Raw genomic sequence first — 57,671 nt, 5'->3', positions numbered from 1 at the left:
AAGATCCGGGACGCGGGGATCCCGTACCGTGTCCCGGCCGAGGCCGATCTCCCGGACCGGCTGCGGGCCGTCCTGGCCGTGGTGTACCTCATCTTCAACGAGGGCCACACGGCGAGTTCGGGCGAGCGGCTGATCCGCGAGGACCTCTGCGCGGAGGCCATCCGGCTGGGACGGCTCCTGGCCGAGCTCATGCCCGGCGAACCCGAGGTCATGGGGCTGCTCGCGCTCATGCTGCTCGTCGACTCCCGCCGGGCCGCCCGCACCACGCCGGACGGCGACCTGGTGCTGCTGGCGGACCAGGACCGGGGCCGCTGGGACCGCGACCTGATCACCGAGGGCCAGGCCGTCGTCCGGTGGTGCCTGCGGCGCGACCGGCCGGGTCCGTACCAGATCCAGGCCGCGATCAACGCCGTCCACAGCGACGCGCCGACCGCGGCCCTCACCGACTGGTGGCAGATCCTGGCGCTGTACGACCTGCTCCTGGCCCTGGCCCCCAACCCGGTGGTGGCCCTCAACCGCGCGGTCGCGGTGGCCGAGGTCGACGGGCCGGAGGCGGCGCTCACCCTGGTCGACGGTCTCGACCTCGGCGGCTACCACCTGTTCCACGCCGTCCGCGCCGACCTGCTCCGGCGTCTGGGCCGCACCACCGAGGCGGCGCGGGCCTACGAGGAGGCGATCGCCCGCACCGGCAACGCAGCCGAGCGCGACTTCCTGCGGCGCAGCCGCGAGGCGCTCACCTGACCCGGGCGCACACCTGGGTCCGGCGTACATCCGAGCCGGGCGCTCACCCGGATTCAGGGCGTTCGTGCCGGCCCCCGGCGGGATCGCCACCGCGCGCGGGACGACCGCCGGGACCGTCAGGCGAGGGCGCTGCGGAGCCACTCCTCGACGCCGGCGATGTGGACCGTGGCCCAGGCCCGCGCCACCTCCGGCTGGCGGGCGGCGATGGCGTCGCAGATCGCGGTGTGCTGCTCGCGGGTCTTCTCCAGGGCGTTCTCCTGGGTGAGGCCCCGCCAGATCCTGGCCCTGGTGGTGGGCCCCGAGAGGCTCTCGATGAGGGAGCACAGCACCGCGTTGCCCGAGCCCGCCGCGATGCGCTGGTGGAACTCCAGGTCGTTGGCGACCAGCTGCTCGACACTCGGGTCGGGGGGCAGCTCGTCGAGGATCTTGCGCAGCTCGGCGACCTCGGACTCGGACATGTGCGTCGCCGCCATCGCGGTCGCCGCGGGCTCCAGGATCCGCCGGACCTGGAAGAACTGCAGCACGGTGTCGTCCTGGTGGAAGTCGACCACGAACGACATCGCGTCGAGCAGCAGCCTCGGCTCCAGGCTGGTCACGTACGTGCCGTCGCCCTGGCGCACGTCCAGCACGTTGATCAGGGCCAGGGCCCTGACGGCCTCGCGCAGCGAGTTGCGCGACAGGCCGAGCCGATCGGCCAGGTCGGCCTCCTTGGGCAGCCTGCTGCCCGGGGCGAGCTCGCCAGACAGGATCATCTGCTTGATCTTGTCGATAGCGGCGTCGGTGACCGCCACTCTGCACCGTCCTCAGGTCGCGCCAGACATCCGATGTCTATGAGTGTATGGCGAACCGGACCGGATCCACCCCCGTCACACGGTGGATGATTCCGCGGACCTCCAGCGTGCGCAGGTGGGCCGCCGCCTCCCCGGCCGCCATCCCGCGCAGCACGGGAGGAAAGTCCTCCCACGGGCGATTCCATGTCATACGTCCGGCTATCTCCCAGATGGTGAGAGGTCCTTCGGCCTCGGCGAGCAGGGCGGCCAGCCGTCGGAGCTTCTCCTCGTGGTGGACGACGATCTCCGTCGCCCGAGCCCCCGTGTCCTGAAATATCCATTCATGGGCGGGGAGGGCTTCGAGCCGGCCCAGGCCCTTCACCTTCTCCAGCGACTCCAGGAAGTCGCTGAGCGGATCCACGTCCGCACGGTCGTACGGGTAGATCCCGATGTGCGGTGTGATCGCCGGCAGCACGTGGTCCCCGGTGAAGATCCGGTCGGCGTCCTCAAGGTGCAGGCAGACGTGGCCGGGCGTGTGACCGGGCGTCCAGATCGTCCGGAGCCTGCGCCCCGGCAGGTCGATCAGGTCGCCGTCGGTGAGGACGCGGTCGGGTACCGCGGGCGGCTGCGGCCGGTTCCCCGTCACCTCCTCCACCTCGACGGCACCCGCTCCCGCCCGGCGCAGCATGTCGGCCTGGAAGTCGCGGTGCGCGTCCCCCTGGAAGTTCCGCATGAAACCGATCAGCGCGGCGTCGGCCTCGTGCATGGCGATCCACGCGTCGGACTCCTCCCTGACCTGACCGGCCAGCCCGGCGTGGTCGGGATGGAAGTGCGTCACGACCACCCCGCGCACGTCGCGGACGTCCATGCCGACCGCCCCCAGCCCGTCGCGCAGCGCCAGCCACGCCTCGGGCGCGTTCCAGCCCGCGTCGACCAGCACGGGACCGGCGGGGGACTCGACCGCGTAGACGAGCGTGTAGCCGAGCGGGTTGCCCGGGATCGGGACGGGCACGCTCCACACCCCGCCGCCGGTGTCGAACGGGCGCTGCTCGCTGTACGGCCTGCGGAGGGATTTCAACGGTGGTGCTCCTTGTGCGGCCTGCGGTATGTCAACGGTGGTGCTCCTCGTGCGGTGCCGCTCAGGACGTTCCGGGGGATCGGCGCCGTCCACGGCCGCCCCGGGGCGGCGACGCCGCTCAGAGGCGCTCCAGGACGGTCGCGGTCGCGAGCGCCCCGCCCGCGCACATCGCCACCAGCGCGGTCGAGGAGCCGGACCGCTCAAGCTCGTGCAGGGCGGTGGTGATCAGTCGGGATCCGGTCGCTCCGACCGGATGGCCGAGCGCTATGGCGCCGCCGTTGACGTTGACCCGTTCCATGTCCGGCTTGTGCACCGAGGACCAGGATAAGACCACCGAGGCGAAAGCCTCGTTCACCTCGAACCTGTCGATGTCGGCCATACTCATCCCGGTCGCGGCCAGCACCTTGGCGGTCGCGTCCACCGGCCCGTCCAGGTGGTAGTACGGCTCGGAGCCGACGAGCGCCTGGGCGAGGACGCGGGCCCGGGGCCGCAGGCCGTGCCGGGCTGCGGCCTCCTCGCTCATGAGGAGCACCGCCGCCGCGCCGTCGGAGATCTGCGAGGAGGTGCCCGCCGTGTGCATGCCGTCCTCGCCCATGACGGGCCTGAGCCCGGCCAGCCCCTCGACGGTGGTCTCGCGCAGTCCCTGGTCCCTGTCGACGACGCGGGTCTCGCCGGTGGGCTCCCCGTCCTGGCCGAGCACCGGCGCGGTCACCGGGACGACCTCCCGGTCGAAGCGTCCCTGGGCCCACGCCTCCGCGGCCAGGCGCTGGGACCTGGCGCCGAACCGGTCGAGCCGCTCGCGGGTCAGCCCGCGCCGCCGCGCGATCCGCTCGGCGGCGGTGAACTGGTCGGGCAGGTCGACGGCCCAGTCGTCGGGCCGGGGATCGGCGGGCAGCACGTTGGAACCGAGCGGCGCCCGGCTCATCACCTCGACGCCGCAGGCCACGCCGACGTCGATGACCCCGGCCTGGATGAGCGCCGCGACCAGGTGCACTGCCTGCTGCGAGGAGCCGCACTGCGCGTCGACCGTGGTCACGCCCGTCTGGTACGGCAGCCCGGCGTAGAGCCAGGCGTGCCGCCCGACATGGCCGCCCTGCTCCCCGGACTGCGTGACGCATCCGGCGAAAACCTGTTCCACGGCGGAGGGATCGATGCCCGATCTGCCGATCAGGCCGTTGAGCGCCGCGGCGAGGACCGCCTGCGGCTTCAGCCCGGCGAGCCATCCGTTGCGCCTGCCGATCGGGGTCCTCACGGCCTCGACGATCACCGCACCCATAACGATCTCCTCGCCATCCGGGTCGGAGCTCGCGGCCGCCGGGCGGCCGTTCCCGCCGATCCGCCCGTCCGCGCGTCGCTCCAGAACGTCGCTCTAGTCGCTTCCGCCACCGACTGTAACGGGTTCTAGTTTCAGGCGGAAGGAGCGGCGGGGTTTCCGGTGGCAGGGAGGCTCCGGCGAACGGCGCCTCCGGCGACACGGGGCCTCCGGCGAACAGTGCCGGTGGAACGCGAGGCCTCCGGCGGGGCGGGGACGGGCTCAGCCGGAGGGGGAGGACCGGAAGTCGGCCAGCAGGCGTCCGGCGGCGATCTCGATGCGGCGCTGGATCTGCTCGTACGTGCGCCGGCCCCTGAGCATCTCCATGAGCTCGTGCACCCAGACGCTGGACAGCGAGCCCGCCAGGGCGAACTGCTCCTCGGTGGCGGTCTCGACGGTGAGGTCGTCCCCGGCGACGCGGAGCAGCAGGCCCGCCATGCGGTCGCCGAACGGTATGTCGACATCGGCCATGATCAACGAGCGGATGAGCGCGTCGGCGAGCTCGGGCTCGCGCATCAGGCCCCGGGTGGCGCGCATCAGGACGTCGACGGCCCGGCCCGAGGCCGTGGTGGCGTTGGGCGGGCGGCGCTCGATGCTGGTCTCGAGGAGGTCGATCTCCTCGCCGACGACGGCGACGACGAGATCCATCTTGGAGGGGAAGTATCGGTAGAGCGTGCCGAGCGCGACCCCGGCACGCTCGGCGACGGTCCGCATCTGCATCGCCTCGACGCCGCCCCGCGAGGCGAGGGCGGCGGCGGCCTGGACGATGCGCTTGCGCCGCTGGTGCTGGCTCCTGGTGCGGACGCCTGTGGACGCCGATTCACTCTGCATGCCGGATGCCCCCTCGGTCATGGCCGGATCGGCGTCGCTCGGGGCGTGCCTTCCGGTCCGGTGCGGGGTGACCGGCGTATCGGTGGTCACATGCGAGGTGCGCATAAGAACACGTTATCTGATTTCCGGATACTCCGATGGGTTACTCGCCAGTCACAAAGATGCCCCACGCTTACATGGCATATGCGGTGCGGCGGTTATGCGGCGACTTATTGCGATTAGCTGGCTCTGGACACAGAATAGAATCTGTTCTACTTTCCCGAAGGGCGAAGCGGCCGACAGAAACCCTGGAGCGCCAGTGGACTTCAATCTCGACGAGACACAGACCGACCTGCGCAAACTCGCGGTCGACCTCCTCGGCAAGGAGGTGACCTCGGCCAGGCTCGAAGCCCACGAGAAGAGCGGCGCGTCCTACGACACCGCCCTGTGGCGCTCCCTCGCCGGGACCGGGCTGCTCGGCGCCGTCCTGCCCGAGGAGGCCGGAGGCGCGGGACTCGGACCGGTGGAGATGGCGGTCGTCCTTCGGGAGATCGGCGCCCACGTGGCCCCGGTCCCCGCCGAGCAGAGCCTGGTCGCGGCGCAGGTGATCGCCAGGTACGGCTCCCGGGAGCAGCGCGAGGCACTGGCCCCGCTGGCCGACGGCGAGATCTCCCTGGCCGTCGCCCCCTCCGAGCCGGGCCGTGACTTCGGCGACCTCGCCGCCCCGCCGGTCACGACCGCCCGCCGGGACGGCGCCGGATGGGTCCTGGACGGCGCCAAGGGCACGACGCCCTACGCCGCCCAGGCGGCGAGGATCCTGGTCCCCGCCGCCACCGCCACCGGGGTCGGCCTGTTCCTGGTGGAGCCCGCCCAGGCGGGCCTGCGGCCGGTCCCGACCTCCACCGGCGAACCCGCCGCCGCGCTCGCCCTGGAGGCCGTCCCGGGCGAGCTCGTCGGGGCCGAGGACGGTACGGCGGCCGACGGCCTGCGCAGGCTGGCGCTGGCCGGGAACATCGCCGTCACCTCCGGCGTGCTGGCCGGGGCGCTGGCGCTCACCACCGAGTACATCAGGACGCGCAAGCAGTTCGGCCGGGCGCTGGCCGAGTTCCAGGCGGTCACCGTGCAGATCGCCGACGTCTACATCGCCGGGCGGGCCCTGGACGTGGCCGTGTGGTCCGGGGCGTGGCGGCTGGCCGAGGGCGCGGACGAGGAGGCCGAGGTGGACCTGGCCGTCGGCGCCCTGACCGCGACCGACCAGGCGCTGCGGGCGCTCTACACCTGCCAGCACCTGCACGGCGGGATCGGCGTGGACGTGACCTACCCGCTGCACCGCTACTTCGCCTGGGGCAAGCACCACGCCCACCTGCTGGGCGGGGTGGAAGCCCGGCTCGACACGATCGGAGCGCTCGTCTGATGCTGATCGACCTGACTCCCGACCAGAAGAGGCTCCGCGACGAGCTGCGCGAGTACTTCGGGTCCTGTCTCACCGCCGAGGGGCGCGCGCGGATCTCCACCGACCCCTTCGGCCAGGCCTACATGGAGCACTGCCGTACCCTCGGCCGCGACGGCAAGCTCGGGCTCGGCTGGCCCAAGGAGTACGGCGGCGGCGGGTACGGCCCGCTGGAGCAGCAGATCTTCGCCAACGAGATCGCCCGCGCCGAGGTGCCGTACCCGATCATCACCGTGCAGACCGTCGGCCCGACCCTCATGCAGTACGGGACGGCGGCGCAGAAGGAGTTCTTCCTGCCGCGGATCCTGGCCGGGGAGTGTCACTTCGCGATCGGCTACAGCGAGCCCGGGGCGGGCACCGACCTGGCGGCCCTGCGCACCACCGCGGTCCGCGACGGCGACCACTACGTCGTCAACGGGCAGAAGATCTTCACCTCGGGCGGCCACTACTCCCAGTACATCTGGCTCGCCGCCCGCACCGACCCGGACGCGAAGAAGCACCGCGGGATCACGATGATGATCGTCGACTGCTCCGACCCCGGCTACTCGTGGACCCCGATCATCACGATGGACGGGAACCACCACACCAACTCCACCTACTACTCCGACGTGCGGGTGCCGGTGGACATGGTCGTGGGGGAGGAGAACAAGGGCTGGGACCTGATCGTCAACCAGCTCAACCACGAGCGGGTCACACTCGGCCCGGCGGGCAACCTCGCCCACACCTACGACCGGTTCCTGGCCTGGGCCCGCCGCACCGGCACGATCGAGGAGCCCGCGGTCCGCAGGGCGCTCGGCCAGGTCTACGCCTACTTCCGGACCAACGAGCTGCTGAATTGGCAGGTCGCGGCCAACATGGACCTCGGCTGGCTGGGCGCCCCCGACGCCTCGGCCACCAAGGTGTACGGCTCCGAGCGGCTGCAGGACGTCGGCAGGATCGTCGGCGAGGTCCTGGCCCGCTTCGGCGACCCGTCGGACCCGGACACCGCCGACCTGATGAGACGCGTCGACCGCGGCGCCAAGGGCGGGCTGGTGCTCACCTTCGGCGGCGGGGTCAACGAGGTCCAGCGCGAGCTCATCGCCATGCTCGGCCTGAGCCTGCCGAGGCCGCCCCGATGACCGAGACGCCTCCGACGAACCCGGTCCCCGCGACGAACCCGGCCCCCGCGACGAACCCGGCCCCCGCGGCGGCGGAGTCCGCCTCCCTGCACGAACGGCTCACCGCCCTGGCCGAGCGGCAGATCGCCGGGGGCGAGGTGCTCGGCGTCGCGGAGGCGGACCCGGTGAACCTCCCGATGATCCGGCACTGGACCGACGCCATGGGCGACGCCAACCCGCTCTACACCGACCCCGAGGCCGCCGCCGCGGGGGTGCACGGGGGGATCGTGGCCCCACCGGCGATGATCCAGGTCTGGACCATGCCCGGCGTGGACGGGAGCAGGAGGAAACGGCCGGGCACGCCGGTCGACGCCGTGCTCGCGATGCTGGACGGCAACGGCTACACCGGCGTGGTCGCCACCAACTGCGAGCAGACCTACCACCGCTACGTGAGGCTCGGCGAGTCCCTGGTTCCGGCCACCCGGCTGACCGGCATCACCGGGCCGAAACGGACCGCGCTCGGCGAGGGCTACTTCGTCACCTGGAACGTCACCTGGTACGCCGGCGGCGAGGCCGTGGCCGACATGCTGTTCCGGGTGCTGAAGTTCCTGCCCAGGGAGCGGGCCGGAGGGCCGGGCGAGGACGCGAGCACGACCGGCGGGAACGGCGCCGCGGCGAGCGGGAACGGGCTCACGCCCGAAAGGGACGCCACCTCCCGGACCGCGCCCGCTCAGGACGGGCCCGCTCAGGACGCGCCCGCGACGCGCGGGGACGCGTCCCCGCGCACGCCGTACCCGCTGAGACCCGCCATCAACGCCGACACCGCCTTCTTCTGGGAGGGGGTCGCCGCGGGCGAGCTGCGGATCCAGAAGTGCGCCGACTGCGGTGAGCTGCGCCACCCGCCGGGACCGGTCTGCCCCTCGTGCCGCTCGGCCGCCCGCACGTTCGTGACGGCGAGCGGCGAGGGCGAGGTGTACAGCTACGTCGTCCACCACAACCCGCCGGTTCCGGGACACCGGACCCCTTTCGTGGTCGCCGTGGTGGAACTGCCGGAAGGTGTGCGGATCGTGGGCAACGTGGTGGACTGCGACGCTTCGCGGGTGGGTATCGGTATGCGGGTGCGTCTGACGTACCGCCGGATGGACGACGAGCTGATCCTGCCCATGTGGGTCCCCCTGGAGGCGTGATGCGGACACTTACCGACGACGAGGTGCGGGTCGGAGCTCCGCTTCCCGAGCTCGCGATCGACCTGAGCCCCACCGTGGTCGTGTCGACCGCGCTCGCGACCATGGACTTCACCCCCGTCCACCACGACGTCGAGGGCGCGAGGGCACAGGGATCGAAGGACATCTTCCTCAACATCCTGACCACCATGGGTCTCGTCGAGCGCTACGTCACCGACTGGGCCGGACCCGAGGCGATCATCCGTGGCATCAACGTCAAACTCGGCGTCCCCGCGTACGCGGGCGACAGGCTGGCCTTCACCGGCAGCGTGGTCGCCTGCGAGGACGGCGAGTTCACCGTCGAGGTCCGCGGCGGGGTCAGCCTCGGCGACCACGTCTCGGGCACCGTCAGGTTCGCCCTCCCCGCCCGCTGACCGCGCCCAGCGGCGGTGGGAAGGCGGAAACACAGACACGCGGCAACACAGAAAGGCCCCCACCACCGTGGTCTCCTTCTCCGGGAGCACGGCCGTCGCCGGGATCGGCGCGACCGAGTTCTCCAAGCAGTCGGGCAGGTCCGAGCTCCAGCTCGCAGCCGAGGCGGTGTTCGCGGCGCTCGACGACGCGGGTCTCGCGCCCTCGGACGTGGACGGCCTCGTCACCTACACCCAGGACGCCAACCAGGAGATCGCCGTGGCCCGCGAGGTGGGCATCGGCGACCTGTCGTTCTTCTCCCGCGTCCACTACGGCGGCGGCGCGGCGTGCGGGACCGTGCTGCACGCGGCGATGGCCGTCGCCACCGGGGTCGCCGAGACCGTGGTCTGCTACCGGGCGTTCAACGAGCGCTCGGGGAACAGGTTCGGCCAGCCCGACGCCCGCATCGGCGGCGAGCCCTCGTCCCAGGGCCTGGAGATGAGCTGGCACGTGCCGTACGGGCTGATGACCCCCGCCGCCTGGGTCGCCATGTTCGCCCGGCGCTACATGCACGCGTACGGGGCCACCTCCGAGGACTTCGGCCGGGTGGCGGTCGCGATGCGCAGGCACGCCTCCACCAACCCGGCCGCGTGGTTCCACGGTCGCCCGATCACCCTGGAGGAGCACCAGGCGTCCAAGTGGATCGTGGAGCCGCTGCACCTGCTCGACTGCTGCCAGGAGAGCGACGGCGCGGTGGCGCTGGTGGTCACCTCCGCCGAGCGGGCCAGGGACCTGCGCAGGTCACCCGCCGTGATCACCGCCGCCGCCCAGGGGTCGGGCGCCGACCAGATGATGATGACCAGCTACTACCGCGACGACATGACCGGCCTGCCGGAGATGGGGGTGGTCGGCCGCCAGCTCTGGAAACAGTCGGGGCTCGGGCCCTCGGACGTGCAGACGGCCATCCTGTACGACCACTTCACCCCGTTCGTCCTCACCCAACTGGAGGAACTGGGCTTCTGCGGGCGCGGCGAGGCCCGCGACTACGTGGCCGGGGGCGGCATCGAGATCGACGGGCGTCTCCCGGTCAACCCGCACGGCGGCCAGCTGGGGGAGGCGTACATCCACGGCATGAACGGCATCGCCGAGGCCGTCAGGCAGATCAGGGGCACCTCGGCCAACCAGGTGGCCGGGGTGCGGAACGTGCTGGTCACCGCCGGCACGGGTGTGCCGACCAGCGGGCTGGTCCTGTCGTCGGACTGACGCGGTGCCCCGCGGGTCCGCGCGTCCCGTGAGACGGTCCGGAGGCCGCGCGGCCGGCGCGGGGGCGCCCGGGTGGAGCCGCCCGGGTGAGCCGTCGCCTCACGGGCTCGCGCGTCCGGCGGGACGGTCCGCGGGGCCGCGCGCCCGGTGCGGAGACCGGGCGCGCGGCGGCCGCCGGATGACCGGCGGTCCGGTCGTCCTGCGGCTCAGCAGCTCAGGTTGCCGCCGGGGGTGGTGCCGAGGATCTGCACGAAGCGCTGGTAGGCGTTGATCCGGCTCTGCACCTGCGCGGGGTTCCTGCCGTTGCACTCCAGGCTGCCGTTGATGCTGCGGATCGTCTCGCCGAAGCCACGGCTGTTGACCATCGCGTTGTGCGGCGTCATGGTGCCGGGACCGTTCTGGGTGTTCCAGTACCACAGGGCGGTCTTCCAGGCCACCGCCGCGTCGTTCTGGACCAGGTACGGGTTGCCGAGCAGGTTGATGCCGAGCGCGTCGCCCGCCGCCTTGTAGTTGAAGTTCCAGCTCAGCTGGATCGGGCCGCGCCCGTAGTAGGCCGACTGGCCCGCGGGGCAGCCGTACGAGCGGCTCGTGTCGCAGTAGTGCGAGTAGTTCGCGGTGTTCTGCTCCACGACGTGGACCAGGCCGCCGGTCTCGTGGTTGACGTTGGCGAGGAAGGCGGCCGCCTCCTGCCTCCTGACGGTGTCACTGCCGGTCTTCGCGAAGCCCGGGTAGGCGCTCAGCGCCGCGGTCAGGCCGCTGTAGGTGTAGAACGAGTTCCGGCTCGGGAACATCTGGTTGAACTGGGCCTCGCTCACGACGAAGCCCGAGGTGGGCGGGTTCGTGGGGGGAGGCGTCGTGCCGCCGCAGGTGTACGGCTCCCAGTACCAGGTGCTGATCACCGGGTCGTAGCCGGGGTTCTCGTTCTTGGCGCGGTAGTACTGGCCGTTGGTGTACTTCACGATGCTGCCCGCGGGGTACCAGGTGCCCGCCGCCCAGTTCGGGTGGTTGCAGTTGCCCGTGGGAGGAGGCGTCGTGCCGCCGCCGCAGGCGCCCTGGTCGGCCCACACGTCGGCGGTGCCGGGGGCCTCGTTCTGGGTCCACCACTTCGCCGACCAGTTGCGGCCGTTGTGGGAGGCGGTCATGCCGTTGGTGTAGACCGCCGAGGAGTTCCACGGGGTCACGCAGGCCGCCACGGCGGCGGAGGACGCGGAGGAGGCGGAGGCCATCGGCAGGGCGACCGCGAGCACGCCCGTGACCGCCAGGGCGGCGAGGGCGGCCATGATGCGCTGTCTCAACACTTGATCACTCCTTCGTGCGGTGGGGGCCGCAGAGGTTCGGGATTCCGTGTGACCGGGGCGCGAGTGGCTCGCGCGAGAGGCTTGCAAACCCAGTCAGGGCGAGTAAGGACGGCAGGCTTCGCATTACCGTTCCCATTACGGCTGCCGGACGGTGTGAGACGTCCGGCTGGCCGGACGCGTGGGTGACGACGGCTCATGTCATCGAGGTTCGCGCAGCTCGTGGTCGGTTCAAACGGTTTCCCAGGGGGTGGCAAAGGCTCCCGCCTTAACTTTCTCTTAAGAAAGTTTCCTAAGAGTTGTCGTGATACTAGCCTTGACAGATGGTTGTCACAACCCCGGCGGCCCTCGTTTTCCACCGTCGCGGACGGGTACGTTCCACGCCCGATATGACCCGCGTCCGGTTAATTCACAATGGCGATATAAGTCCGGTTAGACAGTGAATGTAACTTTTGCTGGCGTTTCGGATGTCATCATGTGCGTCATGTTGGAATCCCTCGGGCTCGATCCCGTGGAGGAGCGCGTCTACCGGTTCCTGGTCACCACCGTGGAGGCGGAGGTCGCCGACCTCGTGGGAAACCTGGGCATCGACGCCGAGACGGCCGAGACGGTGCTGGTGTCCATGCGGGTCAGAGGGCTGGTCAGGACGGTCGGTCCCGGCAGGCGGCGGTTCACGGCCGTGGCGCCGGACATCGTGCTGGGTTCACAGCTCCTCCGCCACCAGCAGGCGCTCGACTGGGCGCGGCGCGAGGTGGATCGGCTCTCGGAGGAGTACCGGGACGGTGCCCGGCGCCGCGACGCCGGCCGGCTGGTCGAGGTCCTGCCGAACCGCGTCGTGCTCCGGGAACACCTCGACCACCTGCAGGAGAACGCCCGCCACGAGGTCCTCTGCCTTCGCCGGGGCCACGCGGTCGTGCCGCCCGCGGAGGAGGACCTCGCCGAGCCGGACGCGCTGCGCCGCGGAATCGAGTATCGGGTGATCTACGAGAGGCCCCTGCTGGAGGAGCAGGACATGCCGACCAACGTGGCGTACGGGGTCAAACTGGGCGAGCAGGCCAGGGTCGCGCCCCGCCTGCCGGTGCGGCTGACGGTCATCGACCGGGAGGTCGCCGTGCTCCCGGTGGTGTGGGAGGAGGGAACCTCCGAACCGGCGGCGGCGCTGGTCCGCGGCGGCCAGTTGCTGGAGGCGCTGATCGCCCTCTTCGAGGGCTGCTGGGAGCGGGCGACGCCGTTGCGGATCGCCGAGGACGGTGCCCTCACCGAGGGGACGAGGTCCTGCCCGCTCGGTTCCGACGACCTCTCCCTGGTCTCGCTGCTGGTCGCGGGCGTACCGGACAAGTCGATCGCCACCCGGCTGGGCGTCAGCCAGCGGACCGTGCAGCGGCGCGTCTCGAACATCATGGAACTCGCCGGCGCCCGGACCCGCATGCAGCTGGCCTGGCGCGCCGCCACCGAGCACTGGCTCTGAGCGCCCGGCACCACCGGCGCGGCCGGGCGGCGGTACGGAAGGGGCCCGGGGGTTCCGGAGGTCCTACGGGGTGGTCATCATCGGTACCGCGAAGAAGACGATCATGGCGATCGTCACCGCGATGACGAAGCCGATCACCTCCCAGGCCCAGTCGTGATGGGTCGCGTTCTTCATCGCCTTGTGGCGGCGTGGTGCCCGGTCCCCCCCGCGCCTGCGGGACAGGGTCCGGCCGGAGGGGGAGAGCGCCGTACCGGTCTCCCCGGGCGCCGGGTACGGTGCGAACGGCTCGGAGGCCGGGGATGTCGGGGGTGCCGGAGGTGCCGGGGGTATGGCCGCGAACCCGTTCCCCGGCATGGTCGCCGCGTCGTCCGGCGGCGCGTCGTACGGCGTCAGGGTGTGGTTCGGCGGGGCGGGCCGGTCGGGGGCGTCGCCGGGCTGGTCCTCGCGCATGACCCAGCGGGGCAGACGCAACTGGGCGCGACCGGCGGGGGTGCGGAGGTGGTCGGTCCGGGGGGACCAGACGGGAAGGGTGGTCGGGGTCTCACGGGTCCGGGCGCCGGAGGGAGGGGCGTCGGCGAACCAGTCGACGGCGGAGGGTCCGGCCGGACCGGCGGCCGGGGGGGCCGGGGCGGGGAGCGGGGGCTCGGCGCGCTCCGCCGGAGGCGGGGGGTTCTCCGTCCGGGCGGTCCAGACGGGGAGCGAGAGCCGGGGGCGGTCGTCGGCGGTGGACGCGTGCCGCCCGGCTTCTCGCGCGGGGAAGGGCGCGGGAGCGGGACGGTGGTGCTCGCGGTCGGCGAGGGCGTCGAGCTGGTCGGTCTGCAGGGGCCAGCCGGGGAGGGGACGCGCGTCGTCCAGCACGTCCCCGAGGCCGTCGCCCAGCACGTCGCCGAGGTGCCCGGGGTTTCCGAGATTCCCGGGGTGCCCGGGGCTCCCGAGGGGCGGGACGACGGTGAGCGGGGTGCGGGGGGTCTCGGCGGCGGGAACCGGCCTCCGCGGCGTCTCCGCGGCCGGCGTCCCGGTGCGATCCGCGGTCGGTGTCCCGGTGTGGCCGGAGGCCGGGGTCTCGATGTGGTCGGCGGCCGGCGTCTCGGTACGGGGGGCGGCGGCGACGAGCCTGTCGGTGTGGACGCGGGCCGCCCGTGCCTCCGGGGTGAGCGGGCGGAAGAAGTCCTCCCGCCCGGGGGCGTCGTCCAGCACGTCCCCGGGGATCGGGGCCGACAGCGGTGCCGCCCGGCGCGGCCGGGGACGCTGGAGGCGGCGGCGCGGCCGCAGGGCCGCGGTGTCCAGGGCGGTGAGCACCGAGTCGCCGAGCCTGGGCATCGGCTCCGTGGTGGCCTCGTGGGTGGAGACGGCGTCGGGATCCCGCGGTGCGAAGGGATCGGGGAAGCGGTCCTCCGCCATGTGGTCAGGGACGGGGAAGGCCGAGGCGCCGATCGGCGGACCGGCCGGGACGCCGGTCTCCGCGAGCGGCAGCGGCCACGCGGGCGTCGTCGGCCACAGCTGCCTGACCAGCGGGGACATCGACCGTCTGGCGACAGGAACGGCGGGTGGCGCCTGGGGCCCGAGCACGGCGGCGCGAAGTCCCACCGGGGGAGTGGCCCAGGGGGCGAGGTTGAGCACGTCGCGGACCGGGGCGACGGCGAGGGCGCCGAACACCTCCGTCATGTTCTCGGGGACCCTGGCCGAGGCCAGGGCGTAGCCCAGCGACTGGGCGAAGCGGCGGCAGGCGCTCACCGTCAGCTCGTCGGCGGTGTCGACGGCCACGTCGAGCACCCACGAAAGCTCGGAGGCGTCCATCTCGCACACGCCCGACAGGTACAGCACCTCACGCTGGTGCGTGCGCAGGTCGCCCAGGACGCGCTCGACGAGGGCCGCGGCCGGGTCGAGACCGACGGCGGGGGGCGAGTAGACGATGTCACGCAGGAAGATCTCGCGGCGGGCGAGCGCGTACAGCGCGGCGCGCGGCGGTTCGGCGTCCGAGACGCCAGAGAGGACGGCCACCAGGACGTCGGAGGCCGAGTCCGCGTTGCCCAGCTGGTCGTGGGAGTAGGCGAACAGCCCTGCTGCGTGGCGGTCATAGAGCTCGGCGATGAGTTCGACGCGCGAGCGTTGACCGAGGAGCGGTTGAGTCACGGGACCGGTTCCTCTGGTGGTTCGGCGAGCGTGGTGGAGAGTCGGGGCGGCTGTGAGGCCTGTGACGTACGGTGCCAGAGGGATCGACTCCAGCGATGTGGGTAATCATGTCAAGTCATGGGCACCTCCCGCACTACTCAATGCCCTTTTGTTGAGAAATACACTTGTGGATCTGCTTCGGAGCAGGTTCGGGAAAGCCTGGAAGACAGATCGGAGAAGTGGGGCATAGGCTGACCCGTGCGGGATCATGGGGACGGTTGGGGCAGGGGGGCCGTAACCCTGCGAAAACAAGAGGTTGCGCATGATCACATTCAACGGTGTCACCAAGCGCTACGCCGACGGGACCGTCGCCGTGGACAATCTGAGCCTTGAGGTGCCAACCGGGGAGATAACCGTCTTCGTCGGTCCCTCGGGATGCGGTAAGACGACGTCCCTCCGCATGATCAACCGAATGATCGACGCCTCGGAGGGCCAGATCCTCCTGGACGGCGTCGACGTCAAGACCATCGACCCGCCGACACTGCGAAGGGGCATCGGCTACGTCATCCAGCAGGCGGGGCTCTTCCCGCACCGCAAGATCGTCGACAACGTGGCGACGGTGCCCCTGCTGCTCGGCTGGGACAAGAAGAAGGCGCGCGACCGGGCGATGGAGCTGCTCGAACGGGTCGGGCTCGACCTCAAGATGGCCGACCGCTATCCCTTCCAGCTCTCCGGCGGGCAGCAGCAGCGCGTCGGCGTGGCACGCGCGCTCGCCGCCGACCCGCCCGTGCTGCTGATGGACGAGCCGTTCAGCGCGGTCGACCCGATCGTCCGTACGAGCCTGCAGGAGGAGCTCCTGCGGCTCCAGGCCGAACTGAACAAGACCATCGTGTTCGTCACCCACGACATCGACGAGGCCGTCAAGCTCGGTGACCGGGTGGCCGTGCTCCGCGTCGGGGGCCACCTGGCCCAGCTCGACGACCCCGCGACGCTGCTGGCCCGGCCCGCCGACGACTTCGTCCGCGAGTTCCTGGGCCGCGACCGGGGCATCCGGCGGCTGTCGTTCGTCTCGGACGAGGGGGTGCGGCTCCGTACCGACCTGCTGGTGCCCGCCACCACCGATGCCGTCGCGGCGCGCGCCACCGGGGAGCCGTGGCTGGCCGTGACGGACGAGGACGGCCGCCCGCTGGGCTGGGCCGCCGTCAAGGACCTGCCCGAGCCGGGCACCCTCGCCGATGTGGAGCTCGCGCCGTACGGGACCTTCGTCAGCGGGCGCGACTCGCTGCGCGCCGCGCTGGACGCGACGCTGCTGTCCCCCTCGGGCCACGCCGTCGCGGTGGACGGGGCGGGCAGGGCCGTGGGCGTCGCCACCCGCGAGTCACTGGACAAGGCGCTCACCAGGGTCGCGGGAGGCGCCGGCGGACCGGCGCGGGGCGCCGACGCCCCGGCGGAAGGTGCGGGCGGCTCCACAGGGGGCGCGGACGGACCCGCCCGAGGCGCGGACGGACTCGCGGGAGGTGTCGATGGGTGAGGAACCGCTGGTCCGCTGGGACTGGATCGGGCGCAACTGGCCCACGATCCAGGGCCTGCTCGAGGACCACATCGTGATGGCGCTGGTACCGATCCTCATCGGGCTGGTCATCGCGCTCCCGCTCGGGCTGGCCGGGGTGCGGTGGCGCTGGCTCTACCAGCCGACCGTCGGCGTCATGAACGTGATCTACTCGCTGCCCTCGCTGGCCGTCTTCATCGTGCTCATCCCGATCACCGGCCTCGCCACGCGGACGACCGTGATGGTCCCGCTCACCTTCTACGCCATGGCGGTGCTGATCCCCGCGGTCGTCGACGGGCTGACCTCGGTCCCGGACCACGTGCGGCAGTCCGCGGTGGCCATGGGCTTCACCCCGCTGCGCAGGCTGCTCCAGGTCGAGCTGCCGATCGCGGTACCGGTCGTGCTGGCCGGGCTCAGGGTGGCCACGGTGGCCAGCGTCAGCCTGGTCAGCGTCGGCGCGCTGGTCGGCAGGGGCGGGCTCGGCTACCTGTTCATCGACGGCTGGCAGCGGCAGTTCTACACCCCGATCGTCGTCGGTATCGTGCTGGTCGTGGTGCTCGCGGGGATCGCCGACCTGCTGCTGATCCTGGCGCAACGCCTGCTCACCCCGTGGTCGAGGGCAAGGGGGTCCGCGTGAACCGGCTGATCGGGTCCCTGACCGTTCGCGTGGACCGGCTGAGCGGGTTCAGGGCCGTTCGTACGGATCGGCGGAGCGGGTTTCCGGCCGTTCGCGTGGCCTGGCTGATCGGGTCGCGGGCAGAGGAGGCCGTGTGAACTGGCTGATCGACTTCTTCGGCGACCCGGCCAGCTGGTCGGGACCCGACGGGATTCCCAACCGGCTGCTCGAACACCTGGAGTTCGCCGGGCTCTCGCTGCTGCTCGCCATGCTGATCGCGATCCCGCTGGGGTTGCTGATCGGCCACACCGGCAGGGGCGCGATGCTCGTCATCCTCACCGCCAACGCGGCCCGCGCCCTGCCGACGCTCGGCCTGCTGGTCCTCATCGTCCTGTTCATGGGCGTCGGCACCATCCTGCCGGTGCTCATCCCGCTGGTGGCGCTGGCCGTGCCGCCCATCCTGGTCAACACCTACGAGGGCATCCGCGGGGTCGACCCCGACCTGCGCGACGCCGCGTACGGCATGGGCCTGCGCGGCGGGCAGGTCCTCGGCCGGGTGCTGGTGCCGGTCGCGCTGCCGCTGATCCTGCTGGGCCTGCGCCTGGCCGCGATCCAGGTGGTGGCGACCGCGACCGTGGCCGCCTACGTGGGCCTGGGCGGCCTCGGCCGCTTCATCATCGACGGTCTCGCGACCAAGAACTTCCCGAGCACGATCGGCGGGGCGGTCCTCGTAGCACTGCTGGCGCTTCTCGTCCAGCTCGGGTTCACTCTGGTGCAGCGCGTAACGGTCTCCCCGGGGGTGAGCGAGCGCCAGACCATCAGATAGTCTTCTCTACCCCCCGTTTTGGAAGGGAATAGCACCATGAAGCGCCTGATCGGCACCGCGGCGGTCCTCCTGTCCGCGGCGCTCACACTTACCGCGTGCGGCGGCGGAGACCCGCTCACCAGCGCCTCCGCCTCCCCGGCTCCGGCCGGGTCCGGCTCGGCGCCGGCGGCCGGGGGGAAGGTCGTCATCGGGTCGGCCAACTTCCCGGAGAACGTCCTGCTCGGCGAGATCTACTCCCAGGCCCTGGCGGCCAAGGGCGTGCAGGTCGAGGAGAAGTTCAACATCGGCAGCCGCGAGGTCCTGTACGACCAGGTCAAGAGTGGTGGCCTGACCATCCTGCCGGAGTACATCGGCTCCCTCCTCGCCTTCGTCGACAACACGACCACGGCGAAGTCGAAGGACGACGTCGTCGCCGGTCTCAAGGAGAAGCTCCCCGCCGAGCTGGAGGTCCTCACCCCCGCTCCGGCCGAGGACAACAACTCGCTGACCGTCACCAAGGAGACCGCCACCAAGGACGGCCTCACCACGATCGAGGACCTGGTCAAGGTCGCCAAGAACTACTCGGTGGGCGGCCCGCCGGAGTTCCAGACCCGCCAGGAGAAGAACTTCAAGGACACCTACGGCCTGGAGTTCAAGGAGTGGAAGAAGACCGGCGACGCCACCGCCGACGCCATCAAGGACGGCACCGTCCAGGTCGGCAACGTCTTCACCACCGACCCGAAGATCATCGTCAATGACCTGGTCTCCCTCCAGGACAACAAGAGCGCCTTCGCCGCGGAGAACATCGCGCCCCTGGTCAACAAGGCCGGCGTGAACGACACGGTGAAGACGACCCTCGACGCGGTCTCCGCCAAGCTCGACACCGCCGGCCTGGTCGCGCTGATGAAGCGCGTCGCGGTCGACAAGGACGACGCGGAGGCGGTCGCCAAGGACTGGCTCACCCAGAACGGCCTGCTCTAGGTTTCATCGGTGGTACCAACGGAAGGCGGGTGGACGTCCACCCGCCTTCCGGCGTTCTCACAGGTCGTCGTCGGGCCAGTAGTGCGCTGAGCGGCCGGCGGCCGACACGATCGCCGCGCCGTCGAGTTCGACGATGGTCAGCTCGATGCCGCCCAGCGGCCACTCCACGGCGAACTCGAAGGTCTCGGCCGGGGGCAGCGGCCACAGCCACAGCCCGAAATCGCTGAAGCCGAACTCGCCGCCTCGCATGCCGCTGCCGACCGGCGACCAGGCCAGCGTGGGGCCGGCCGGCGGCTCGCCGAAGGGACTCATCCTGTTCCGCAGCTGCTCGACGGTGGTGGCCTTCGCGCCGTCGGCGAAACGCACGCCCAGCCGCAGCAGCGAGTCGGGCGGCTGATCCGCGCCGCGCGGCCCGGCAGCCTGGGCGAACGGGGAGCCGCCCATGTGCAGGTACCACCAGTCCTGGGCCGACAGGTCACCCTGCCGGGACACGACCTCCACCTCCAGCATGCAGCCGGTGCTGAAGACCCGGATCGCCGGGAGCAACACCACGACGTTCGGACTGCGGGCCACCACCCGCTCGACCGCGAGCACGGCCCCGGCCTCCACGGAGGGGGGCGCGGACCAGGGAGGAAGCTCGGGCCGGTCGAAGGAGGGTTCCTGCTCCGTTGGTACGGGATCGAAGAACATCACTTCACGCTACTTAAAATTCGTTCGTACCGGCGGGGCGGCTTCAGGGCGGCCCCGAGCCGGTGGTGGTGAGGGGGCGGAAGGCGGTCTGTCGCGGGAGGGAGCGACGAGGTCCGTGGCTCGGTGTACTCCGGAGCGCATCATGTGATCCGGAGCACACCGCGCCGGGCCGGGCACCCGCCCGGTTCCGGGATGATGGCCGCATGAACGAGTTCGTCGAGTCCATGGCCCAGGTGGTGACCGGTGTGACGGTCGTCACGGTGAAGGACGGGCGCGATGACGTGGGGGTGACGGTCGCCACCTTCACCTCGCTGTCGCTGGACCCGCCCCTGGTGATGGTGAGCCTGGACAACGCCGGATACCTCAACGAGCTGCTGCTGCGGCACGACCGCTGGGCCGCCAGCGTGCTGTCGGCGGGACAGAAGGCGATCGCCAGCCGCTTCGCCACCGCGGGCCGTCCCGGTGCGAGGCTGCTGCTCGCGGGCACGCCGCACCACCGGGGTGAGCTGAGCGAGGCCCTCGTCGTGGACGGCGGCGTCACCGCGCTGGAGGCCGAGACGGTCAAGGTCGTCCCGGCCGGGGATCACACGATCTTCATCGCCAAGGTGCTCGGGGTCGACTACGTCGACGCCTCCGTCCTGCCGCTGGCCCGCTACCGGAGCCGCTACCGCTGACCCGTCCAGCGGGACACCGCTCCCGTTTTTCACAAGGAGGGAACGGCTCCACGTGGAAGGACGGCCCTTCACGCGGAGGGACGGCCCTTCACGCGGAGGACGGTTCTTCGCGTGAAGGGAGCCGCCCCTCCGGCGAAGGCCTCCTGATCAGGGTGGCCGTTCCGCCCAGGGCTCCGCGCGAGGCCGCCGCGCCGGACGTGCCGTCCGGACGCGATGGCCATCACCGGGGAGTGCGGGAAGAGTCAGGGAACGCGGGAGAACAGGGTCAGCGGATCGTCCAGGAGCCCGGGAGCATCAGCGGCCCGTACGACGGCAGGCCCAGCTCGCCGGCGAGGTGGGCGATGGGGCCCCAGGCCTCCAGGCGGACCCGGGCCGTGGCGGCGGTCCTGTCCTCGCTGGACTCCGGGGGACGCAGCCGCTCCAGGGGGCTGAGCTTGGGGTAGACGCGCACCGGGGCGTCGACGGGCAGCCCGGCCTTCTTGCGGGCCAGGGCAAGGGCGTCCTCCAGGCCGCCGAGCTCGTCGACGAGGCCGCCCTCCAGGGCGTCCGCCCCGGTCCAGACCCGGCCCTTGGCCAGCTCGTGGGCCCGCTCGCGGGACAGGCCCCGACCCTCGGCGACCTTGTTCACGAAGTCGTCGTAGACCCGGTCGAGCCAGGCGTTGACCCGCGCCCACTGCGCCTCGGAGAAGGCGTTGGTGGGGGAGAGCATCCCGGAGTTGGCGCCCTCGCCGACGGTCTCGGAGGACACGCCGATCTTCTCCAGCAGCCCGCCGATGACCGCCTTGCCGCCGAACACGCCGATGGAGCCGGTGAGCGTGCCCGGCTGGGCCACGATCGCGTCGGCGGCCATCGAGACCATGTAGCCGCCGGAGGCGGCCAGGTCGCCCATCGAGATCACGATGGGCTTGCCCGCCTTGCGGGTGAGCACGACCTCGCGCCAGATGGCGTCGGAGGCCGTGTACGAGCCGCCGGGGCTGTCGACCCGGAAGACGACCGCCTTGACGTGGTCGTCGCGACGGGCCGCGCGCAGGGCGGCGCAGATGGTGTCGGAGCCCATGGCGCCACCGCCGCCCAGCGGGCTGCGGCCGCTGCGGCCGAGCCGGATCGGGCCGTTGCCGCGGACCAGGGCGACGGTCTGCTCGCCGGGGTGCGGGAGCTTCCTGGCGGACAGCGCCTTGGCGTAGCGGCCGACGTACAGCAGCAGCGTGTTGTCGCCGAAGGCCTCCTTGACCTCGTCGTAGACCTCGTCGCGGTAGGCCAGCCGGTCGACGAGACCGGCCTCGACGGCCTCGGCGCCGATGAACGGGCCCTGGTCGATGAGCTCGCGCACCCTGGCCGGTTCGAGGCCGCGCCCCTCGGCGACGCCGGCCACGACCTGTTCGGTGATCGACTCGGTGATGCGGCTCATCGACTCGCGGTGGGCCTCGGTCATGTGGTCCTGGGTGAAGGTGTTGGCGGCCGTCTTGTACTCGTGCCGCTGGCCTATCTGGTATTCGACGCCGAGCTTGCCCAGCGCGCCCCGCAGGAAGCGCTGCTCCATCGCGACACCGGTCAGCCCGACGTCGCCGGACGGCTGGAGGTAGACCCGCTCGAAGGCGCTGCCCAGGTAGTAGGGGACGGTGCCCCCGCCGAGCTCGCCGAAGGTCTCGGCGAACGCGACGGTCAGCTTGCCCGAGGCCCGGAAGTGGATCACTGCCTGGCGGAGCTCCTGGACGATCGCGAGCCCCAGCGGCCGGCCGCCGATCTTGACGATCAGCGCTTTGACCCGGTCGTCCTTCCTGGCGCGCTTGAGCCCGGCCAGCACGTCGGTCAGGCTCGTCTTGCGCATCGCCAGGACGGCGCTCAGCGGATCCGCCGGGGGACTGCCGTCGGTCAGGCCCTCGGTGAGGTCGAGCTCAAGGACCAGTGGAGCGGTACGCCGCTGCTTGAATCGGTCGACACTGTCGATGATCACCTTGGTCGCGTCCATGCCCCTCACCCTAAGCGACACATACCGGGCTTATGCGGTTCGGCGAGCGTCCACCTGTTTTCCGGCTCCCGGGGGTCCGCACGACCCCCGGGGCCCGCGCGGCACTACGCGGTTCGGCGGGCGTTCACCTGCTTCTTGAGCATCGCAGTGGACGCGGCGGGAGAGCTGCCCTTCAGGCGTGCCTTCTCCACCGAGGTGAGGACCGTCTTCAGGGTGGCCGTCTCCTTGATCTTGGCGGTGAAGTTCACGCCGCCGTTCGCCCAGTTCAGCCAGGCGGCCAGCAGCTCGCTCTCCAGCTTTGCCTTCGCCGTCTTCTTGGCGGGCTTGAGCACCTTGTACACGCCGGCCGGCGTGGAGGCGGGCGTGACCTCGGCGAAGACCTTGCTGGCCTTGGTCACCATGCCGAGGTAGCAGCCGAGCGTCGCGTCCGAGATCTTGCCCTTGCCCCGGGTGGCCTCCACCGCCCACTGCGCGGCGCTCAGCGTCTTCGTGGACTTGCCGCGCGTGCACACCGCGGGCGCCGTCGTCTTCGTCGGGGGGACGGTCACGGTCACGGTGATCGTCACCGTCGGCAGCGGGATCGGCGTCGGCACCGGGTCGCTCGGCGTGGCCGAGGGGGAGGGACCCGAGCTGGGCTCGGGGCTGGGCTCCTCCGAGGGCTCGTCGGAAGGCTCCTCCGTAGGCTCGTCGGACGGGTCGTCGGAGCCGGCGGGGGGGTCCTCGGGAACGGGAGGAGTCTGGGTGACGGGCGGGCCGGGGGTGCCCCCGGCGATCGCGGCGTTCAGGTCGAGGCGCGGGGTGGTCACCGTGCCGTAGGTGATCGGCCGGCCCGCCTTCTCGAGCTGCTCGGCCAGCGCGTCCGGGGTGCCCGGGGCCTTTTGGGCCATCAGCGCCAGGGCGCCGGTGACGAACGGGGTGGACATCGAGGTCCCGCTGTAGACCTGGTGGCCGCCGCCGGGCACCGCGGATTCGATCTCGAGACCGGGGGCGAAGAGGTCGAGCACGGAGCCGTAATTGGACCAGTGGGGGACGGTGTCGTCGTCGCCCGTCGCGCCCACCGTCACCGGGCCGGAGAAGCAGCCGGGAGCCCCGGCGCCGGGCACGCCCTCGTTGCCCGCGGCGGCCACGACGGCCACGCCCTTGGCACGAAGGTCGTCGATCCGGCTCCTCATCGCCGACAGTTCGGGTTCGGCGTCACACGTTCCCTCGTAGAGGCCGCCGCCGAGGCTGAGGTTCACCGCGGCGACGTTCCTGCCCTCCTCCTTGAGCTTCGCGACGTGCTCCAGGGCGAGCAGGATCGTGGACTCGAACGCGGTCAGGCAGACCCCGCCCTCGTCGGCGCAGTCGTTGATCCTGCTGAAGACCTGGATCGCCACGATGTCCGCGTCGGGCGCGACGGCGTGGGCGATCCCCGCCACGTGGGTGCCGTGGTCACACAGGTTGACCTGCTCGTGGACGCAGGCGGCGGTGTTGGCGTCGGCGGACCCGGGGTCGCTCGTCTGCCCGTTGGGGCACAGGGACTGCGCGCCGTCGTCCGTCGCGGAGAAGCAGGCCTGCGCCACGACCTTGCCCCCGAAGTCGGGGTGGGCGGCGTCGATCCCGGTGTCGATGATCGCGATCGTCTGGCCCGCGCCCCTGGTCCCCGCGGCGTGCGCCTTGTCGGCGCCGATCACCTGCAGGCTGGTGGCCAGCGAGCCCGAGCTCAGCGCTTTCAGCGACGTGGGGGAGTACGTGCGGTCGCGGCGGATGGAGAGGACGCGCGGGTCCTCGGCCAGCTTGGCGAGCGAGTCACCGGTCCCCTCGACCACGATGAACGAGGTGTCCGCGGGTTCGAGGACGACCTGGGCGTCGGGCAGCTGCCGCGCCTCCCCGGCCACCGGCGCCGCCTCCGCGGGGGCCGCCAGCTCGACGATGACCCGGGCCCCGTCGCCGTCGGAGGCGAGTCCCGCCTCCAGCTTCGGCAGCGGAGGCGCCGGTGGGGGCGTCGCGTCGGCGGGGGGCGGGGCCGGGGTGGCGGCGGGCGTCTCCTGGCCCTCCGTCCCTCCGGACCCGCCGTCCGGGACCGCGGGCGGGCTCACAGGCGGGCTCTCGCTCGCGGAGGCCGCCGGTGGCGCCGGTGTGTCCTCGGCGAGGGCGGGTACCGCGGGCGCGATGGTGAGAACCAACGCCATGGCCACGAGAGCTCGAAGTCGCACACGTCCTCCGGGGGGATCAAACGGGCGTTTCGGAGTCTAAGCAGCCGTATGCGCCGCGTGAATACTTTGCCCCAGATTTGGAGGATCTTCGGAGAAAAGCTCGACCCCCCGCGGCGTAGCGCACACGGAGGGTCGAGTGGTCGGAATATTACTTGAGGCCGTTGGAGATAGCGGTGATCAGCTCACCGTTGGTGGTGTCGCCGCTGGTCTCCCAGAAGAACGCCCCGCCCAGACCCTGGTTCTTGGCGTAGGTCATCTTCCCGGCGATGGTGGAGGGGGTGTCGTAGCTCCACCAGTTGCCGTTGCAGAAGGCGTAGGCGGTGCCGCCGACGGTGCCGGTGGGCGGGCACTTGGTCTTGAGGACCTTGTAGTCCTCGATCCCCGCCTCGTAGGTGCCCTGGGCCGCGCCGGTGGCGGAGCCGCCCGGAGCCGCCTGGGTCACGCCGGTCCAGCCGCGGCCGTAGAAGCCGATGCCCAGCAGCAGCTTGCCGGCCGGGATGCCCTTGGCCTTGAACTTCTGGATCGCCGCGTCGGAGTTGAACCCGGCCTGCGGGATGCCGGGGTAGGAGGTCAGCGGCGAGTGCGGAGCCGTCGGGCCCTGGGCGTTGAAGGCGCCGAAGTAGTCGTACGTCATCGGCATGAGCCAGTTCAGGTTGTTGATGGCACCCGCGTAGTCGGCGGCGTCGATCTTGCCGCCGTTGGAGCCGTCGGCCGTGGTCGCCGCGGTGACGAGGGCGTTGGGGCCGAACTTGGTGCGCAGCGCGGAGATGATGTTCTTGAAGGCGTTCGGGCCGCTGCTGTCACAGGTCAGGCCACAGGCGTTGGGGTACTCCCAGTCGACGTCGATGCCGTCGAACACGTCGGCCCAGCGCGGGTCCTCGACCAGGTTGTAGCAGGAGTCGGCGAACGCGGCCGGGTTCTGCGCGGCCTGGGTGAAGCCGCCGGACCAGGTCCAGCCGCCGAAGGACCAGATGACCTTGATGTTCGGGTAGGCCTTCTTCAGCTTGCGGAGCTGGTTGAAGCTGCCGCGCAGCGGCTGGTCCCAGGTGTCGGCCACGCCGTCGACGCTGTCGGCCGCGGTGTAGGCCTTCTCGTAGTCGGCGTAGGAGTCGCCGATGGTGCACCGGCCGCCGGTGGTGTTGCCGAAGGCGTACAGGATGTGCGTCAGCTTCGACGCGGAGCCGTTCGTGACCAGGTTCTTCACGTGGAAGTTGCGGGCGTAGACGCCCCACTGGGTGAAGTATCCGACGATCTTCTTACCGCCGGGCGGCGGGACGGTGGGGGTGACCGTCGGGGTGGGGGTCGGCGTGGGGGTGACCGTGGGCGTGGGGGTGGGCGTCGGGTCCGGGGTGCCGCCGCCGTCGCAGGAGGCGCCGTTGAGCTTGCAGTTCAGCACGCCGGTGATGCCACCGGGCGCGCCGTTGAAACCGAAACTCGTCGAGGCGCCCGCCGCGAGCGCGCCGTTCCACGACTTGTTGACGAAGGTGTAGTGGTTGCCGCTCTTCGTCAGGTCGGCGTCCCAGGACGAGCTGATCGAGGTGCCGGAGGGCAGGTCGAACTCGACCTTCCAGCTGGTCAGCGCGCTCGTCCCGGCTTTCACGACGACCTTGCCCTCGAAACCGGAGCCCCAGTTCGAAGTCGTCGAGTAGGTCGCGGTGGCGGGTGTGGCGGCCGTCGCCGTGCCGATCCCCAGGGGGACGAGCAGCGCTGCCGCCGCGATGAAGGAGCCGATGGTAATTCGTCGCAAGGGTCGCTCCAGGTCAGAGAGTGCCAAGTCCCCGTATTCATAGGAAAGTTTCCTATTAGTTTTCTGAGCGTAGGTTCTCGTTCGCCGACGGTCAATGCCTTGTTCGTGGATATAAGGCCGATTTAAGGTTTTCGGTCGGGCGGGCGGCGGCGCGGATGCCGGCGGCGCGGAACGCGAAAACGGGCCGGTCGCGCGCCCGCGCGGCCGGCCCGTTTCGGCATCTGGCCCGTCAGAGAGTCAAAGGCCCTGTCAGAGAGCCGGGGACCGGGTCAGGCCGGTTCGGCCTCCCTGCGCTCCTCCGGCTCCTCCGGCCCCCTCGGCACGTCCGCGACGGGCAGCTCGCTCACCACCCGCTCCCGTACGAGCTCCCGCTCCGCGGCTTCGACGATCTCCACCGCGCGCTCGTCCACGGCGGGTGCGAGCTCGCCCGGGTGGCGCAGCCACAGGGCGCCCAGGGGCGGGACGCGCAGGGTCGCGGAGTACGGGAGACCGTGCCGCGGTTCCTCGGTGGCCTCGACGGTGCCGAGGTTGCCCACCCCGCTGCCCGCGTAGTCGTAGGCGTCGGTGTTGAGCACCTCCTCCCACGCTCCGGGGAAGGGCAGCCCGAGACGGTAGTCGTCGTGCGGCGCGCCGGAGAAGTTGGCCACGCACGCCACCACCGAGCCGTCCTCGGCGTAGCGCAGGAAGGAGAACACGTTGCCCAGCGCGTCGTCGGCGTCGATCCAGCGGAAGCCGTCGGGGGAGGCGTCCACGCTCCACAGGGCCGGGGACTCCTTGTAGACCCGGTTGAGGTCGCGGACCAGCCGCTGCACCCCCCTGTGCCCGTCGAAGTCGAGCACCCACCAGTCGAGCCCGCGCTCCTCCGACCACTCCGAGCCCTGGCCGAACTCGCCGCCCATGAACAGCAGCTGCTTGCCGGGGTGGGCCCACATGAAGGCGAACAGCGCCCGCAGGTTCGCGAACCGCTGCCACTCGTCGCCGGGCATCTTGCCGAGCAGCGACCCCTTGCCGTGCACCACCTCGTCGTGCGAGAGCGGCAGCGTGAAGTTCTCCGAGTACGCGTACATCAGCGAGAACGTCATCTGGTGGTGGTGGTACTGGCGGAAGACCGGCTCGTGCTTGAGGTACGCGAGCGTGTCGTGCATCCAGCCCATGTTCCACTTGAACCCGAAGCCGAGACCGCCCAGGTGCACCGGCCGGGAGACGCCCGGCCACGCGGTCGACTCCTCGGCGACGGTGATGATGCCCGGCGCCTCCCGGTAGGCGACCGCGTTCATCTCCTTGAGGAACGCGACCGCGTCGAGGTTCTCCCTGCCGCCGTACTCGTTGGGCGTCCACTCGCCCTCGCGCCGCGAGTAGTCGAGGTAGAGCATCGAGGCGACCGCGTCGACGCGCAGCCCGTCGATGTGGAACTCGCGCAGCCAGTACACGGCGTTGGCGACCAGGAAGTTGCGCACCTCCCTGCGGCCGAAGTCGAAGATGTAGGTGCCCCACTCGGGGTGCTCGCCCCGCGCGGGGTCGGCGTGCTCGTACAGCGGGGTGCCGTCGAACCTGGCCAGCGCCCAGTCGTCCATCGGGAAGTGGGCGGGCACCCAGTCGACCAGCACCCCGATGCCCGCCTCGTGCAGGCTGTCGACCAGATGGCGGAAGTCGTCGGGAGAGCCGAAGCGGGACGTCGGCGCGTAGTAGGAGGTCACCTGGTAACCCCAGGAGCCGCCGAACGGGTGCTCGGCCACCGGCATCAGCTCCACGTGCGTGAACCCCATGTCCACCACGTAGTCGACCAGCTCGACGGCGAGTTCCCGGTACGACAGGCCGGGCCGCCACGAGCCGAGGTGCACCTCGTAGACGCTCATCGCCTCCCGCAGGGCGTCGCCGCCCGCGCGGCGGCGCATCCACTCGTCGTCCCGCCAGACGTACTCCGACTTCTCGATCACCGAGGCGGTCGCGGGCGGCACCTCGGTGCGCCGGGCCATCGGGTCGGCCTTGGCCCGCCAGACCCCGTCCGCGCCGAGGATGCTGAACTTGTAGCGGTCGCCGGGGCCGAGACCGGGGATGAAGAGCTCCCACACGCCCGACCTGCCGAGCGAGCGCATGGGGTGCGCGCCGCCCTCCCAGTGGTTGAAGTCGCCGATGACCCGGACGCCGCGGGCGTTGGGAGCCCACACGGCGAAGGCCGTGCCGTCCACGTCCTCGTGCCGCATGACCCGCGCGCCGAGGGTCTCCCAGAGCCGCTCGTGGCGCCCCTCGCCGATGAGGTGCAGGTCCACCTCGCCCAGCGTGGGCCAGTGCCGGTATGGGTCGGTGGTCTCGTACGGCTCGGCACCGGCGTAGGTGATCCGGAGCCGGTAGTCGGGGATCTTGTCGACCCCGGGCAGGGTCACCGCGAACACGCCGTGGGCCACGTGCCTCATGTCGTGGGCCCCGCCGTCCACGAGCGCCTCGACCTTCTGCGCCAGGGGCCGCAGCGTCCGGATCGTCACGCCCTCGGGACCCAGGTGCGACCCGAGGATCGAGTGCGGATCGTGGTGCGCTCCGCCCGCGAGCCGGTCCAGGTCCAAGTGCGCGTTCATGGCTTACTCCCGTAGATCGATAGCCCCTACCTTGCCCTACTCGGGTGACCCATCCCATGCCCCTGTCCGCTATCACCATGCGTGTTGGTAAAACGTGCGGATCCAAGCGAGATGAAAGTCACGATTGTCGGTTATGTGGGGCCGGTCACACCGCCGTTCGCCGACCGTATCCGATCATGGACGGCGTTGTGCGCGGGTTCGGGCCGCCGCCGGCGACCGTGGCTCCCGCCACGGCCGGAACGCCGGCGACCGCCGGGAACGAAGAGGACGGGGAACGGCCGGGAACGGCGCGGCCGGCGGCCGCCGGGAACGGTGCGGCCGGCAACGACCGGGAACGACTGGGAACGACTGGGAACGACACGGCCGGGGGACGGCCGGGCGCGGTCAGTGCGGGTTCTTGGCGGTGACGTCGCGCGGGGTGATGCGGAACCCCTGCCAGTGGCTCGGCATGGGGTCGGCGTCCTCGTCGCGGGGGACGTGGTGGTAGCCGACGTTGACCCACAGCACCGGGTCGGCGAGCCGTTCCCCGTTGGTGTAGCGGTCGACGGACCGGGCGCACCCGGGAGCGGGGTTGACCGTCGCCAGCCGCTCGCAGGAGCGGTAGTCGGTGACGTAGAGATCGGCCCGGGTGAAGGCCTCGTCCGCGGGGCCCCGGTACTGGGCGGTGTCGGAGTTGTTGATCTCCCAGGAGACGCGGTGCCCGTCGGCGTTGCGCACCTTCCTGTCGACCACCCGCCACCAGCGCATCGGCCTGCTGACGGACCTGGCCTCCGCCGTGAAGGCCGTCCGCAGGATCTTCCGGCTCGCGGTGCCGGAGCCGCTGAAGTCGTACTGCTCCACGACGTCGTCCGCCCGGCCCGCCACGTCGAAGTCCAGGCGCCAGAAGATGTTGTGGGTATGGCTCGCCTCGAACCCGCTCGCGCCCACCCCGATGGGCCAGCCGTGCTCGGGCGTGGTGGTGAACCCGGCGAGCGACCCGGTGGCCCCCACCCGCGGGGTGATCGCGCCGTCGTCGGAGAAGGCCCATTCGGCCAGGTAGGTGTACCAGCCGACCTGGAAGGCGGCGAACACCACCAGGTCACGTCCCTGGGCCGTCTTGTTCAGCTGATCGGGGAGCGCCTTCAGGTACGCGTGGCCGCGTGCCCTGGTCGTCACGCAGACGAACTGCTCGCGACGCTCGCCGAGCGGGCAGTCGGCGGCCCGCAGCGGGATGGCGGTGTAGCCCAGCGACCCGATGTCGTGGTAGCGGGGACGGCCCTTGTCGTACGGCACGTGGATCTGGGCCAGCGAGGTGCTGCGCAGCACGGTGATCGGCCGCTGGCCCTTCGGCGTGTAGACGATCCTGGTCAGGGTCAGTCCCTCGACGTTGCGCATCTCCCAGCAGAGCTGCCAGCGCGCCCCGTTGGGCAGGGTCTTGTCGATGCGGTACGGCGCGTTGCAGGGGGTCGCCGCAGGCCGCGCGGCGCTCCCCGGTGCCGTCGCCGGCGCCTCCGCCGGGGCGCCGGTCGGCGGCGGCGCGCTGGACGACGTGAGCGGCAGCGGAGGTATCGGCGCGCCGGGTGCGGAAGGCGGTGCGGCGAGCCCTCCGGCGAGCAGGGCGCAGGAGAGGGTGAGACGGAGGAACACGGGCTACCACTCCAGGGTGTGGATCTTCTTGGCGGACAGGTCGACGACCATCCGGCTGGTGTCCAGCCAGGTGCTGTCGGGCAGCCGGACGAACAGCCGCAGGCACCGGTGGACCTCGCACTCCCTGGCGGGCCCGCTCTCGCCGAACGGGGTGAAGATCAGCCCGCGCAGCCCCAGGTCCGCCGCCGACCGCAACCGGCCGCCCCCGGCCCTGGCGTACGCGTCGCGCGTGAGCTTGCCGTATCCCGGGTGGGACAGCAGGAGACCGGCGGCCGTCGTCTCCTCCTCCCTCGACGGCGGCGGCTGCACCCCCCGCGCCACGGTCTCCCGCACGATCTCGCCCCGGCCGAGGTCGACGGTCCGCACGATGAGCCTGTCGTTGCCGTAGTCGTAGAGGTACGCGTCGGCGCGGCGGCGGTCGGAGGAGTCCTTGTCGTCGTCGCGCTCCACGTAGAGCAGCTTGATCCGCCCGGCGGCCATGTGCGATCTGGACCCCGCCGACGCGATCGTGGTGGCCTGGGCGACCTCCTGGCCGGTCAGCGGGTCCTCCTGTGCGGGCATCTGCAGGGTGGACCTCGCGGCCTGGGATCCCTGCTCGCCGGAGAGGAACAGCACCGCCCCGGCGACGACGGCCACCCCCGCCCCCGCGACCGTCATCACCATCAGTCTTCGCCCCATGAACGCCCTCTTTACTCACCGTTGACTTTTCATTGCGAAGAGTAGCGATCGGGGAGTGTCCCGGCGGGTCCAAAGGCGTATTGCACTTTTGGTTTACCTTGTTGGCGTTAATGGATTTTTGTCCGCATTCAGGGCCCGGAGTGCCGGGGCGGGCCGGGGTCTTCGCCGGCCGGGTCCGGGCAGGCGAAGACGGGCGAGGGGCGTAGGGGGCGGGCGGGGGCACTCGGGGGAACCGCGGAGAATCCCGGGGAACCTCGAGGGCTCCTCACCCACCCGCCGCAAGCGTGTCCGGCAGGAGGTCCCGCTCCTCCCAGGAGATCCCCCTGCCCGGCCGGCGCACCGAGGTGAACGGCCACGCCTCGTGACCAGACTGGCGCACCCGTTCTGGTGCCCGCTGAACGCCCGCTTGCCCGGACGCTTCCGCTCCCCGCCGCGTACGGCGCCGGTCACGTCGCCCGGCCGGACGCCTCGGGAGAGCACGGCCGGGCGCGCCGGGATGCCGGGATGCCGGGATGCTGCCACGGCGGCCCACGCTCCGGGCTCCCGGGCGACGCGCCGTCAGTCCTCCCGGGCCTTGGGCGGCCGGAGACATCCCCGCGCCTGTTCGCCGTGGCACCGGTCCGTTCCCTTCCAGCGCCTGCAGTGGCACCGATCTTCCCGGCGCCGGTCGCGGGAGTCGCGCTTCAGCTTCAGCGAGTTCGACTGGTGGCTGCCGCTGTGCAGCCCCGTGGCCGGGGATCCCGGACGGGTGAGGGCCGGTTTCGCCGTGACCGTGGCCGTGGCCGTGGCCGTGGCCGTGGCGGTGACTGTGACCGTGACGGTGACCGTCGGTGTCGGGATGGGAGTGGGTATCGGGGTGGGGGTCGGGGTCGGAGTAGGTGTGGGCGTCGGAGTAGGTGTGGGGGTCGGAGTAGGCGTGGGGGTGGGCGTCGGAGTAGGCGTGGGGGTCGGAGTGGGCGTGGGCGTGGGGGCCCCGCAGTTGAGTTCTGTGCTGAACGGGGTGTTGTGTATCTCTCCGCCGTCGGCGGTGGATGTGCCGTGGGTCAGTTCGCGGACGATGACGTTGCCCTCGATGTTGGAGGAGTTCTCGTCGACCAGCGCGGCGGACGGGGCGAAAATCGTCCCCTCGATGGTGGCCCCCATGCCGGAGGGCAGGTTGATGGCGGTGGCGTCGGGGAAGTTCAGCAGGATGAAAGGACTCTCTTCTGCTCCGACGCCGGCGAAGTTGGGCGGTGCCCAGGTGTAGACACCGCCCACGGCGGTCGTGTCCACGACGATCATGAGGGGGCTGGTGGCCGCGGGCCGGTCGTTGAAGGTCAGGCTGGCGATGTTGCTCAGGTTCGCGGCGCTGATCTGGAGGACGTTGGTGACGTTGGGAGTCAGGTTGACATGGGCGTCGGCTCCGGGAGGGATCACACCCCCGGGGTAGGGCACCCCGTTGGCGTTCTCCAGGATCACGGTGTTCGCGCACTGGGCCAGGGTCGTGGCCCGCTCCCGGTAGGTGGCGAAAAGCTGGGGGAAGTCGAATATCGAGACAGGGCCGACAGAGGAGACGGGCTGGCGTACGGTCAACTCGACCCTTGAGGGCGTCTCGTAGTCGCCGGTCGCGTTCACTCGCGTGTTGACGAGTGCGCCGTTGTTGTCGGTGTCCATGACGAACGTGCCGGAGAGGTCGCCGATCTTGACGTAGCCGCTCGAGAGCACCTGGACCCTTCCCGTGGGGATGCTCTGGGCGAAGTCGACCCGGCCGCCCACCACCAGCGCCGTGGGCCGCGCGTCCCCGGGGGCGACGTAGGTGCCCGCCGTCGCGCCGGCGATCCGGTAGTCGCCGGTCAGGATGAGGTCTCCGCCCACGGCCAGCGTTCCCTCGTTCTCGTTACCGGCCAGCCGGGCGTCCGACTCCACGACGACGGTGAAACCGTTGTTCCCGCTGACCGGGTTGAGCGGTGCCCGTGCCGAAGCGGAGCTCAGAAGAAGGGCCCCCGCGCTCAGAGCGAGGGCACTCAAGCAGATGGAACAGCCCAGGACGCGCATGGATCCCTCTCTCACCTGGTTCGTTGACCGGCAAGCCTAGGAATTCCGGGAGTCTCCACGCGCCGCGGGAAGTCAAGTGTCCGTCATTTGTGCGGCTCGGATTCGAGGGGGAAGAGGGCGGACACCTGGCCGGCCGGTCGATGACACCGCGGGGCTCGCCCGATCACCCCGTACCGCCGAGCCTGGTCAGGAGGCCGGCCAGCTCGCCGGCGCTCGCCCGGGTGAGGGCGTCGCCCATGCCGACGGCGATCGCCCCCGCGCGGATCCACTCCGGCGCGTCCTGTACGGTCACCCCGCCCGTCGGCATGAAGGGCACCTGGTCGAGGGCGCGGGACAGGTCGCCGAAGGCGGCCAGGCCGATCCCGGACGCGGGGTAGAGCTTGACGACGTCCGCGCCGAAACCCATCGCGGTCAGCGCCTCGGTGGGGGTGAAGGCCCCGGGCATGGCGGCGGCCCCGCCGCGGTGCGCGGCCTCGATGACGGCGCGGTCGACGTTGGGCGCGACGACGAAGCGGGCACCGGCCTCGATCGCCTCCTCCGTCGCCCGCGCCGTGAGCACGGTCCCGGCGCCCACCACGGCGTCCGGCCACGCGCCGGCCAGCTCGCGGATGAGCCGCAGCGCGCCGGGGGTGGTCATGGTGACCTCGATGAGCCGCACACCCGCGGCCAGCACCTCGGTCGCGGCGGCGCGCGCCTCGTCCTCGCTCCGCTTGCGGATGATCCCCACCAGCCGGTGGGATCTGACCAGGTCGATCATCGATCGAATCCTTCCTGTCCTGAAACGAAGGCGTCGTACTCGTGCAGGCGGGGGAACCCCTCGTAGTCGCCCCGGTGGGCCACCACCTGGGCGGCGGTCCACGACCCGGTCCGCAGGGCGTCGGCGAAGGACCGGCCCCGGAGCAGCTCGAACAGGTAGCCCGCGGTGAACGCGTCCCCCGCTCCGACGGTGTCGACGACGGCCGGGGCCGGGTGGGCGGGCAGGTCGACCGGCTCACCGCCCCGCTCGACGGCGACGCACCCGCGCTCGCCGCGACGGATCACGACCCGGGGGACACCGAGGTCGGCCAGGGCGCTCAGCGCGTCCGCGCAGGTGGTGGTCGCGCTGATGGCGAGTGCCTCGTCCTCGCCGAGGAGCAGGTCGTCGACGTCCGGCAGCAGCGTGCGGCAGGCCGCCGCGGCCTCTTCGAGGGTCCACAGCTTGCGGCGGATGTTCGGGTCGAAGCTCACCGGCACCCCGTGGTCGCGGGCCAGGCCGACGAGGGTGCGCACGGCCTCGGCGGGCCCCTCTCCGAGGGCGAGCGTGACGCCCGTGACGTGGACGCGGCGGGCCGCCGCGACGAGCTCGCCGGGCACGTCGGCGCCGGTCAGCTCGGTCGCGGCGGATCCGGCCCGGTAGTAGTACACGTTCGTGAGATGCGGGCCGAGCACCTCCTTGACCATCATCCCCGTCGGGGACCCGCCCGTCTTCACGTGGCCGACGTCCACGCCCTCCCCGCGCAGGGTGCGGTGGACCTCCACGCCGAAGGGGTCGGGACCGACCCGCGAGATCATCGCGGGCCGCGCGCCGAGCCTGGCCAGGCCGATGGCGACGTTCGCCTCCGCCCCGGCTATCGACTTGGCCAGGCAGGACGCGCTGTCGAGGCGCTGCCCCTGCACGTACAGGCTGACGAGCGTCTCTCCGAGGGTGAGGATGTCGGATACCTGGACATCAGGCATTCGCATGGCATTCGTCCTTGAGGTCGGTGTGGAACGCGGAGGCGGTGAACCGCCAGGCCACCGCTCCGGAGTCGGGTACGGTCCCGCGCCGGCCGGGCCGGACGCGGCGCCGGGCACCGGCTCGACGCGGACGCCGATGTCGGCGCGGCGGGACCGGGGCGAGCCGGTCGGTCACCACTCGGCGAACGAGCCGTCGTCGTGGTGCCAGACCGGGTTGCGCCAGGCGTGGCCGGTACGGTCGGCGCGGCGGACCGCCCGCTCGTCCACGGTGATGCCCAGGCCGGGGGCGTCCATCCGGCGCAGATGCCCGTCGACGAAGCGGAACGGCTCGGGGTCGACGACGTAGTCGAGGAGGTCCGCCCCCTCGTGGTAGTGGATGCCGACGCTCTGTTCCTGGATGAGGAAGTTGGGCGTGGCGAAGGCGACCTGCGCGCTCGCGGCCAGGGCTATCGGGCCGAGCGGGCAGTGCGGCGCGAGGAGGGCCCCGTAGGTCTCGGCGAGGGCCGCGATGCGGCGTACCTCGGAGATGCCGCCCGCGTGGGAGAGGTCCGGCTGCACCACGGCGACACCGGCCCGCAGCGGTTCGAGGAACTCGGCGCGGCCGTACAGCCGCTCGCCGGTGGCGATCGGGATCGGCGAGCAGGTGACGACGTCGTGCAGGGCGTGGCCCTGCTCGGGAAGCAGCGGCTCCTCCGCGAACAGCGGCCGCAGCGCCGCGAGTTCGGGGAGGATGCGGCGGACCGCCGCCGCGCCCGCCCGGCCGTGGAAGTCGACGGCCACGTCGCGCTCGTCGCCGAGCACCTCCCTGGCGGCGGCGAGCCGCCGCACCACGTCGTCGATCTCGGCCGAGGTGGGCAGGGGGGAGAGGCGGCCGCTGGCGTTCATCTTGACCGCGGTGAAACCCGCCTCGACCTGGGCGGCGACCTCCGCGGCCACCTCGCCGGGCTCGTCGCCGCCCACCCAGGAGTACACCCGGACGCGGTCGCGTACCGGGCCGCCGAGCAGCGCGTGGACCGGGGCGCCGTACGCCTGCCCCGCGATGTCCCACAGTGCCTGGTCGAGTCCCGCGACGGCACTGGAGAGCACGGGGCCGCCCCGGTAGAAGCCGCCCTTGGTGAGCACCTGCCAGTGGTGCTCGATCCGCAGGGGATCCTCGCCGACGAGGTATCCGGCGAGCACCTCCACCGCCGCCCGCACCACCTCGGCGCGGCCCTCGACGACAGGCTCGCCCCAGCCGACGATGCCCTCGTCGGTCTCCACGCGGCAGAAGAGCCAGCGCGGCGGGACGAGGAAGGTCTCGACTCGCTCGATCTTCACTGCGCTTCCTTCGCGTCTTCCGGGTCCTGGGAGTTTCCCGGCGTCCGTGCGGAGCCCGGGAGCTTCGAGTCCTGCGAGATCCTCACTGCTCTTCCTTCGATCGGCGGATCCTGGCCACGTCGTGCACGGCCTTGGCCAGCAGCCCCCGCATGGCGCGTTCGGCGGCGTCCGCGTCGCGGTCGTGGATCGCCTCGACCACCGCCCGGTGGCTGGGCACCGGGTCGTCGTGGTGTTCGCCGCCGTGCACGAGGCGGTCCCGTTCGGCCAGGCCGGTCTCGATGACGATCTCCATCCGCTCCAGCAGCTCGTTGTGTGTGGCGGCGAGCAGCGCGCGGTGGAAGAGCAGGTCGGCGGCGACGGCCGCGACGGGGTCGCCGTCGGCGGCGGCCATCGCGCCGAGCGCCGCGTCCAGGGCGGCGAGGTCCGCCTCCGTGGCCCTGTCGCTGGCCAGCCGGGCGGCAGCCGGTTCCACGATGGTGCGTACCTCGTGCAGCTCGTCCAGCAGCCGGGGGTCGGTGTGCTCGTCGAACTGCCAGCGGATCACATCGCCGTCGAGCAGGTTCCAGTCGGTGCGCGGCCGCACGAAGGTGCCGCGCCGCTGCCGGGCGTCGACGATGCCCTTGGCGGAGAGGACCTTGAGTGCCTCGCGCAGTGCGGTGAGGCTCACACCCAGCTCCTCCTGCAGAGCCACGATGTTGAGCGTCTCGCCCTCGGCGATCCCGCCGCTGAGGATTCGCCGTGCGACGATCTCGACGGTCTGCCCGTGGACGCCGCGATGTGCGTACCGTGCCAAGGTTTTCGCGCCTTCCCTGTTGGTGATCGAGGTTGGTGATCGATGGTTCAGGCCGAGGCTTTCATCGCGGTCCCGCCGCCGTCCACAACGGGACCGGTGCCGGTCGAGTGAGCCGCGTCCGGCGGCGCGAGGAACGCGACGGCGGCGACCGCCGCGGCCCCGCCGGTCTCGTCCCGGACGTCGGTGACCACGGACGGTGATCGCCCGCCGGTGGACCGGATCTCGTCCGCGAGGCCCGTCGTGTCCCGGGACTCCGGCACGTCCGGCGGCTCCGCCGCGGCACCACGGCGGCTCCCCCTGCGACGGGACGCCGGGCGCTCGCCGCCTCGGTGCCGGCCAGGACCCCTGTGACCAGCGTGATCTTCTCCGGAAGCCGGTTCACGACCATCCTCCCGTCGTTCCGCCGATCTCAGTTAAATCATTAATTATGAAATATATTGACAGTCGACGGGGACCGATGCAACCTTCTGCTCACGACGTTCACATGACCGACACAAAGCGAATGTCACGTAACGTGTCGACGAAGGAGGGAACACCCTTGAGCGACTTCGACTCCGGTCGCCGCCGGTTCCTCGGGCAGATGGGGCTCGCCGGCCTGGGCGCGCTCGGTGCCGCCGGGCTGGCGAGCGGCTGCGCCACCTCCGCGACGAAGCCCGCCGCGACGGCCGCCGCCACCTCGTCCGGTGCCGCCCCGGCCGGGCCGGTCACCCTCCAGTCCAACCTCTCCTCGCCGCAGGCCAAGGCGGCGATGCAGAAGATCGTCGACGGGTTCAACGCGCTGGGCAAGGGCACGGCGACGCTCAACACGGTCGCCGCGGAGACCTACCGCACCCAGTTGCCGACCTACCTCACCTCGGCCGACCCGCCCGACCTCTACACCTGGTACGCGGGATCGGTCGCCAACAACTACGCCGACAAGGGCCTGCTGCTCGACGTGTCCGACGTGTGGGGCTCGATGGGCGACTACCCCGCGGCGCTGCGCGAGCTGTCCACCGACGGCGCGGGCAAGCAGATCTTCGTGCCGATGAACAACTACTGGTGGGGCTTCTTCTACCGCAAGTCCAACTTCGCCAAGTGGGGCGTCCAGGAGCCGAAGACCTGGGCCGAGTTCCTCACCCTGTGCGAGACGCTGAAGGGCAAGGGGATCCCGCCGATCGGCATCGGCCTGGGCGACACCCCGTGGGTGGCCTCCATCTGGTTCGACTACCTGAACATCCGGATCAACGGGGCCGGCTTCCACCGGGAGCTGCTCGCGGGCGAGCAGCGCTTCGACGACCCCAAGGTGAAGGCCGTCTTCGCCAAGTGGCGCGAGGTGCTGCCCTACTTCGACCCGAAGGGCAAGGCGTACCCGTTCCAGGAGGCGACCACGGCCCTGCTCGGGGGCAAGACCGGGATGTTCCTCATCGGCACCTTCTTCGCCGACGCCGCCCCCAAGGACGCCCTCGACGACCTGGACTTCTTCCGGTTCCCCATCATCGATCCCGGCGTGCCGATCGTCGAGGAGGCGCCGACCGACGGCTTCTTCGCCAGCGCGAAGTCGGCGAATCCGGCCGGGGCCAAGGCCCTGCTCACCTACCTGGCCTCGGCCGAGGCGCAGGAGCTCTACATCGCGAGCAGTTCCGGCATCGTGCTCCCGGCCAATCCCAAGGCCAAGGCGGCCGACTCGCCGCTCGTCGCCAAGGGCAAGGCGATGCTGGACGAGGCCGCCGACCTCACCCAGTTCTTCAACCGCGACTCCAGCGACGCCCTGCAGCCGACCGCCGACACGGCGCTGACCCGCTTCATGGACGAGCCCGACGAGATCGACACCATCCTGAGCGAATGGCAGACGGCCGCGCAGAAGGTCTTCAAGGGCTGACGTGACGGTCACCTCCTTGCCGGCGACCCCGGCCGGACCGGCGAAGCGGCGCCGGCCGGTCCAGCGCCTGTCTCCGCTGCTCGCGGTGTTCGTCCTGGTGCCCTTCGTGGTGGAGAGCGTCTGGGTCTTCTGGCCCGCGGTCCAGGGCCTGTACCTGTCGCTGACGCGCTGGGACGGGCTCACCCCGCCCGAGTTCGTCGGCCTGGCCAACTTCACCGAGCTCGCCGGCGACCCGATCTTCCGGGGTGCGCTCGGCAACACCGTGCTGTGGCTGGTGCTCTTCGGCGGGCTCTCCGTGCTCGGCGGCTTCGGCATGGCGCTGCTGCTGCAGCGCGACCGGCGGGGCGTCGGCTTCTACCGGGCGGCGCTGTTCACCCCGGTCGTCTTCTCGCTGGTCGTGACCGCGCTGGTGTGGCGGGTCTTCTACCAGCCGGACGGGCTGGCCGACCAGGTCCTCGTCGCGGTCGGGCTGGAGCACCTGAGCCGCCCCTGGCTCGCCGACCCGGACACCGCGCTCTACGCGGTGATCCTGCCCGCCCTCTGGCGGCAGATCGGCTACGTCATGGTGCTCTACCTGGCCGGCCTCAAGGCGATCGACCCGGCCCTGTACGAGGCGGCCAGGGTGGACGGGGCCGGGGGCTGGCAGCGGCTCAGGAACGTCACCCTCCCGCAGCTGCGCGGGGTCAACGCGGTCGTGCTCTCGGTGATCGTCATCGACTCGCTGCGTTCCTTCGACATCGTCTGGGCGCTCACCAGGGGCGGGCCGTACCACTCGTCCGAGCTGCTGAGCACCTACATGTACTCGGCGGCGTTCCAGAGCCTGCGCCTCGGCTACGGCTCGGCCATCGCGGTGGTCATCTTCGCGCTCGCGCTCGTCGTGATCCTCGGTTACCTGGTCCGTGCGTTCCGGGAGGAATCATGACAAGAGGACTTCGGACCGGCGCCTTCCACGGAGGCATGACGCTGCTGTCGCTGCTCTGGCTGTCACCGATCATCTGGGTGGTGCTCACCTCGCTGCGCACCTTCGACGACGTGGCCGCCAACGGCGTGGGCAGCCTGCCCCGCTCGTTCACGTTCGACACCTACCGCCAGGCGTGGAGCGACGGCGGCCAGCTCCAGTCGCTCGTCAACAGCTTCCTGGTGACCGTGCCCGCGGTGGCGCTGAGCCTGCTGCTCGCGGCGATGGCGGCGTTCGCGCTGAGCCGCTACCGGATCCCGTTCCGCCGCACGCTGCTGCTGGTCATGCTCGCGGGCAACCTGCTGCCGCCGCAGATCCTGCTCATCCCGGTCTCCAAGTTCGCCGAGCTCACCGGCACGTACGACACGCTCGCCGCGCTGGTCGCCGTGCACGTCGCGTTCGGCCTCGGCTTCTACACCTTTGTCCTGCACGGTTTCATGCGCGAGCTGCCCGGCGCGATCCAGGAGGCGGCCACCATCGACGGCGCGGGCGTCGCGCAGGTCTTCTGGCGCATCGTGCTGCCGCTGACCAGGCCCGCGCTGGCCGCGCTCGGCGCCCTCTCCTTCACCTGGATCTTCAACGACCTGCTGTGGGCGATCACCGTGCTGCGTACGGACACCAGGATGCCGGTCACCCCGGCGCTGCTCGGGCTGCAGGGTCAGTTCGTCTCCTCCTGGAACGTCATCGCGGCCGGCACGATCATCGCCGCGGTGCCGACGCTCCTGGTGTTCCTGCGGTTCCAGCGGCACTTCATCTCGGGCCTCGCGATCGGAGCGGTCAAGTGACGCGGCACGCCCCCTCGGCGGCCCCGGCCCGGTGGCGGGGACGGCCGGCGTCCGCGGGGTGAGCCGGGCGTACGAGAACGCGACCCGCTCCCTCGCTCGTCCCGACGCCCTCCCCCGGGGGCCGGCGACAGGCCCGCCACCGGCTGGCGGGCCTGTCGCCGGGAGAGGCGGGAAGACCGGTTCCCCGGGGGCCGAGACCCGGGGCCGGAGTGTTTCCCGCCGTGTCCTGGAGGGTCAGCTACACGGCGAGCCGTTGAGGGTGAACGAGCCGGGGGCGGCGTTGGTGCCGCTGTAGGCGCCGTTGAACCCGATCCCGGCGGACTGCCCGGGGTTCAGGGTGCCGTTGTAGGGGGCGTTGCGGCCGGTCACGACCTGGCCGGACTGCGTCCAGGTGGCGCTCCAGCCCTGGGTGACCTGCTGGTTCCCGGGGAAGGTGAATTTCAGCTCCCAGCCGTTGATCGCCGAGGTGCCGGTGTTGGTGACGGACAGATTGGCGGTGAAGCCGGTGTTCCAGCTGCTGGCGCTGTAGGTCACCCGGCAGGAGGAGGTGCCCGGCGTGGGTGTGGGGGTCGGAGTAGGTGTGGGGGTCGGTGTGGGCGTGGGGGTCGGGGAGGGGCCGGAGGTGTCCAGGCCGAAGAACTGGATCGCGGACTCGGCCATCCCGCTCTGCGGAAGGTTGTGCCCGACACCCGGCAGGCTGTAGGACTCGACCTTGACGGTGCCCGTGGAGTCGGCGTAGCGACTGCGGTTCCAGCCCGCCCGGGGGGTGTCGGCGGAGGTCGGCGTCTGGCTCAGGCCGTGGACGTCGGTCCACTGCTTGACCGCCTCCCCCAGGTTCGGGTAGCGCAGGGTGGAGTCCTCGGTGCCGTGCCACAGCTGGACGCGGGGCCGGGCGCCGGTGTACCCGGGGTAGGCGGCCCGCACCAGGTCGCCCCACTCCTGGGGGGTCTTCACGATCGTGCCGTTGGCGCACTCGCTGTTCCACCCCGAGGAGCTCGCGAAGCAGCCGAAGGGCACGCCCATGAAGGCCGCTCCGGCCTCGAACACGTCCGGGTACAGGCCCAGCATGACCTCGGTCATCATCGCGCCGGAGGAGGCGCCGGTCACGTAGATCCGCGAGGAGCTCGCGGTGTAGCGCTGCTGGACGTAGGTCACCATCGACATGAGCCCGACCGGGTCGCTCCCGCCGCCGCGCCTGAGCGCCTCGGGGGAGGAGACGTCGAAACAGTTCCCGCTGCGGGTGGCCGACGGGTAGATCACGATGAACCCGTACCGGTCGGCCAGCGAGGCGAACTGCGTGCCGGAGTGGAAGGCCGGGCCCGAACCGGTGCAGTAGTGCACCGCCAGCAGGATGGGGGGCCGGGGCGCCGTCCGATCCGGGACGTAGAGGTGCATCCGCAGGTTGCTGGGGTTCGCCCCGAAACCGGTGACCTCCACCAGGGAGGCGGAGGACGCGCTCGGGGCCGTCAGTGCCAGGCCGAGCAGGAGGGGGAGGACCGCGCACACCGCGCGCAGGGCCGTTCTCATCCGACCGCTTCCCGATTCCGGCCGGGCCCGGCGTGGAACATCGCTGTCGGACATCGTCGATCTCCTCTCGGCTGCGGCCGATCGCCGGGGCCCCCGACCGTCGCGGCCCCGGCGTTCGACGTCTCACGTGTCGCCGAAAGTTAAAGTCGTTCGCCGAAATTTTCAATCACCGGCGGGCGGGTACGGGCGCGTCTCCGGCTCCTGTTCCCTGTCCGTGCCATTTCCTCGCAGGTGAAGGACGCGGCCGACGCCGGAACCGCCGGAGGCGTCCCCGCACGGTCTGATGAAAGTTTCCGCGTCCAGCCGGCTGCCGTCTCCTTCGAAACGGGTCGCCGAGGGTTCAGCGATCGCTCCACCTGATCTCGTAGGGCCGGAGGGTGAACTCCCTGCCGTCCACGGTCGTGGTGGTCTCCGCCGCGGTGGTGTTGACCATCAGCAGCTTCTTCGGCTGGGCCAGCACCCGGACCCCCGGGGCGGAGGAGGTGACCTTCTCCAGCTCGGCCCCGGCCGGGAACCAGGTGGTGAAGTCGCTCACCAGCTTGCCGGTGGGGAGCATGGCACCGGTCTTCGGGTCCCACATGCACCCCTGGCAGCCCTTCACGGACTGCGGGTTCCAGTACAGCGCCGTGGCGGCGCCGCTCTCGGCGAACTCGATCATCGAGGCGGCCTGGACGGCGAGTCGCATCGGCTCGGGCCAGGTGGTCTTGTCCTCGGGGACGAAGTACCACTCCGCCCACCAGACCGGCATGTCGCCGGTCCTTTCCCGCAGCCAGGTGGTGACCGCGCTGAACTTGCCCAGCGCTCCGAACGCGTCGGGCAGCATCTCGTGCGCGTCGGTCAGCGAGGCGCCGTCGACCACGACGAAGTCGGCGCCCTTCTTGTTCTCGAACCAGTACTCGAAGGCGTCCAGGGCGTTCTGGTTGACGACCCCCCAGGGCCCCCGCAGCTCGGATTTGCCCGTCCTGTTGCTGTCGAAGCCGAGGTAGGGCCCGCCGACCTGGGCGTCGGGCCGGGCCGCCTTCACCGCGTCGTAGACCTTGTTGTAGAGCGTGGTGTAGCCCTTGAAGTCCGCGGGCTTGGAGTGGTCCTTCCAGAAGCCCTTGAACTCGTTCCAGACCATGAAGTACTTGACGTCGCGGTATTTGGTGGCGACGGCCGCCGACAGCTTGGCGAAGTCGTCGAAGTGCTTGGGGTAGGGGGCGTCCTCCAGGTGCTCGGCCCAGCCCGCGTCCGAGGTCGGGCCCTCGGGGCCGCCCTTCATCCAGTCGGGGGCGCAGCAGAGCGTGATGACCTGCGTGCCGCCGGACTTCTTCATGAGGTTCGTCCGGCTGTCGAGGTCCTCCCAGAAGTACTCCTGCGGGCGGGGCTGGGGGTTGAGCGCCCCGAACCCCATGATGTGCTGGTTCTGCAGCATCGGGGTCCGCGCGAGTGCCCCGGCCACGACCTGCTCGAACTGCTCGGTGACGTTGTTGGCGCTCACCCCCGTGTGGGTGAACCCCCAGCGGGGCCACGCGGGGTCGACCGGCGGCGCCTTCTGGATCGTGGTGGCGGGTGCCGGCGAGGCGGCGGCCGGCTGCCGTACGACGGGAACCGCCTGGTCGGCGGTGTCGCCGGAGGAACAACTCGCCGCCACGAGTGCCAGTGCGACGACCCCCGCCGCCGAGGCGATCGCCCGGACGGGACGCCGCCATGTGGATCCCCCGCTACCTGATGACACCTGATACCCACCCGATCTTCAGCATTCGCTTTGCACCGAGCGTTCCACAGGCGATGTAAGAGCGTCATACAGGAACGCGGCTCACCGGTAAGTGTCCCAGCCGACCTGCGGAAACGTTCCCCGGGGGTCCGGGATCGGCGGGTGGCGCGCCGCCGTCGAGATCCGGCCTACGCCGTCTACTTCAAGCGGTCTGCTCGGTTCTGTGGTGCTTCGCTCGGCGGAGGTGAGCGGGTTTGAGGGGTTTTCGAGGACGCCGTGTGACCTTGGCCACCCTCGCCTTATGTGTGGATTTGTACGCATAACAACGGCAGCTGACTCCCTAGTGTCTGCGGTGTCCAGAAAAACGGTCTGCGGTGTCAGGGAAAAACGGCACGGCAAAAACGGCGAAAACAAGGCGGAGGTCCTCATGAACGCTCGTGAACGGCTCGGCGGCGGACGCATCTCCTGGAGGCTCGCGATGAGCCGCGCGGCGGTGGGCGCGGCGACGGCGGCACTGGCCGCCGGTGCGCTGGCGGTACCCGCCGAGGCGGCGGCCGCGCCCGCCGCCTCGATCACCGGCGAGGCGGCGGTCCAGGCCTCCCAGGCACCCCAGGCCGCCCAGACAGTCCAGGCCGCTCAGACAGTCCAGACCGCTCAGACCGCTCAGGCCAGGAAGTACTACTTCGCCGCCGGGCTCCTGGGCAGGAACGAGGTCCCGGAGCCGGGCAAGAAGGTCAACGACCGGGACGGTGTGGCGGTCGCGAAGTTCCGCATCCACGGGAACCGCTTCTACTACTTCGTCCAGTGGAAGCGCACCGGCAAGCCCAGCGCCTTCCACATTCACAAGGGCAAGGCGGGCAAGAACGGCCCCGTCGTCATCGACCTGCTGTCCAACGGCAAGATCCGCGGCAACACGAGCTTCGGCTCCGTCGTCGTCAAGGACTCCAGCCTGCTCCGGGGCATCAAGAGCAACCCGAGGAACTGGTACGCCAACCTGCACACCAAGCAGTTCCCCGACGGCGCGGTCCGCGGCCAGCTCACCAAGGGCGGCCGCTGGTAACCCGCCGATTCGAGGAACCGGAGAGGCACCGCCGCCGGACCGCGTACGAGTCAGGCCGTAAGGACGGAAAACCGCTGCGGCCGGCTCGGGAGGGCGGCGGTCCCTTCGAAGCCCGCCGGCCGGACGGCCGGAGTACGCCCGGCGAGTCGTGCAGGCAGGGCGGTGTTGGATTTCAAGCCTTCCCAGGCTTTGGAGTCGGGTTCGGGCAGTGACAGGCCCTCGCCCGCGTCCTGCACGGCGGATGTTCAGCTCTCCCTGGACACATCGGTCCGGAGGTCCGCGCCCCGGCCTCTCGGTCCCTTATTCCATCGCGGCCTGAATGGCCCGTGTCCCGTCGCGCACCGCGTCGAGCAGTGCCTGGTACTCGGGCTCGGCGACCCCCCTGGACGACTCCTCTCCCGCGCGTGACTCCTCGACCGCGCGCAGGTACGCCTGCCAGAAACCGTGGATCCTTCCGGCCACATCGCCCTTCAGGACAAGAAGCCGGGGATGTTCGCCTTCGCGCAGGGCCCGTCGGCCGGGTTGCTTGAACCACATGTTCAGCCTGGCCATGGAGGAGATCCAGGAACCGACCAGGTCGACGAGATCGTTCCCGATGACCGAGCTCGTCAGCATCGCGAGCGCGAGGTTCATCGGCGGCGACGGCGTGGGTTTCCTCAGCTCGTCAGGCGGGGTCCAGCTCGGGAGCGGATCGCGAAACTGTCGCATCCATTCAGGAAGGTCCCTGATTTCCGTCACCTCCATCGAAAGCCGACGTTGAACGGCGAGCTGCGAGGTCCTGAACACCCCGGCCGCGGATCAGGGATTCTTCCTGGACGGCGGCGGGGCGTTCCTGTCTCGGGGGTCCTCGGACGGGTCCGCGGCCCCGGGAGTGAGTGTCCGGCCGGTGACGCGTTCCGGCGACTGCTCGCGGAGGAGGGCGGCCTGTTCGCGGGCGACGTCGCGCATCCGGCCGAACAGGCCGAGCACCATGGCGATCTGGTCGTCGTCGTATTCGGCGAGGGCCTGGGCCCAGGCCTCCGACATGCCCTCGAACAGCGGCCGGATCTCCGCCTGCCGTTCGGGGACCGGCCGGACGAGCACGCGGCGGCGGTCCTGCCGGTCGTGCTCACGGCGAACCCAGCCGTCCCGCTCCAGCCGGTCGATCATCCGGGTGACGGCGCCGGTGGTCAGGCCGGTCTGGGCGGCGATGTCCCCGGCGGTCGCCTGCTCGATCCCGGTCAGCGCGGTCAGGCTTTTGAAATCGCCCAGGCTGAGCCCCAGGCGGTCGGCCACCGCCTGCTGGAACAGGATCCCCGCAGCGATCGTGTGGGTGAGTTCGGCCTGCAGGTGCGCCAGCAGGGCCTGACGGTCGACCGGCTCGGCACTTGACATGCATCTACCTTACATGCTCATACTCTGCGCATAACATTATCTGCACAGAGCAGATAATGAGGAAGGCAGATAAATGGACGCTCGTAGGTCGTCGCTGTGGTCCGGAATCGCCGGAACCTCGCTGTTCACACTGATCTGGCTGGTCGAAGGAGTGATCCGGCCGGGTTATGACCCGATGCGCAGCTGGATCAGCGAACTCGCCCTGTCCGGTCGCGGCTGGATCCAGATCGCCGGCTTCCTGATCGGCGGTGCCCTGATCACCGTCTTCGGGCGCGGCCTGCGCGCCGTCTTCGCCGACGGCCCCGCGGCGACCTGGGGTCCGCGGGTCGTGACCACCGCCGGCGTCGCCCTGTTCGCCGCCGGCCTCTTCGTGATCGACCCGGGGACCTACCGCCCTCCCGGCACCGTGGCCGGGACGACCTGGCACGGCATCCTCCACGACATCGCCGGACCGGTCATGGTCCTCTCCGTCGCGGCGGCGGCCGTCATCTACTCGCGTCGCTTCGCCCGGTGGTACGGGCTGGCCGCCGGCGGTCTGATGGTCGCCCTCTGGCTCGCGGCGGGCGTGCTGAACGGCCTGGACCACGCCGGCGTCTGGTCACCCGCCCCCGCCGGACTGTTCCAGCGACTGTCCGTCCTGACCGGCTTCGCCTATCTGGCCTACCTGGCTTGCCGCGCTCTCGCCGCGTCCGAGACGGCGGCATCCGTCGCGTACCCGGCGACGGGCGGTGAGGAGACGACGGGTGGGGCGGTGACCCGATGAGACCCGGCGTCCTTCGCCCGCTTCTCGGTGGACGTCCGGCGAGCCCCGTCTCAGGTGTGGACGTGCTCCACATCGGCGTCCGGGGCGTGCATCAGGGGGCCGTAGTGCTCGGCGAACAGCTTGGCGACCAGCTCGCCCCGGCTGGTGATGCCGAACTTGGTGAAGATCGCCTTGAGGCGGTGGCGCACCGTGTGGGCGGACAGGTGCAGCTCCGTGGCGATGTCGGCGGTCGACAGCCCGCGCGCGACGCACTGGGTGATCTGCTGCTCGCGAGGGGTCAGGCAGCACGCCTCGACGATGATCGGGGCGATCTGCGCGGAGTTCGCCGGTTCCAGGACGACCGCCACCGGACCGGGCGCACCGCTGGGGCTGCGCAGGCACGAGACGTGCACCGCGGGCCAGCGGCCAGAGCTGCCCCGCAGCCGGGCCGCGCGGCGCGCGGATCGTCCCGGGACCGGGGAGAGGCGCTCGCCGTCCGCCGGCCTCAACGGGCGCAAAATTATGTGAGCGCTGTTATATTAGCGCTATGACATCTCTGGATCCCACCGCCTCGCCCGGGCGGTGGGACACGGTCCACGCCCTGATGGCCGCCCTGGACGCCCAGATCGAGTCGTTGTACACCGACCGGGGCATCCACGGGGTCCGTCCCCGGTTCGCCTATCCGCTGATCCGTCTCGCGCACACCGGGCCGCTCATGATCCGCGAGCTGGCGGAATCGCTGGGCCGCTCGCACTCGGCGATGAGCCAGACGCTCACCGCGATGCGGCGCGAGGGACTGGTCGACTCCGAGTCCGGCACCGACGCGCGCACGCGCCGCATCACCCTGACCGAGCGCGGTCGCGCGCTCATCCCCTTCCTCGAGGCCGAGTGGCGCGCGACCGAGGCCGCCGTCGCCGAACTCGACGACGAGATCCCGCACGCGCTCAGCGCCGTCGTCGCCGAGCTGGAACGTGCCCTGGAGCGGCGGCCCATGCGGGATCGGATCCTGGCCCACCTCTACGAGCCCCCCGCCGCCCCGGCGCCCCCGGCCGCCCCTGCGGGGGAGCCGCACCCGTGACCTGGCGCGAGCGGCTGATCGACGTCCGCCCCCTGCGAAGCAGCCGGCCGTTCCGCGACCTGTGGATCGGCTCCTCCCTCTCCTCGCTCGGCCAGCGGATCGCCGGCGTCGCCGTCCTGCTGCAGGTCTGGGAGCTCACGCGCAGCCCGCTCTGGACCGGCGCCATCGGCCTCGCGACAGCCGTACCCCTTCTCGTCCTCGGCTTGGTCGGCGGATCGCTCGCCGACGCCGTCGACCGCAGGACCCTGGTCCGTGCCACCGCCGCGGGCCAGGTCCTGCTGGCCGCGGGCCTCGTGGCGCAGGCCGCCGCGGGCAACCGGTCGGTCCTGCTGCTGCTCGTCCTGGTCGCCGCCCAGTCCGGCTGCGCGGCGCTCGGAGCCCCGGCGAAGCGCACCTTCCCCGTCCGGCTGCTCCCCGCCGACCAGGTCGCCGCCGGGCTCGCCCTGCAGAACGTCGCCTTCCAGGCCTCCATGCTCCTCGGGCCCGCCCTCGCCGGTCTCGTGCTCGCGCGGTGGCACTATCCCGCCGCGTACGCGATCCAGGCCCTCGCCGCCCTCGCGTCGCTGGTCGCGGTGGTCCGGCTGCCTCCGATGGCCGTGCTGCGCGCCGGCGACGACCGGCCGCCGGGGTACGGCGGGCGCCGGGAACGCCGGGAACGCTGGGAACGCCGGGAACGCCGGGAACACGGCCCGGCCCGGGGAGGCTGGGGGATCATCCTCCGGCGCCCTGCCCTGTGGGGCTCCCTCGCCACCGACCTCGCCGCCACCCTCCTGGCCATGCCGATCGCGCTCTTCCCCCTGATCAACGAGATCCGCTTCGAGGGCGCGCCCCAGACCCTGGGACTCTTCCTGTCCGCGATCGCGGTCGGCGGGCTGGGGGCGGGCCTGCTCTCCGGGACCGTGACCCGGCTCCGTCGCGGCGGCCTCGTCCAGCTCCTCGCGGCCACGGTCTGGGGTCTGGCCCTCGCCGGCTTCGGCCTGGCCGGGCCCCTCTGGCTCGCCCTCGGCTGCCTGGTTCTCGCCGGTGCGGCCGACACCGTCTCCGTGGTCACCCGGGGCGCGCTGGTCCAGCTCGAGACCCCCGACCAGTACCGCGGGCGGGTCTCCTCGGTCGAGCACGTCATCGGCGTCGCCGGCCCCGAGATCGGCAACTTCCGCGGGGGACTCCTCGCCTCCCTGACGTCCGCGCCCGTGGCGCTCGTCGTGGGGGGCCTGGGAGCCGCGCTGGCCGTCGTCACCGTCGGCCTGGTCAACCGCCCCCTGCGCGACTACCGCGTCCCGCCCGCGCACGAGGGCCCGCCGCCCTCGGAGGCGACGGCTCCCGAGCAGGCGGCTCCCGGGCGGGAGACCGCTCCCGCGCAGGCGGCGGACGTCACCGGCGAACCGCGCTGACCGCGGATCGGCCGCCTGACGCGGCCGGTGGCCGGAGGCGCCGCACGATCTCGCGGACCGTCAGCGGCCCACCTGGAAGGCCGACATCGGGATGTGCAGCCAGGTCGGCCGGTTGCGGGACTCGTACACCACCTCGTACGCGGCCTTGTCGAGTTCCAGGGCGCGCAGCAGGACGGCGTCCTCGGCGCGGAGGTGGCCGCCTCCGGCGGAGTAGCCCGCCAGGAAGGAGGAGCGGTTGAGCTCGGCCCACTCCACCGCGCGGGGGCGGAGTTCGTCGGCGTTGGAGTGGTCGGCCAGCAGGTGGCGGGCGGCGTAGTCGAAGGAGCGGAGCATCCCGGCCACGTCCCGCAGCGGGGAGGACAGCGCGCGGCGCTCGGCGATGGGCTGGCCCGGCTCGCCCTCGAAGTCGAGGATGATCCAGTCGTTGGTGGTGCGCATCACCTGGCCGAGGTGGTAGTCGCCGTGGACACGCTGGACGGGCATCTCCCTGGCCACGTCGGAGACCCGCTGGTAGGCCTCCTCGGCGACGTGGGCGTGCTCGCCGAGAGCGGGCACCTCGTCCACCGCGACGCCCAGGCGGCGGCGGAACTCCTCGACCATCCGCTTGACCTCCTGCGACTCGATCACGTCGGTCGGGAAGGCGGCGGCCATCTCGTGGTGGACCGTGGCGGTGGTGACGCCGAGGCGGTAGGCCTCGGCGCTGAAGTCGCCGCCCGCGTCGGAGGCCGACGGCTCGAGGGAGCCGTACAGGTCGCGGACGCTGGCCAGGGCGAGGGCCCAGCCGTCGTTGGCGTTCGACAGGAACTCCTGGGTCATCGCCAGCGTGGTGGTCTCGCCGTCGAGGTCGGTCTCGATCCAGCCGTACGGCCGGGCGATGTGCGTGCCGTCGCGGCGGGCCAGCGCGGTGACGATCTCCAGCTCGGGGTTCACCCCGGCGGTCAGGCGGCGGAACAGCTTGCAGATGTAGGTGTCGCCGTACACCAGCGAGGTGTTGGACTGCTCGGCGCCGAGGACCAGGCTGCGCATGGAGGCGTCGATCTCCACCCCGTCGAGGTGGCGGAAGCGGAGCGCGCCCAGGTCGCGGCCGGAGGCCATGCCCTCCAGCAGGGTGCCGGTGAGGTCGGCGTCGTAGGCGGCGTCGTAGTAGCCGCCGCCGATGTGGGCCGGCTTGAAACGGGCCCACTCCGGCGCCTCGCTGCCGAGCAGCACCTGGTAGCGGTCGCGCGCCCCTGCCTGGTGAACGGAGATGATCAGGTGGCGCAGGCGTGGTGACAGCTCCACGTCCGAGTCGACGACGAGATCGTCGATCGGGCGCCCCTTACCGGCGAACCATCGTTGCTGGGTGATCCAACCGGTAAGGAGCTCCGTCAACACGGCTTTACGCCTCCTGGGATGCGGGTGGCAGGGTGAACCAGTAGAACCCATGCCCAGGAAGAGTCAAAAGATACGGAAGCTCGCCAATCGCTGGGAAGGGAACCCCGCCCATCGTCTCCACCGGAACCGATCCCTCGAAGCGGCGGAGGTCGAGCTCCACCGGCTGCGGGAACCGGGACAGGTTGTTGACGCACAGCATCCGGTCGTCGCCGAGCTCGCGCACGAAGGCGAGGACGCTCGGGTTGGACGAGTTCAGCTCGGTGAACTCACCCAGGCCGAAGACCGGGTGCCGCTTGCGGATCTCGATCATCCGCTTGGTCCAGTGCAGCAGCGAGCCCGCGCTGCGCTGCTGCGCCTCGACGTTGAGCGCCTGGTAGCCGTAGATCGGGTCCATGATGACCGGGAGGTACAGGCGGCCCGGGTCGCAGTCGGAGAATCCCGCGTTGCGGTCGGGGCTCCACTGCATGGGGGTACGGACACCGTCGCGGTCGCCCAGCCAGATGTTGTCCCCCATCCCGATCTCATCGCCGTAGTACAGCACGGGAGATCCGGGAAGGGAGAGCAGCAACGCCGTGAACAGCTCAATCTGGTTGCGATCGTTCTCCAGCAGCGGGGCGAGCCGCCGCCGGATGCCGACGTTGGCGCGCATCCGGGGGTCCTTGGCGTACTCCGAGTACATGTAGTCGCGCTCGTCGTCCGTGACCATCTCGAGTGTGAGCTCGTCGTGGTTGCGCAGGAAGATGCCCCACTGGCAGTTCTCCGGGATCTTCGGCGTCTGGGCCATGATCTCGGAGATGGGGTAGCGCGACTCCCGCCTGACCGCCATGAAGATGCGCGGCATCAGCGGGAAGTGGAACGCCATGTGGCACTCGTCGCCCCCGGTGGCCGAGTCGCCGAAGTACTCGACCACGTCGGCGGGCCACTGGTTGGCCTCGGCCAGCAGCACCCGGTCGGGGTAGAGCCGGTCGACCTCCGCCCTGACCCGCTTCAGGTACTCGTGGGTGCGGGGCAGGTTCTCGCAGTTGGTGCCGTCCTGCTCGAACAGGTACGGGATGGCGTCCATCCGGAAGCCGTCGATGCCCAGGTCCAGCCAGAAGCGCAGCACCTCCAGCATCGCGTCCTGCACGTCCGGGTTCTCGTAGTTGAGGTCCGGCTGGTGGGAGAAGAAGCGGTGCCAGTAGTACTGGCCCCGGACCGGGTCGTGGGACCAGTTGGACGTCTCGGTGTCGACGAAGATGACCCGGGCGTCCTTGTAGAGCTCGTCGTTGTCGTTCCAGACGTAGAAGTCGCCGAACGGCCCCTCGGGGTCGTGGCGGGAGGCCTGGAACCACGGGTGCTGGTCGCTGGTGTGGTTCATCACCAGGTCGGCGATGACCCGCATGCCGCGCTTGTGCGCCTCGTCGACCAGTTTCACGAAGTCTCCGAGATCGCCGAAATCAGGAAGGATCTTCATGAAGTCGGCGATGTCGTACCCGCCGTCGCGCAGCGGCGACTCGTACAGCGGAAGCAGCCAGAGGCAGTCGACACCGAGCCACTGGAGGTAGTCCAGCCTCTGGATGAGACCGCGGATGTCTCCGGTGCCGTCGCCGTTGGAATCGGCGAAGCCCCGGATGAGAACCTCGTAGAAGACAGCGCGCTTGAACCAGTACGGGTCGCGCGGCTTTTCCTCGTCGAAGGTGTTCGGAATTGGCTCAGGTAGCTGACTCACCAGTGACTCCCCGCTGTTCTGCCGGTATAGGCGTACCCGGCCGGCTCACCGCTGGTTCGCCGCCGCGGCACGCAGAGTGAAGACGTGCGCTGGGTGGATGTGGGGATCGAGGCGCACGTAGTTGTCCTGCCGCCAGCGATACGACTCGCCCGACAGTTCGTCGTCCACGACGAACTCGGCTTGCCAGTCGAGCCCGAGGGCGGGCATGTCCAGCGACACCGTCGCCTCGTGGGTGTTGTGCGGATCCAGGTTCACGACGACGAGGACAACGTCGCCCAGGCCGTGCCGTCGTGTGGCCGTGTCGTAGGCGCCGGGCAACCGCTTGGAGAAGCAGATCACATCCGGGTTGTTGACGCTGTGAAACCGTAGATTACGCAGTTCCTGGAGCGCCGGGTGTGCTCTTCGGAACAAATTGAGTTGTGTAATGAACGGGGCGAGGCTACGGCCTTCTCGTTCGGCCTCTACCCAATCGCGGGGTTTGTACTGATATTTCTCGCTATCAAGGTATTCTTCACTGCCCGGTCTAACCGGTACATTCTCCGCAAGTTCATATCCGGCGTATACGCCCCACGTCGGCATCGCCGTGGCTGCGAGTACTGCTCTGATATAAAATGCCGGGACTCCCCCGTGTTGAAGGTATTCATGGAGAATGTCCGGAGTATTGACGAACACGTTGGGCCGCATGTAATGCGACGTCTCGTGGGAGAGCTCGCTCAGGTAGTCCTCGACGTCCGAGCGCGAGTTCTTCCACGTGTAGTACGTGTACGACTGGTGGAAACCGACCTTGGCCAGCGTCCGCATCATCGCGGGGCGGGTGAAGGCCTCCGCCAGGAACAATACGTCAGGGTCGGTGGTGTGGACGTCGGCCAGCAGCTTCTCCCAGAAGGCCACCGGCTTGGTGTGCGGGTTGTCGACCCGGAAGATCCGCACCCCGTGGTCCATCCAGAGCCGCACGACCCGCCTGATCTCCTCGTAGATCCCCTTGGGGTCCCTGTCGAAGTTCAGCGGGTAGATGTCCTGGTACTTCTTCGGCGGGTTCTCCGCGTACGCGATCGAGCCGTCGGCGCGGATGTTGAACCACTCCGGGTGCTCCTTGACCCACGGGTGGTCGGGCGCGCACTGCAGGGCGAGGTCGATGGCGACCTCCATGCCCAGCTCGCGGGTCTTGGCCACGAAGGCGTCGAAGTCCTCGAACGTGCCCAGGTCGGGGTGGATGGCGTCGTGGCCGCCCTCCTCGGAGCCGATCGCCCAGGGCGAGCCGGGGTCGTACGGCTCGGGCGTCAGGGTGTTGTTGCGCCCCTTGCGGAAGCTGTGCCCGATCGGGTGGATCGGCGGCAGGTAGACGACGTCGAAGCCCATCTTCGCCACGGCCGGCAGCCGCTTGGCGGCGGTCTGGAAGGTCCCGGACTTGGGGGCGACGCCCTGCTCGATGATCGCGCCCTCGGAGCGCGGGAAGAACTCGTACCACGACCCGAACAGCGCCCTGCGGCGGTGCACCAGGACCGTGCGCGGGGCCGATCTCGTCACCAGGTCGCGCAGCGGGTGGGCGCGCAGCATCGCCGCCGTCTCCGGCATCTGGGCCACGGCGAACCGGGCGCGAGGGTCGATCTCGGTGTCGCGCAGCCTCGCCGCGACGGCCTGGAGCGCGGCCCGGTGCCCGCAGACGTGCTGCTGCGTCACCTTGGCGCCCTTGGCCGTCCTCGCCGCCGGGGTCCTGCCGCCCACCGGCCCGCCGGTCGCGACCGGGCCGGTGGCGGGGACGGCCGCAGGCCCGCACTCGGCGGCCCGCACCGCCCTCGCCGCGCGGTCGAAGAGGCGGGCACCCTCCTCGCACATCAGGTCGGCGTCCAGGTCACGTGGGATCTTGATGCCCGCGTCGTGCAACCAGGTGGCCATGGGATCACTCCACGCCTCCACCCGGAAACGCCACTCGCCCTCGGTGGGCAGCGTCACCTCCACGCCCCACCGGTCGGTGCCGGGGGCGAGCTCGCGCATGGGCAGCAGGGGACCGCGCACGCCGCCGGGACCGGTGAGCACGGCCCCGGCCGCGACCGCGTCGTGTCCCTCCCGGAACACGGTCGCGGAGATCTCGAAGGTCTCACCCGCGGCGGCCTTGGCGGGGCGGCGCCCGCAGTCGACCGTGGGGTGGATGTCCTGGATTGGGATTCGTCCGATCATCGCGTCTCAAGGTAGCGGCGGCACGCCCGGTACCGCCGGGGAAGTCAGCAAGGAAGGATCTTCGTTTTTTCAAGCATCCCCGGGCGGCCGGTCTCGGGGCAAGCGGAAGCATGCCCTGATGGGACGGCCGGTTCCCGAGGGCAGCACGTTCTGGCTCGTATGTCCGGTGCCCTAATAGTCCAGCTTCATGCGTCCCGCTGGATAGAGTGCGGCACCTCTTACTCTTCCGCGAGTTCTCCTAACAGTCGATCACCTGCCTTTGATGTGTTTGGGGGGGATTGATAGCGGTGAGAGGGAGACGCGTGAGTGTTGGGGTCGCCCTCGTGGCGCTGAGTAACTAGGGTCTGGCACCGTGAGAGCAATCCGCAGGTTTACCGTCCGCACCGTCCTGCCGCCGGAGCTGGCCTCCCTCGGCGAGCTCGTCCTCAATTTGCGCTGGTCGTGGCACCCGGAGACATTGGATCTGTTCGGCGAGGTCGATCCGGCCGTCTGGGGGCGTGTCGGGTACGACCCCGTCGCCCTGCTGGGCGCCGTGCAGGCCGACCGGCTCCGCGAGCTGGCCGCCGACCGCCGCTTCCTGAGGCGACTGGCCGACGCCGCCGACGATCTCCGCGAGTACATGACCGCCCCCCGGTGGTACCAGACCATGTCCGACGCGCCCAAGGCCATCGCCTACTTCTCCCCCGAGTACGGCATCGCCGCCGCCCTGCCGCAGTACTCGGGCGGGCTCGGCATCCTCGCCGGTGACCATCTCAAGGCCGCGAGCGACCTCGGCGTGCCCATCCTGGCCGTCGGCCTGCTGTACCGGCACGGCTACTTCACCCAGTCCCTCTCGCCCGAGGGCTGGCAGCTGGAGCACTACCCCTCCCTCGACCCCGGCGGCCTGCCGCTCACCCTCCTGCGGGAGGAGGACGGCACCCCGGTACGCATCAAGATCAGCCTTCCCGAGCACCGCACGCTGCACGCCCAGGTCTGGGTGCTCCAGGTCGGCAGGGTGCCGCTGCTGCTGCTCGACTCCGACGTGGCCGAGAACGACACCGCCGCCCGCGACGTCACCGACCGCCTGTACGGCGGCGGCGGCGACCACCGGCTGCTCCAGGAGCTGCTGCTCGGCGTCGGCGGCGTCCGCGCCATCCGCGCCTACTGCCGGGTCACCGGGCACGCCGAGCCCGAGGTGTTCCACACCAACGAGGGCCACGCCGGCTTCCTCGGCCTGGAGCGCATCCGCGAGCTCACCGAGGCCAGGCTCTCCTTCGACGAGGCCCTGGAGGCGGTGCGGGCCGGGACCGTCTTCACCACGCACACCCCCGTGCCCGCCGGGATCGACCGCTTCCCCGCGGAGATGATCGGCCGCCAGTTCGGTGGCGAGAACGCCTGGCCCACGGTCCCCGTCGACCGCATCCTCGCGCTGGGCGCCGAGGAGGAGCCGGGCAAGTTCAACATGGCCGCGATGGGCATGCGGCTGGCCCAGCGGGTCAACGGCGTCTCGGAGCTGCACGGCGCCGTGAGCCGGGAGATGTTCCAGGGCCTGTGGCCGGGCTTCGACACCGAAGAGGTCCCGATCGGGTTCATCACCAACGGCGTGCACGCCCCCACCTGGGTCGGCCGGGAGATCATGGAGCTGGCCGGCAGGGAGCTGCCCACCCTGGTCGACCGCGCCCAGGGCTGGGAGAGCATCGGCAAGATCTCCGACGGAGACGTCTGGGGCATCAGGGGCCGGCTGCGCGAGAAGCTGGTCGTGGCGGCCCGCGCGCGGCTCCGCCAGTCGTGGATCAACCGGGGCGCCTCGCAGGCCGAGCTCGGCTGGATCGACGACGCCCTCGATCCCGAGGTGCTCACCATCGGCTTCGCCCGCCGGGTGCCGTCGTACAAGCGGCTCACCCTGATGCTGTCCGACCCCGACCGGCTCCGCGCGCTGCTGCTCGACCCCGCCAGGCCGGTGCAGATCGTGATCGCGGGCAAGGCCCACCCGGCCGACGAGGGCGGCAAGAAGCTCATCCAGCAGATCGTGAAGTTCGCCGACTCCGAGGACGTGCGGCACCGCATCGTCTTCCTGCCCGACTACGACATGGCCCTGGGCCAGCTGCTCGTCCAGGGCTGCGACGTGTGGATGAACAACCCGCTGCGCCCGCTGGAGGCGTGCGGCACGTCCGGGATGAAGGCCGCGCTCAACGGCGGGCTCAACCTGTCCATCCGGGACGGCTGGTGGGACGAGTGGTACGACGGCACCAACGGCTGGGCCATCCCCACCGCCGACGGCGTCGCCGACCCCGACCGCCGCGACGAGCTCGAGGCGGCCGCCCTGTACGACCTGATCGAGCACGAGGTGGCCGACCGGTTCTACGACCGGGCCGACGGGCTGCCCCGGCGCTGGCTGGAGATGGTCAGGCACACCCTGGCCTCGCTCGGCCCCAAGGTGCTCGCCGGGCGGATGCTCCGCGACTACGTGGTCGACCTCTACGCCCCGGCCGCCAGGTCCGCCCGCGCCCTCTCCGGCGAGGGGTACGAGCAGGCCAGGAGCTTCGCGGCGTGGAAGCTCAAGGTCGGCAGGGCCTGGCCGGGCGTGCGGGTCGAGCACGTGGAGGCCTCCGGCCTGGGCGACAGCACCCCGGAGCTCGGCACGTCCGTGGAGCTGAAGGCCACCATCGCCCTCGGCGAGCTGGAGCCCGGGGACATGCGGGTCCAGGCGGCCTACGGCCGGGTCGGCGACCACGACGACCTGGCGGCCCCCTCCTACGCCGATCTGACCGTCGAGTCCGAGGGCGACGACGGCAGGGCCGTCTTCGCCGGGACCATCCCCCTCGACCGCACCGGACCCTTCGGCTACACCGTCCGGGTCGTTCCCGACCACCCGCTGGTGGCGTCGACCTCGGAGCTCGGCCTGGTCACGGTTCCCGAGGAGCCCGTCGGCATGACCAACGGCACCCTGCGCTGACCGCGTGACCGCCCGGCGCGCGCCGGGCGGCGGGACCCCCGTGCCAGATCGGACGAGCTCACGGCTGAAGTCGA

At 71.0% G+C, this 57,671-nt stretch carries 47 protein-coding genes (1 of these 47 running past the window's edge); 20 read left to right on the top strand and 27 right to left on the bottom strand.

The window, feature by feature from the left end:
* Positions 1-741, top strand: the 3' portion of a protein-coding gene (locus AB0G15_RS27330) for an RNA polymerase sigma factor (RefSeq protein ID WP_362845216.1). Its footprint begins 477 nt before the window's first position; only the last 741 of its 1,218 coding nucleotides appear in the window; its start codon lies beyond the left edge, outside the window; the stop codon is at positions 739-741.
* A 116-nt stretch (positions 742-857) separates the two neighbouring features.
* Here the strand turns inward: AB0G15_RS27330 and AB0G15_RS27325 are convergent, their stop codons facing one another.
* From AB0G15_RS27325 to AB0G15_RS27310, 4 genes are all read right to left on the bottom strand, one after another.
* Positions 858-1,532, bottom strand: coding sequence for a FadR/GntR family transcriptional regulator (locus AB0G15_RS27325; RefSeq protein ID WP_362696868.1), 675 nt, complete (start codon positions 1,530-1,532; stop codon positions 858-860).
* A 37-nt stretch (positions 1,533-1,569) separates the two neighbouring features.
* The gene (locus AB0G15_RS27320; RefSeq protein ID WP_362845213.1) at positions 1,570-2,589 is read right to left on the bottom strand and encodes an MBL fold metallo-hydrolase; all 1,020 of its coding nucleotides are present in this window, start codon (positions 2,587-2,589) and stop codon (positions 1,570-1,572) included.
* A 118-nt stretch (positions 2,590-2,707) separates the two neighbouring features.
* Complete coding sequence (locus AB0G15_RS27315) at positions 2,708-3,865, bottom strand: steroid 3-ketoacyl-CoA thiolase (protein WP_362845210.1); 1,158 nt, start codon at positions 3,863-3,865, stop codon at positions 2,708-2,710.
* A gap of 258 nt (positions 3,866-4,123) precedes the next feature.
* Entirely contained in the window at positions 4,124-4,732 is a 609-nt protein-coding gene (locus tag AB0G15_RS27310; protein WP_362845283.1) for a TetR family transcriptional regulator, read from the bottom strand.
* Between the two features lie 298 nt (positions 4,733-5,030).
* On the opposite strand from AB0G15_RS27310, the gene AB0G15_RS27305 reads away from it, so the two are divergent.
* The 5 genes from AB0G15_RS27305 (at position 5,031) to AB0G15_RS27285 (ending at position 10,095) form a co-directional block, all read left to right on the top strand.
* Positions 5,031-6,125: an acyl-CoA dehydrogenase family protein gene (locus AB0G15_RS27305; protein ID WP_362845208.1), complete on the top strand. Its 1,095-nt coding sequence runs from the start codon at positions 5,031-5,033 to the stop codon at positions 6,123-6,125.
* A complete protein-coding gene (locus tag AB0G15_RS27300; protein ID WP_362845205.1) occupies positions 6,125-7,279 on the top strand; it encodes an acyl-CoA dehydrogenase family protein in 1,155 nt (384 codons plus the stop codon). The genes AB0G15_RS27305 and AB0G15_RS27300 overlap by 1 nt, the downstream gene beginning before the upstream one ends.
* Entirely contained in the window at positions 7,276-8,445 is a 1,170-nt protein-coding gene (locus AB0G15_RS27295) for a bifunctional MaoC family dehydratase N-terminal/OB-fold nucleic acid binding domain-containing protein (protein ID WP_362845202.1), read from the top strand. The genes AB0G15_RS27300 and AB0G15_RS27295 overlap by 4 nt, the downstream gene beginning before the upstream one ends.
* Entirely contained in the window at positions 8,445-8,855 is a 411-nt protein-coding gene (locus tag AB0G15_RS27290) for a MaoC/PaaZ C-terminal domain-containing protein (RefSeq protein ID WP_362845199.1), read from the top strand. Before AB0G15_RS27295 ends, AB0G15_RS27290 begins: the two co-directional genes overlap by 1 nt.
* Positions 8,856-8,922: 67 nt before the next feature.
* Positions 8,923-10,095 (top strand): lipid-transfer protein, encoded by a 1,173-nt coding sequence (locus AB0G15_RS27285; protein ID WP_362845196.1) that lies wholly within the window; start codon positions 8,923-8,925, stop codon positions 10,093-10,095.
* Positions 10,096-10,301: 206 nt separating this feature from the next.
* Here the strand turns inward: AB0G15_RS27285 and AB0G15_RS27280 are convergent, their stop codons facing one another.
* Positions 10,302-11,393: a glycoside hydrolase family 19 protein gene (locus AB0G15_RS27280; RefSeq protein ID WP_362845193.1), complete on the bottom strand. Its 1,092-nt coding sequence runs from the start codon at positions 11,391-11,393 to the stop codon at positions 10,302-10,304.
* Positions 11,394-11,874: 481 nt separating this feature from the next.
* Here AB0G15_RS27280 and AB0G15_RS27275 point away from each other — a divergent pair, with 481 nt between their 5' ends.
* On the top strand, positions 11,875-12,858 hold the full coding sequence (locus AB0G15_RS27275) for a helix-turn-helix domain-containing protein (RefSeq protein ID WP_362845191.1): 984 nt from the start codon (positions 11,875-11,877) through the stop codon (positions 12,856-12,858).
* 63 nt (positions 12,859-12,921) lie between these two features.
* Here the strand turns inward: AB0G15_RS27275 and AB0G15_RS27270 are convergent, their stop codons facing one another.
* Positions 12,922-14,991: a hypothetical protein gene (locus tag AB0G15_RS27270; RefSeq protein ID WP_362845189.1), complete on the bottom strand. Its 2,070-nt coding sequence runs from the start codon at positions 14,989-14,991 to the stop codon at positions 12,922-12,924.
* A gap of 301 nt (positions 14,992-15,292) precedes the next feature.
* On the opposite strand from AB0G15_RS27270, the gene AB0G15_RS27265 reads away from it, so the two are divergent.
* From AB0G15_RS27265 to AB0G15_RS27250, 4 genes are all read left to right on the top strand, one after another.
* On the top strand, positions 15,293-16,501 hold the full coding sequence (locus AB0G15_RS27265) for an ABC transporter ATP-binding protein (RefSeq protein WP_362845187.1): 1,209 nt from the start codon (positions 15,293-15,295) through the stop codon (positions 16,499-16,501).
* Complete coding sequence (locus AB0G15_RS27260; RefSeq protein ID WP_362845185.1) at positions 16,494-17,156, top strand: ABC transporter permease; 663 nt, start codon at positions 16,494-16,496, stop codon at positions 17,154-17,156. The genes AB0G15_RS27265 and AB0G15_RS27260 overlap by 8 nt, the downstream gene beginning before the upstream one ends.
* 133 nt (positions 17,157-17,289) lie before the next feature.
* Positions 17,290-17,961 carry an ABC transporter permease gene (locus AB0G15_RS27255; RefSeq protein ID WP_362845183.1) on the top strand — a complete coding sequence of 224 codons (672 nt, stop codon included), beginning with the start codon at positions 17,290-17,292 and terminating at the stop codon, positions 17,959-17,961.
* 36 nt (positions 17,962-17,997) lie between these two features.
* Positions 17,998-18,921 carry an ABC transporter substrate-binding protein gene (locus tag AB0G15_RS27250; protein ID WP_362845181.1) on the top strand — a complete coding sequence of 308 codons (924 nt, stop codon included), beginning with the start codon at positions 17,998-18,000 and terminating at the stop codon, positions 18,919-18,921.
* Positions 18,922-18,978: 57 nt separating this feature from the next.
* Here AB0G15_RS27250 and AB0G15_RS27245 read toward each other — a convergent pair whose 3' ends face one another.
* Positions 18,979-19,611, bottom strand: coding sequence for a hypothetical protein (locus AB0G15_RS27245; RefSeq protein ID WP_362845179.1), 633 nt, complete (start codon positions 19,609-19,611; stop codon positions 18,979-18,981).
* Positions 19,612-19,814: 203 nt separating this feature from the next.
* Here AB0G15_RS27245 and AB0G15_RS27240 point away from each other — a divergent pair, with 203 nt between their 5' ends.
* Positions 19,815-20,285 (top strand): flavin reductase family protein, encoded by a 471-nt coding sequence (locus AB0G15_RS27240; RefSeq protein WP_362845177.1) that lies wholly within the window; start codon positions 19,815-19,817, stop codon positions 20,283-20,285.
* Positions 20,286-20,550: 265 nt separating this feature from the next.
* Here AB0G15_RS27240 and sppA read toward each other — a convergent pair whose 3' ends face one another.
* The 12 genes from sppA to AB0G15_RS27180 all read right to left on the bottom strand — a co-directional run bounded on the left by sppA (position 20,551) and on the right by AB0G15_RS27180 (position 37,193).
* On the bottom strand, positions 20,551-22,254 hold the full coding sequence (gene sppA / locus AB0G15_RS27235; RefSeq protein WP_362845175.1) for a signal peptide peptidase SppA: 1,704 nt from the start codon (positions 22,252-22,254) through the stop codon (positions 20,551-20,553).
* Between the two features lie 104 nt (positions 22,255-22,358).
* Positions 22,359-24,449 (bottom strand): S8 family serine peptidase, encoded by a 2,091-nt coding sequence (locus AB0G15_RS27230; RefSeq protein WP_362845173.1) that lies wholly within the window; start codon positions 24,447-24,449, stop codon positions 22,359-22,361.
* 148 nt (positions 24,450-24,597) lie between these two features.
* A complete protein-coding gene (locus AB0G15_RS27225) occupies positions 24,598-26,196 on the bottom strand; it encodes a glycosyl hydrolase family 18 protein (RefSeq protein WP_362845171.1) in 1,599 nt (532 codons plus the stop codon).
* A 269-nt stretch (positions 26,197-26,465) separates the two neighbouring features.
* The gene (glgB, locus tag AB0G15_RS27220; RefSeq protein WP_362845169.1) at positions 26,466-28,769 is read right to left on the bottom strand and encodes a 1,4-alpha-glucan branching protein GlgB; all 2,304 of its coding nucleotides are present in this window, start codon (positions 28,767-28,769) and stop codon (positions 26,466-26,468) included.
* Between the two features lie 384 nt (positions 28,770-29,153).
* Positions 29,154-30,395, bottom strand: a complete 1,242-nt coding sequence (locus tag AB0G15_RS27215; protein ID WP_362845166.1) for a copper amine oxidase — start codon at positions 30,393-30,395, stop codon at positions 29,154-29,156.
* A gap of 3 nt (positions 30,396-30,398) precedes the next feature.
* On the bottom strand, positions 30,399-31,073 hold the full coding sequence (locus tag AB0G15_RS27210) for a hypothetical protein (protein ID WP_362845164.1): 675 nt from the start codon (positions 31,071-31,073) through the stop codon (positions 30,399-30,401).
* A gap of 558 nt (positions 31,074-31,631) precedes the next feature.
* The gene (locus AB0G15_RS27205) at positions 31,632-33,080 is read right to left on the bottom strand and encodes a choice-of-anchor A family protein (RefSeq protein ID WP_362845162.1); all 1,449 of its coding nucleotides are present in this window, start codon (positions 33,078-33,080) and stop codon (positions 31,632-31,634) included.
* A 190-nt stretch (positions 33,081-33,270) separates the two neighbouring features.
* Positions 33,271-33,864, bottom strand: a complete 594-nt coding sequence (locus tag AB0G15_RS27200; protein WP_362845160.1) for a bifunctional 4-hydroxy-2-oxoglutarate aldolase/2-dehydro-3-deoxy-phosphogluconate aldolase — start codon at positions 33,862-33,864, stop codon at positions 33,271-33,273.
* A complete protein-coding gene (locus AB0G15_RS27195) occupies positions 33,861-34,829 on the bottom strand; it encodes a sugar kinase (protein ID WP_362845158.1) in 969 nt (322 codons plus the stop codon). Before AB0G15_RS27195 ends, AB0G15_RS27200 begins: the two co-directional genes overlap by 4 nt.
* 165 nt (positions 34,830-34,994) lie before the next feature.
* Positions 34,995-36,140, bottom strand: coding sequence for a galactonate dehydratase (gene dgoD / locus AB0G15_RS27190; RefSeq protein ID WP_362845156.1), 1,146 nt, complete (start codon positions 36,138-36,140; stop codon positions 34,995-34,997).
* A gap of 82 nt (positions 36,141-36,222) precedes the next feature.
* Positions 36,223-36,933 carry an FCD domain-containing protein gene (locus tag AB0G15_RS27185; RefSeq protein ID WP_362845154.1) on the bottom strand — a complete coding sequence of 237 codons (711 nt, stop codon included), beginning with the start codon at positions 36,931-36,933 and terminating at the stop codon, positions 36,223-36,225.
* 47 nt (positions 36,934-36,980) lie between these two features.
* Positions 36,981-37,193 carry a hypothetical protein gene (locus AB0G15_RS27180; protein ID WP_362845152.1) on the bottom strand — a complete coding sequence of 71 codons (213 nt, stop codon included), beginning with the start codon at positions 37,191-37,193 and terminating at the stop codon, positions 36,981-36,983.
* Between the two features lie 278 nt (positions 37,194-37,471).
* Here AB0G15_RS27180 and AB0G15_RS27175 point away from each other — a divergent pair, with 278 nt between their 5' ends.
* Genes AB0G15_RS27175 through AB0G15_RS27165 form a run of 3 tightly spaced genes read left to right on the top strand, consistent with a single transcriptional unit; the run spans position 37,472 to position 40,534 of the window.
* Positions 37,472-38,791 carry an extracellular solute-binding protein gene (locus AB0G15_RS27175; RefSeq protein ID WP_362696807.1) on the top strand — a complete coding sequence of 440 codons (1,320 nt, stop codon included), beginning with the start codon at positions 37,472-37,474 and terminating at the stop codon, positions 38,789-38,791.
* 16 nt (positions 38,792-38,807) lie between these two features.
* On the top strand, positions 38,808-39,713 hold the full coding sequence (locus AB0G15_RS27170) for a sugar ABC transporter permease (RefSeq protein ID WP_362845150.1): 906 nt from the start codon (positions 38,808-38,810) through the stop codon (positions 39,711-39,713).
* Positions 39,710-40,534 carry a carbohydrate ABC transporter permease gene (locus AB0G15_RS27165; RefSeq protein ID WP_362696803.1) on the top strand — a complete coding sequence of 275 codons (825 nt, stop codon included), beginning with the start codon at positions 39,710-39,712 and terminating at the stop codon, positions 40,532-40,534. The genes AB0G15_RS27170 and AB0G15_RS27165 overlap by 4 nt, the downstream gene beginning before the upstream one ends.
* 234 nt (positions 40,535-40,768) lie before the next feature.
* On the opposite strand, the gene AB0G15_RS27160 is transcribed toward AB0G15_RS27165, so the two are convergent.
* A complete protein-coding gene (locus AB0G15_RS27160) occupies positions 40,769-42,061 on the bottom strand; it encodes a PHB depolymerase family esterase (RefSeq protein WP_362845147.1) in 1,293 nt (430 codons plus the stop codon).
* Positions 42,062-42,401: 340 nt separating this feature from the next.
* Entirely contained in the window at positions 42,402-43,778 is a 1,377-nt protein-coding gene (locus tag AB0G15_RS27155; RefSeq protein WP_362845144.1) for a xylan 1,4-beta-xylosidase, read from the bottom strand.
* A gap of 406 nt (positions 43,779-44,184) precedes the next feature.
* Here AB0G15_RS27155 and AB0G15_RS27150 point away from each other — a divergent pair, with 406 nt between their 5' ends.
* On the top strand, positions 44,185-44,817 hold the full coding sequence (locus tag AB0G15_RS27150; RefSeq protein WP_362845142.1) for a CHRD domain-containing protein: 633 nt from the start codon (positions 44,185-44,187) through the stop codon (positions 44,815-44,817).
* A gap of 300 nt (positions 44,818-45,117) precedes the next feature.
* Here the strand turns inward: AB0G15_RS27150 and AB0G15_RS27145 are convergent, their stop codons facing one another.
* Both AB0G15_RS27145 and AB0G15_RS27140 read right to left on the bottom strand, forming a co-directional pair.
* The gene (locus tag AB0G15_RS27145; protein ID WP_362845140.1) at positions 45,118-45,525 is read right to left on the bottom strand and encodes a hypothetical protein; all 408 of its coding nucleotides are present in this window, start codon (positions 45,523-45,525) and stop codon (positions 45,118-45,120) included.
* A gap of 90 nt (positions 45,526-45,615) precedes the next feature.
* On the bottom strand, positions 45,616-46,191 hold the full coding sequence (locus AB0G15_RS27140; protein WP_362845138.1) for a MarR family transcriptional regulator: 576 nt from the start codon (positions 46,189-46,191) through the stop codon (positions 45,616-45,618).
* 73 nt (positions 46,192-46,264) lie between these two features.
* Here AB0G15_RS27140 and AB0G15_RS27135 point away from each other — a divergent pair, with 73 nt between their 5' ends.
* Positions 46,265-46,954 (top strand): DUF998 domain-containing protein, encoded by a 690-nt coding sequence (locus tag AB0G15_RS27135; protein ID WP_362845136.1) that lies wholly within the window; start codon positions 46,265-46,267, stop codon positions 46,952-46,954.
* Positions 46,955-47,004: 50 nt separating this feature from the next.
* Here AB0G15_RS27135 and AB0G15_RS27130 read toward each other — a convergent pair whose 3' ends face one another.
* Complete coding sequence (locus AB0G15_RS27130) at positions 47,005-47,442, bottom strand: helix-turn-helix transcriptional regulator (RefSeq protein ID WP_362845133.1); 438 nt, start codon at positions 47,440-47,442, stop codon at positions 47,005-47,007.
* 38 nt (positions 47,443-47,480) lie between these two features.
* Here AB0G15_RS27130 and AB0G15_RS27125 point away from each other — a divergent pair, with 38 nt between their 5' ends.
* A complete protein-coding gene (locus tag AB0G15_RS27125; RefSeq protein WP_362845130.1) occupies positions 47,481-48,011 on the top strand; it encodes a MarR family transcriptional regulator in 531 nt (176 codons plus the stop codon).
* Complete coding sequence (locus AB0G15_RS27120; RefSeq protein WP_362845128.1) at positions 48,008-49,402, top strand: MFS transporter; 1,395 nt, start codon at positions 48,008-48,010, stop codon at positions 49,400-49,402. The genes AB0G15_RS27125 and AB0G15_RS27120 overlap by 4 nt, the downstream gene beginning before the upstream one ends.
* 60 nt (positions 49,403-49,462) lie before the next feature.
* Here AB0G15_RS27120 and AB0G15_RS27115 read toward each other — a convergent pair whose 3' ends face one another.
* The 3 genes from AB0G15_RS27115 to AB0G15_RS27105 are packed head-to-tail and all read right to left on the bottom strand — an operon-like array spanning position 49,463 to position 54,662.
* Positions 49,463-50,776 carry a phosphotransferase gene (locus AB0G15_RS27115; protein WP_362845125.1) on the bottom strand — a complete coding sequence of 438 codons (1,314 nt, stop codon included), beginning with the start codon at positions 50,774-50,776 and terminating at the stop codon, positions 49,463-49,465.
* Positions 50,777-50,780: 4 nt separating this feature from the next.
* Positions 50,781-52,484, bottom strand: coding sequence for a maltose alpha-D-glucosyltransferase (gene treS / locus AB0G15_RS27110; RefSeq protein ID WP_362845122.1), 1,704 nt, complete (start codon positions 52,482-52,484; stop codon positions 50,781-50,783).
* 45 nt (positions 52,485-52,529) lie between these two features.
* Positions 52,530-54,662 (bottom strand): alpha-1,4-glucan--maltose-1-phosphate maltosyltransferase, encoded by a 2,133-nt coding sequence (locus tag AB0G15_RS27105; protein ID WP_362845119.1) that lies wholly within the window; start codon positions 54,660-54,662, stop codon positions 52,530-52,532.
* A gap of 352 nt (positions 54,663-55,014) precedes the next feature.
* Between AB0G15_RS27105 and glgP the strand changes: the two genes are divergently transcribed.
* Positions 55,015-57,597, top strand: coding sequence for an alpha-glucan family phosphorylase (gene glgP / locus AB0G15_RS27100; RefSeq protein ID WP_362845116.1), 2,583 nt, complete (start codon positions 55,015-55,017; stop codon positions 57,595-57,597).
* Positions 57,598-57,671 lie beyond the last annotated feature (74 nt).

The sequence above is a fragment of the Streptosporangium sp. NPDC023825 genome (assembly GCF_040639575.1).
In the GTDB taxonomy this organism is placed as follows: domain Bacteria; phylum Actinomycetota; class Actinomycetes; order Streptosporangiales; family Streptosporangiaceae; genus Streptosporangium.
Note: the sequence above shows the minus strand (reverse complement) of the source record. Positions and strands in the feature narration are given on the sequence as shown.

Excerpts from the sequence above, each read along its gene's own strand:
- AB0G15_RS27150 (WP_362845142.1), top strand. The coding sequence starts at position 44,185 with ATGAACGCTCGTGAACGGCTCGGCGGCGGACGCATCTCCTGGAGGCTC.
- AB0G15_RS27250 (WP_362845181.1), top strand. The coding sequence starts at position 17,998 with ATGAAGCGCCTGATCGGCACCGCGGCGGTCCTCCTGTCCGCGGCGCTC.
- AB0G15_RS27290 (WP_362845199.1), top strand. The coding sequence starts at position 8,445 with ATGCGGACACTTACCGACGACGAGGTGCGGGTCGGAGCTCCGCTTCCC.
- AB0G15_RS27310 (WP_362845283.1), bottom strand. The coding sequence starts at position 4,732 with ATGCAGAGTGAATCGGCGTCCACAGGCGTCCGCACCAGGAGCCAGCAC.
- AB0G15_RS27315 (WP_362845210.1), bottom strand. The coding sequence starts at position 3,865 with ATGGGTGCGGTGATCGTCGAGGCCGTGAGGACCCCGATCGGCAGGCGC.
- sppA (WP_362845175.1), bottom strand. The coding sequence starts at position 22,254 with ATGGACGCGACCAAGGTGATCATCGACAGTGTCGACCGATTCAAGCAG.
- AB0G15_RS27245 (WP_362845179.1), bottom strand. The coding sequence starts at position 19,611 with ATGTTCTTCGATCCCGTACCAACGGAGCAGGAACCCTCCTTCGACCGG.
- AB0G15_RS27125 (WP_362845130.1), top strand. The coding sequence starts at position 47,481 with ATGACATCTCTGGATCCCACCGCCTCGCCCGGGCGGTGGGACACGGTC.
- AB0G15_RS27300 (WP_362845205.1), top strand. The coding sequence starts at position 6,125 with ATGCTGATCGACCTGACTCCCGACCAGAAGAGGCTCCGCGACGAGCTG.
- AB0G15_RS27260 (WP_362845185.1), top strand. The coding sequence starts at position 16,494 with ATGGGTGAGGAACCGCTGGTCCGCTGGGACTGGATCGGGCGCAACTGG.
- AB0G15_RS27265 (WP_362845187.1), top strand. The coding sequence starts at position 15,293 with ATGATCACATTCAACGGTGTCACCAAGCGCTACGCCGACGGGACCGTC.
- AB0G15_RS27160 (WP_362845147.1), bottom strand. The coding sequence starts at position 42,061 with ATGAGAACGGCCCTGCGCGCGGTGTGCGCGGTCCTCCCCCTCCTGCTC.
- AB0G15_RS27145 (WP_362845140.1), bottom strand. The coding sequence starts at position 45,525 with ATGCGACAGTTTCGCGATCCGCTCCCGAGCTGGACCCCGCCTGACGAG.
- glgB (WP_362845169.1), bottom strand. The coding sequence starts at position 28,769 with ATGAACGCGCACTTGGACCTGGACCGGCTCGCGGGCGGAGCGCACCAC.
- AB0G15_RS27275 (WP_362845191.1), top strand. The coding sequence starts at position 11,875 with ATGTTGGAATCCCTCGGGCTCGATCCCGTGGAGGAGCGCGTCTACCGG.
- AB0G15_RS27195 (WP_362845158.1), bottom strand. The coding sequence starts at position 34,829 with ATGCGAATGCCTGATGTCCAGGTATCCGACATCCTCACCCTCGGAGAG.
- AB0G15_RS27200 (WP_362845160.1), bottom strand. The coding sequence starts at position 33,864 with ATGATCGACCTGGTCAGATCCCACCGGCTGGTGGGGATCATCCGCAAG.
- AB0G15_RS27165 (WP_362696803.1), top strand. The coding sequence starts at position 39,710 with ATGACAAGAGGACTTCGGACCGGCGCCTTCCACGGAGGCATGACGCTG.
- AB0G15_RS27210 (WP_362845164.1), bottom strand. The coding sequence starts at position 31,073 with ATGGGGCGAAGACTGATGGTGATGACGGTCGCGGGGGCGGGGGTGGCC.
- AB0G15_RS27295 (WP_362845202.1), top strand. The coding sequence starts at position 7,276 with ATGACCGAGACGCCTCCGACGAACCCGGTCCCCGCGACGAACCCGGCC.
- AB0G15_RS27135 (WP_362845136.1), top strand. The coding sequence starts at position 46,265 with ATGGACGCTCGTAGGTCGTCGCTGTGGTCCGGAATCGCCGGAACCTCG.
- AB0G15_RS27240 (WP_362845177.1), top strand. The coding sequence starts at position 19,815 with ATGAACGAGTTCGTCGAGTCCATGGCCCAGGTGGTGACCGGTGTGACG.
- AB0G15_RS27140 (WP_362845138.1), bottom strand. The coding sequence starts at position 46,191 with ATGTCAAGTGCCGAGCCGGTCGACCGTCAGGCCCTGCTGGCGCACCTG.
- AB0G15_RS27105 (WP_362845119.1), bottom strand. The coding sequence starts at position 54,662 with ATGATCGGACGAATCCCAATCCAGGACATCCACCCCACGGTCGACTGC.